We start from the raw sequence: 54,714 nt of genomic DNA on the forward strand, positions 1-54,714 counted from the left end.
CACCTGGGGGTGATTGGCCAGGCCCAGGTAGTCGTTGCTGCAGAAGGCCAGCAGGGACTCGCCATCCACCACCACCTCGGGGCCCTGGGGCGCTTCCAGCAGCGGGCGGCGCCGGTAGAGGTGCTCGGCGTGACGCTGGGCCAGGCGGGCGGCGAGGTCGAAGGCCATGGAGGTTCTCGATCAGGTTGCAAGGCCCCTCACCCCAGCCCTCTCCCAGGGGGAGAGGGGGTTGGTCTAGCGCGGAGGTTGGCGGCAGGGTTTTGCCTCATCCCGGCCTTCTCCCGGGAGGAGAGGGGGAAGAGCGGGGCGTGAGGGTCAGGCGGTGGCGGCGTCGTAGAAGAGTTCGCTGTTGCGCTGTTCCACCAGGGCCTGCTCGATGGCGGCCTGGTGCACCTCGTCGGCGTGCTCTTCGCGGGCTTCGGGCTGGATGCCAAGGCGCGCGAACAGCTGCATGTCCTTGTCGGCCTGGGGATTGCCGGTGGTCAGCAGCTTCTCGCCGTAGAAGATGGAGTTGGCACCGGCCAGGAAGGCCAGGGACTGCATCTGCTCGTTCATCTGCTCGCGACCGGCTGACAGGCGCACATGCGACTTGGGCATGAGGATGCGCGCCACCGCCAGGGTGCGGATGAAGTCGAAGGGATCGACGTCCTTTTCCTCGGCCAGCGGGGTGCCCTGCACCTTGACCAGCATGTTGATCGGCACCGACTCGGGGTGCTCGGGCAGGTTGGCCAGCTGGATCAAGAGGCCGGCACGGTCATCCACCGACTCGCCCATGCCGAGGATGCCGCCGGAGCAGATCTTCATCCCGGCTTCGCGGACGTAGGCCAGGGTCTGCAGGCGCTCGCCGTAGGTGCGGGTGGTGATGATGTTGCCGTAGAACTCCGGCGAGGTGTCGAGGTTGTGGTTGTAGTAGTCCAGGCCGGCGTCGGCCAGGGCGCGGGTCTGCTCCTGGTCCAGGCGGCCGAGGGTCATGCAGGTCTCCAGGCCCAGCGCCTTGACGCCCTGCACCATCTGCAGGACATAGGGCATGTCCTTGGCGGACGGGTGCTTCCAGGCGGCGCCCATGCAGAAGCGGGTGGAGCCGATGGCCTTGGCCTCGGCGGCCGCCTCCAGCACCTTCTGCACCTCCATCAGCTTTTCCTTTTCCAGGCCGGTGTTGTAGTGGCCGGACTGGGGGCAGTACTTGCAGTCTTCCGGGCAGGCGCCGGTCTTGATCGACAGCAGGGTGGAGACCTGCACGCGATTGGGATCGAAGTGCTGGCGATGCACGCCCTGGGCCTGGAACAGCAGGTCGTTGAAGGGCTGCTGGAACAGGGCGCGGACTTCGGCGAGAGTCCAGTCGTGACGCAGGGCGGTAGCGCTCATGGGAGATCCTCGATGCAGGAGACGGCCGGGTGCCGGAGCGGGGCCGATGAATGCGGTCGACCTTAGCCGAAGTCCTGGTTGACTACTGCTCATAAAATGAGCAATTACCGGATTTTTTGCAGGGAGATTGATAGGGTCGCAGGTTGGATTGAGCGCTAGCGAAGGTGAATGGGGCTGGCATGGCGCTGGTTGTTGGGCTTCGACGGTGGAGCCGTCTCAACCCAACCTACGGTGCGGAGGAAGTGCGTAGGTTGGGTTGAGCGCCAGCGAAGCCCAACAGGGGCGTCTCGCCGTGGGTTGTTGGGCTTCGACGGTGGAGCCGTCTCACCCCAACCTACGGTCGGAGGAAGGGCGCAGTTTGGGTTGAGCGCCAGCGAAGCCCAACGGTGCTGGCACGGCGCTGGTTGTTGGGCTTCGACGGTGGAGCTGTCTCACCCCAACCTACGGTCGGAGGAAATACGTAGGTTGGGTTGAGCGCCAGCGAAGCCCAACAGGGCTGGCACGGCGCTGGTTGTTGGGCTTCGACGATGGAACCGTCTCAACCCAACCTACGAGCTAACCCCCTCTCCCTCCGGGAGAGGACTGGGGTGAGGGCGAAGCTAGAGCATCCGCTCCAGCCCTACCGCCTTGACCACCCAGGCATTGAAGCGACGCCAGGCGCTGCCCGGTTCGTGGTGCAGCACCCGGGGCTGACCGTCGCGTTCACTGACCCACTCCAGCCGCACCCGCCCGCGGTCCTCGACGCGCCTGACCGCATAGGAGACGCTCGGGTCCATGCCCTGCAGCATCAGCTGGCGCAGGCGACCGGTGAGGACCCGGCTGTCCACCAGGACGCCGACCTCGGTGTTCCACAGCACCGAGCGCGGATCGAAGTTGAAGGAGCCGATAAAGGACCAGCGCCCGTCGATGGCCATGGCCTTGCTGTGCAGGCTGGATTCGGATTCGCCAAAGCTGTAGGGCAGCGCGGATCGCTTCTGGTCCGGGCGGGCGCGCAGCTCATAGAGTTTGACCCCCTGGGCCAGCAGCGCCGCGCGATAGGGCGCGTAGCCGGCGTGCACGGCGGGCACGTCGGTGGCTTCCAGGGCATTGGTCAGCACCCGCACATCGACGCCGCGGGCGGCCAGGCCACCCAGGTAGGCGACGCCCTGATTCATCGGCACGAAGTAGGAAGAGACCAACAGCAGTTCGTGCTGGGCGCCATCCAGGGTCGGTTGCAACTGATGGGTGAGCAGCAGCTGCCAGTCCGGTTCGTCCTCGGCCAGCACCTTGCGCGGTGCATCCCAGAACGCCTGGGCGTGGGCCCAGGTCAACTCCCGCAGCCAGCCTTCGAGCTGGGGCGCGGTGGCATAGCGACGCAGGCGGTTGTACAGCGCCAGGTCGCGGGTGCGTTCGCTGTCGAGGTAGTGATGCAGCCGTGCGCGCAGTCGCACCAGGGCAGTGGGCGACGGGGCGAACCAGCGCAGCCGCCGGGCCGGCTGGCTCAGGGGGCTGTTCCAGTACTGGTCGAAGCTGGTGCCCAGCTGGCGTGCCACCGGACCGGCGGCGAGCAGGTCGAGATCGGTGAAGTTCATCTCCGGGCGGGCATCGAAGTATTCGTCGCCCAGGTTGCGTCCGCCGACGATGGCCACGCTGTCGTCGGCCAGCCACAGCTTGTTGTGCATGCGGCGGTGCTGATGGTTGAGATCCACCAGTCGACCCAGGGCCCGGGTCGGACCGGTGCTGCGGCCCAGGTGCAGCGGATTGAAGACGCGGATCTGCACATTGGGATGGGCCGCCAGCACGGCGATCTGGTAGTCGTTGCCGTCGCTGCTGGTGTCGTCGATGAGGAAGCGGATGCGCACACCGCGATCCGCCGCCTTGAGCAATTCGTTGACCAGCAGCCGCGTGGTCAGGCCGTCGTGGACGATGTAGTACTGGATGTCCAGGCTGCGCTGGGCCTTACGGATCAGCTCGGCGCGGGCGGTGAAGGCGTCGGTGCTGGTTTCCAGCAGGCGCAGACCCGACAGGCCCGGGTGGGCGGCGCCAGCCGCGCGTACCTGGCTGTCCAGGGCGGTGCCGGCGACCGGCAGCACCTGGGAGGCGTGGCGCGGAATCGGCGTGGCGCAGCCGGCCAGCAGCGCCAGCAGCAGGGGTACGACCAGGCGGATCACAGGCTGTCCTTGAGGCGATACCAGAGCATGCCCAGGGCCAGCAGTGGCGACCTCAGGTGGCGACCGCCGGGAAAGCGCGCATGGGGCACCCGGGCGAAGAGGTCGAAACCGGCCGACTGGGCCAGGATGGCCTCGGCCAGCAGGTGACCGGCCAGGTGGGTGGCGTTGACCCCATGACCGGCATAGGCCTGGGCATGGAAGACGTTGGGGTGCTCGCGCAGCCGGCCGATTTGCGGCAGGCGATTGGCGCCGATGCCGATCATGCCGCCCCAGGCGTAGTCGATGCGGACCCCGGCCAGTTCGGGAAAGACCTCCAGCATCTTCGGCCTCATGTAGCCGGCGATGTCCCTGGGATCGCGCCCCGAGTAGTGGCAGGCGCCGCCGAACAGCAGGCGGCGGTCGGCGGAGAGGCGGAAGTAGTCCACCGCCACGTTCTGGTCGCAGACCGCGCGATTGCCCGGCAACAGCCGCGCGGCGCGCTCGGCGGACAGCGGCTCGGTGGCGATCACATAGCTGCCGGCCGGCAGGACCTGGGCGGCGAGGTCAGGTTGCAGGTCGTCGATATAGGCGTTGCAGCAGAGCACCAGGGTGTCGGCGCTCACCCGGCCGCGGGCGGTGTGGACGCGCACCCGGGGGCCGTATTCCAGGCGGGTGACCTGGCTGTCTTCGTGCAGTTGCACGCCCAGCGCCCGGGCCGCAGCGGCTTCGCCGAGGGCCAGGTTGAGCGGATGCAGGTGGCCGGAGCCCTCGTCGATCAGGGCACCCTGGTAGCGCTCGGAGCCCACCACCTCGGCCAGCCGGGCCTTGGGCACCAGTCGCAGCGGATGGGGGTAGCCCAGGGCCTGCAGTGCGGCGTGCTCTTCCTGCAGGTGCTGCCAGTGGCGCGGCTTGTTGGCCAGGTCGGCGAAGCCCCAGGTGAGAGCACAGTCGATGTCATGACGGGCGATACGCTGGCGTACCAGATCCACCGCCTCGAAGCCCAGGCGCTTGAGTTCGCGCACCCCTTCGGCGCCAACGACCGGTTCGAATTGCTCGACGTCATGGCCGACGCCGCGGATCAGCTGGCCGCCGTTGCGGCCGCTGGCGCCCCAGCCGATGCGGCGGGCTTCCAGCAGCACCACCCGGGCGCCACGCTCGGCCAGCTCCAGAGCGGTATTGAGCCCGGAAAAGCCACCGCCGACCACGCAGACATCCGCCTGGACCTCGCCCTCCAGGGGCGGAAAGGCCAGTTCCAGATTGGCAGTGGCGGCGTAGTAGGAAGGCGCGTGGGGCTGCATGGAAGACGGCGGTCTGCTGGGGACAAGGGCGCCATGCTAAGCCGTCGGGCGGTGGGCGACCAGGGTAAAGCTCATCGGCAACTGGGCGGTCTGGCCGATGTAGCGGTCATAGTCGGCCTCGCGATTGGAGTGCGGATGCTCTTCCAGTCGTTGCAACCTCAGGCCGGCGTCCAGGCAGGCGGTGACGATGGCGCCCAGGGTGTGGATGTGCCAGTAGCTCGGCGCGCCCTGGCCGTGATCCAGGCCGTCGTAGGTTATGAGGTCCGTGCTGACCAGCGGCTCGCGGCGGAAGTAGCTGTAGCGCGGCACCAGCGGCTGGTCCGCGTGGGGCTCGAAGACTTCCAGGAAGGGATGGGTCTCGTAGATCACCAGGCGTCCGCCCGGTGCCAGCAGGCCCTGCACCGCGGCGAAGAAGGCCGGCAGGTCCGGCATCCAGTTCAGCACGCCGATGGTGATCAGCACCAGGTCGTGCTGGCCGAGCCCGGCGGGCAGGGCATAGATGTCGGCCGCCACCAGCCGCGGCGCCAGGCCCGCCGCCGCGGCCTTCCTCGCCCTGGGCGAGGAAGGCCGCGACTGGTCGATGCCCAGGGCGGGGCGGGCGCCGAAGGACGCCAGGGAAAGCAGTTCGCGAGCGTTGTTGCAGCCGACCTGGGCGCAACTCAGGCCGCGGATATCCAGTTCGGTGAGGGTGGCGGTCAGGCAGGCATCGAGGACCGAAAAGCCGGCTGAGCGGCCTGTTCCAGCAGGCGCTGCCAGTCCTCGCCCTGGGCATGCAGCGGCGCCGACAGCTCCCAGGCCTGGCGATTGGCGGCGGTGATGAGCTGACGCTGGCGGGGATCCATGGGCGGCCTCCTTGGCTGTCGATGCAAAACCCGCAGCCTAGACCGTGATCCCCGGGGTCGTCAGCCGTTAGTCCGGCACCGGCAGGCTCAGGGTCTCCTTGATCTCTTCCATCACGATGTAGCTCTTCGATTCGCGCACATGAGGCAGCTTGAGCAGGATGTCGCCGAGCAGCTTGCGATAGGAGGCCATCTCCGAGATGCGCGCCTTGACCAGGTAGTCGAATTCGCCGGAGACCAGATGGCATTCCAGCACCTGGGGCAGCTTGAGCACGGCGCGGCGGAATTCCTCGAAGGTGTCGCCGGACTTGTAGTCCAGGCTCAGCTCGACGAACACCAGCAGCCCGGCCTTGAGGTGCTGCGGATTGAGGCGGGCGTTGTAGCCCTGGATGATGCCCTCGCGCTCCAGGCGGCGGACGCGCTCGGTGCAGGGCGTGGTGGACAGCCCCACCCGTTCGCCCAGCTCGGTGAAGGAGATGCGGCCATCGTCCTGGAGGATGCGCAGGATGTTGCGGTCGATCTTGTCCAGCTCGCGTCTGGCCTGGTGATGGGTACGCATCGCGGGGGTCTCTGCCAAAGGGGTCTTTACCGGAAAATTACTCCGAATATAGGCAATTCTTCAGTGATTAGCACTGCGAGCCGCTTTCTATACTTGCCGTATCTGCCTTCATTCCGACCAAAGCCGGCGAAATCCTCTCACCGGCCAGGAGCTAGCGATGCGTGTACTGGTTTTGGGGAGCGGCGTCATCGGCACGACCAGCGCCTACTATCTGGCCCGTCAGGGTTTCGAGGTGGTCGTGGTCGATCGCCAGGCCGGTCCCGCCCTGGAGACCAGTCATGCCAACGCCGGTCAGGTCTCGCCTGGCTATGCCTCGCCCTGGGCCGCGCCCGGCGTGCCGCTCAAGGCGCTGAAGTGGCTGTTCCAGAAGCATGCGCCCCTGGCCATCCGCCTGACCGGTGACAGCAGCCAGTACCTGTGGATGGCGCAGATGCTGCGCAACTGCACCGCGGCCCGCTATGCGGTCAACAAGGAGCGCATGGTGCGGCTGTCCGAATACAGCCGCGACTGCCTCGACGAGCTGCGCCAGGACACCGGCATCGCCTACGAAGGCCGCCAGCTGGGCACCACCCAGATCTTCCGCACCCAGCAGCAGGTCGAGGCCGCGGCCAAGGATATCGCCGTGCTGGAGCGTTCCGGCGTGCCCTTCGAGCTGCTCGACCGCGACGGCGTGGCCCGGGTCGAACCGGCGCTGGCGGCGGTCAAGCACAAGCTGGCCGGCGGTCTGCGCCTGCCCAACGACCAGACCGGCGACTGCTTCCTGTTCACCAATCGTCTGGCCGAGGAAGCCCGCCGTCTGGGCGTGGAATTCCGCTTCGGCGCCGAGATCCAGCAACTCAGCGCCAATGGCGATCACATCGATGGCGTCAGGGTCGATGGCGAACTGCTCACCGCCGATCACTACGTCCTGGCCCTGGGCAGCTATTCGCCGCAACTGCTGGCACCCCTGGGCATCCGCGCGCCGGTCTATCCTCTCAAGGGCTATTCGCTGACGGTGCCCATCGTTGATGCCGCCATGGCACCGACCTCGACCATCCTTGACGAGACCTACAAGGTCGCCATCACCCGCTTCGACGATCGCATCCGCGTCGGCGGCATGGCCGAGATCTGCGGCTTCGACCTGAACCTGGATCCGCGCCGCCGCGCGACCCTGGAAATGATCACCGGCGACCTCTATCCTCGCGGCGGTGACCTCGCCCGGGCCAGCTTCTGGACCGGTCTGCGACCCGCCACCCCGGATGGGACCCCCATCGTCGGTGCCACCCGCTATCGCAACCTGTTCCTCAACACCGGGCACGGGACGCTGGGCTGGACCATGGCCTGCGGCTCCGGTCGCCTGCTGGCCGATCTGATCGCCCGCAAGCAGCCGCAGATCAGCGCCGAGGGTCTCGACATCTCCCGTTATTCCGCTACCCAGGAGTCCCCGCGCAATGCCCGTACAGCGTCTGCACACTGATCGCCGCCTGAGCGAAATCAATATCCACAACGGCACCGTCTACCTGGCCGGCCAGCTGGCCGACGACTTTTCCGGCGACATCTATCAGCAGACCCGCGAGACCCTGGCCAACGTCGACAAATTTCTCGCCGAGGCCGGCAGCGACAAGCAGCACATCCTGGTGGTGACTATCTTCCTGCGCGACATCGCCCTGCACTTCGAGGGCATGAACCGCGCCTGGGACGAATGGGCCGCCCAGGGCGCCACTCCGGGTCGCACCACGGTCGAAGCCAAGCTGGCCAAGCCGGACATCTTGGTGGAGATGAACGTCATCGCCGCCGTCAAGGCGTAAGGCCGCTACTCCCCCCTCTCCCCTGGGAGAGGGCCGGGGTGAGGGCGCTGTCCAGCCCTCCTGTCCCTCACTCTTCCCTTGCCGAGACCTCCCATGCGTCCCGCCCGCGCCGTCATCGACCTCGCCGCCCTGCGCCAGAACTACCGCCTGGCCCGTGAACTCTCCGACGCCCGTGCCCTGGCGGTGATCAAGGCCGATGCCTATGGCCATGGCGCGGTAACCGTGGCCAGTGCCCTGGCCAAGGAGGCCGACGGCTTTGCCGTGGCCTGCATCGAGGAGGCCCTGGAGCTGCGCGCCGGCGGGATCCGTGCGCCCATCCTGCTACTGGAAGGCTTCTTCGGCATCGACGAATTGCCGCTGATCGCCGAGCACGACCTCTGGACGGTGATCCACGCCGACTGGCAGCTGGAGGCCCTGGAGCGGACTGCCCTGACGCGGCCGCTGCAGGTCTGGCTGAAGCTGGATTCGGGCATGCACCGGGTCGGCTTCTTTCCCCAGGACTATGCCGCCGCCTACCGGCGACTGCTGGCCAGCGGCAAGGTCAGCGGCATCGTCAAGCTGACCCACTTCGCCCGCGCCGACGAACCGGACAGCCCGGCCACTGCGGCGCAGATCGCCACCTTCCGCGCGGCCACCGAGGGCCTGCCCGGTCCCACCAGCCTGCGCAATTCGCCGGCGACCTTGGGCTGGCCCCAGGCGGCCGGCGACTGGGTGCGCCCCGGGCTGATGCTCTATGGCGTCTCGCCCTTCGCCACGCCCCAGGCCGCCGCCGAACGACTGCAACCGGTGATGACCCTGACCTCCCGGGTGATCGCCGTGCGCGAACTGCCGGCCGGCGAGCCGGTGGGCTATGGCGCCCACTTCGTCACCACCGGGCCGACCCGGGTCGGGGTGGTCGCCCTGGGCTATGCCGACGGTTATCCGCGCCATGCGCCCAACGGTACCCCGGTGGCCATCGAAGGCCGCCCCGGCCAGCTGATCGGCCGGGTATCCATGGACATGCTCACCGTCGACCTCACCGATCATCCCCAGGCCGGGGTGGGCAGCGAGGTGGAATTCTGGGGTCAGCAGGTGTCGGTGGCGGACCTGGCCGAGCGCTGCGACACCATCCCCTACCAGTTGCTGTGCAACCTCAAGCGGGTGGCGCGCAGCTATCGCGACTAGGCCCTGGGCAGGGCCTCCGGGCGCTGCCGCGGCCAGGCGAGCGCCACCCGGGGGCCGCACGTCCGCCGTGGTGTTGTAAATCTCGAACAGCGTTGCCATGATGCCGAACACCGTGCCGCGGCACGCCTTCAGCGCGTGGCCTGGCCACGTCTCACCCGCCTGCTCGAGGAGTCTTTCCCACCTTGGACGTCGGTGCCCGCCTGCAAACCATCCGTACCCTCAAGGGCCTCTCCCAGCGCGAACTCGCCAAGCGTGCCGGGGTGACCAACAGCACCATCTCGATGATCGAGAAGAACAGCGTCAGCCCCTCCATCAGCTCGCTGAAAAAGGTGCTGGCCGGCATTCCCATGTCCCTGGTGGAGTTCTTTTCCCTGGACCTGGAGCAGGACACGCCGACCCAGGTGGTCTATCGCGCCAATGAGCTCATCGACATCTCCAGCGGTGCCCAGACCGTGCGCATGCGCCTGGTCGGCCGGGCTCATCCCAGTCGCGCCCTGGCCTTTCTCGACGAGACCTATCCACCCGGCGCCGACACCGGCGAAGAGATGTATGCCCATGAAGGCGAGGAGGCCGGCCTGGTGGTGGAAGGTCGCCTGGAGCTGACCGTTGGCGGCGAGGTCCACATCCTCGAACCCGGCGACAGCTATTACTTCGAAAGCAGCCGTCCGCACCGCTTCCGCAACCCCTTCGAAGCCCCCGCCCGGCTGATCAGCGCAACCACGCCAGCGAATTTCTAAGCACTCGCAGCTCGGCGGTCGTAGGGTGGAAAACGGCGTAGCCTTTTCCGCTGGAGGGCGGTGTCTGGGGGCGGCCCTCACCCCAACACTGCCGCCACGCTAAGGGCTGTTGGGCTTCGCTGCGCTCAACCCAGCCTACGGGGCGATTCCCCACAACTCTCCTTCATCGATCCCCAAGGCCGCCAGCTCCGCCCGGCGTAGCGGTTCGTCCTGGGCGAGAAAGAATTCGTCCAGTTGCGGCGGCGCCACGCCGCTGGCCAGGAGCAGGGCGTGGGCCTGGCCGCGGTGGTGCAGCTGGTGCACGAAGAGATGCTGCAAGGTGCGCAGTCGACCTTCCCGTACTGGGCCGCTGGCGCGGGGCAGGGTGATGAGCTGGGTCAGTTGCGGCGGACCGAGGCTGCGGCACAGGGCGATGAGACGCTGGTCACTGGCGATCTGGGCCGCACTCAGCGTCGCTAGGTCGGGCCAGTCCGTATCATGGTAGGGGCGGGGCTGGTCATGCAGGGCATCGAGATAGAAGCGATCCACGTCGAGCAGATGGCCGAGCAGGGCCCAGAGCGAGCCGAAGAAGGCGGCGGGTTGGGGCGCCCGCAGGGCGGTGACCGGCAGTAGGGCGCAGGCTGCCAACAGGCGATGGTTCGACCAGCGATTGTTGCAGGCCTGGGCCAGCAGCAGGGGGGTGGTCATGGCAGGTCCTCGGCAAGGCGCGCGGACACCTACTGTAACCTGCGGCGATGTGGCGGAGGTCGCAGCCTGGACACCCTTGGCATTGAGCCGCTGCCGGCACTTTGCCATGCTCCGCCGCTCTGCTCTTTATCTGCAAGGATGCGCCCGATGCCTAGAATTTCGCCCTGGTTGGGCCTGGTCGCCGCCCTGTGCCTGGGTGCTCCGGTCCGGGCCGCGGAATCCGTCGCCCTGCCCGACCTGCCCTACATCCCCCTGGGCGTGGTCGGCCACGACAACAACGCCGCCTATCCCGATGCGCAGATGGAAAGGCGCCTGCAGCTGCTCGACCGCTACAACCTGCGCAGCTATCGCTCGGGTGAATTCCTGCTCCTGGATCTGCCACGCCTGGATCGCCTGGTGGCCCTGGCCCGCCAGTACCGCATCACCCTGCGACCGGTGATCACCCAGCAACTGACCCAGGCCCAGGCCTATGCCCTGGCCAAGCGCTACGCCAAGGACATCAAGGTCTGGGAGATCGGCAACGAGCAGGACTATTCGCGGGTCGGCGCCAGCATCCGCATCAGTCGCCTGGTGGACATCTATCGCGGTATCCGCCGCGCCTCCGACGAACTGAACGCCGGTCTCGAGACCACCATCAACGTGATGTCCTGCAATCCCGACGACCGGGGCGCCAAGGCCCGTTGCCCGGGCGATCGCCTGGGTTCCATGTGGTTTCTCGATCAGGCCCGGGCCGCCGGTTTCGCCTTCGACTACATCAGCTTCCACTACTACCCGCACTACCACGATCGCGGTCGCTGGATGGATCTCTACCTGGGGCAGATGCGCGCCATGGCGGAAAAATACCGGACGCGGATCTTCTTCAACGAGGTCAATTGCGGCGAGATCTACCAAGGCGCCACCGATGGCGGTCGGCCGGGCGATCGAGGCTGCCATGACAGCCTCGAAGCCATCCTGTCCGAACTCAATGGGCGCTATCGCGACATCGTCCGCGAGATCAACGTCTACGAATTGCTCGACGAGCCGACCCATCCGATTGCCCATGAGCGTCACTTCGGGCTGATGTACGACCTGGACCGCCCAAAACCGGTCATGGAACTGATCCGCCGCTATGCCGGCCAGCCCTGAGCCGCCAGAAAGCGGACAAACCTGACTTCACCGCCTGGATAGGTTCCTCGGGTGACCGAAGGGTCACCGACGAACGGTTGCCAAAGTGCCATCATCAGCACCGTACATCTGGCAAAACGCTGCGTTTACCCCTGCTTCGTGATGGCACGGGTTCTTATTGGTCTAGCGCTTGCACTAGGCTTTGCAGGTGCTAGGGAAACGATCTTCCCCGGCAGTTTTCCTGCTGTACCGAGGTGGGATGCACGGATCGAATCGCGCACCTCGGCCTATCTGGTTCCTTCTTGATGACAATCCTTAGCTCCATCTCCCGCCGCCTGCCGCGTCAGGCGCTGCTCTTGCCTGCCCTGTTCGCCACCGCTTCGCTTGCCACCTCCGCCCAGGCCGTTGACCTGGTCGGTCTCAACTTCTCCGGCGCCACCTTCGCCGCCCAGGTACTGCCCGGTGTCAACGACCGCAACTTCATCTTCCCGGCCGAGAGCCATTTCCAGCAGTGGAGCGCCAAGGGCGTGAAGCTGGTGCGCTTCCCCATTCTCTGGGAGCGCCTGCAATCGTCCATGGGAGCCAATCTCGATCCCACCTACGCCGGCCTGATCGATCGCACCCTGGGCTACGCCCAGAAGTACGGCGTCAAGGTCATCCTCGATCTGCACAATTACGCCCGCTACCAGGGCAAGGTCATCGGCGCGGGCGAAATCCCCTACGAGGCCTTCCAGAATCTCATGACCCGTGTCGCTCAGCGCTGGGGCACCCATGCGGCGCTCTATGGCTACGACATCATGAACGAGCCCCACGACGCCGTGAGCAACTGGCCGACCGCCGCCCAGTACGGCATCAATGGCGTGCGCGCGGTCGATTCGACCCACCCGATCTTCGTCGAAGGCAACGGCTGGGCCGACACCACCCGCTGGCCGCAGTGGAACGATACGCTGCTCAAGCTCAACGATCCGGCCAACAACCTGATCTTCATGGCCCAGGCCTTCTTCGACACCAGCCTGAGCGTGGCGACCCTCTCGCCCAGCTATGGCGTCGAGCGCCTCAAGCCCTTCGTCACCTGGCTCAAGGCCAACAACAAGCGCGGCTTCATCGGCGGCTTCGGCGTACCTGACACGGATGCGCGCTGGTTGCCCATTCTCGACGGCATGCTGGCCTATCTGAAGCAGAACTGTATTCCGGCCACCTACTGGGCCGCCGGCCCGGGCTGGGGCACCTACAACCAGGCGGTCGAGCCGATCAATGGCAAGGAGCGTCCGCAGTGGGCGGTGCTGGCCAAGTACCTGGACAAGGACAGCTGCGCCGGCATCGGCCCGCAGGTGACCCCGACTGCCGCCACGCCAGCCAAGACCGAGACCGCCACGGGCGGCACGACCGCGGGCACCACCGGCGGGACCGGGGCCACCGGCACGACCGGAGCCACTGCCGGCACCACCACCGGCGCCACGCCGGCGACGGGTACCAGCACCACGGGCACCACCGCAGGCAGCACGCCCATGGCTGGCGCCGTCACCGGCACCACCGCCAATGCCGCGACCTCGTCCAAGCTGACCACCGTCGAGCAGCTCTACCTGGCCTACTACGGCCGGGCCGCCGATGCCGGCGGCCTCAACTACTGGGCCTCGCGCCTGGCCAGCGACATGAGCGTCGAACAACTGGCGGCCAACTTCGCCGGCAACAGCGAATCGACCGCCCTCTATGGCTCGCTGAGCGGTCCGGCCCTGGTCAACCAGGTCTACCAGAACCTCTATGGCCGCAGCGCTGACAGCAGCGGCAGCGCCTACTGGACCAGTCGCCTGACCAACGGCGTCACCTCGCGCGCCAACCTGCCGCTGGAGGTCATGCGTGGTGCCGCGGGCGACGACAAGACCGCCTTCGACAAGAAGGTGAGCACCGCCCTGGCCCAGGGCACCACCACGACCACGCCGACCCCCGCGGCCAGCGTGCAACCGGTGCAGAACGTGGTTCAGCCCGTTGCCAGTGGCAACGTCTCCTCGGCGCCGTTGACCGGCTACAAGAACATCCCCCTGGGGGTGGTCGGGCACGACAACAGCGCCGCCTATCCGCCTGCCGAGATGGAGGCCCGTCTGCAGCTACTGGCGGCGCGCAATCTGCGCACCTATCGCTCCGGCGAGTACCTGGTGACCAACCTGCCCGAGCTGGATCGGCTGGTGTCCCTGGCCCGCAAGTACAACATCACCCTGCGGCCGGTGATCACCCACAAGCTGACCCAGGCGCAGGCCTATACCCTGGCCAAGCGCTACGCCAACGACATCAAGATCTGGGAGATCGGCAACGAGCAGGACTACGCCAAGGCCGGTGCGCAGGACCGCATCAACACCCTGGTCGGCATCTATCGCGGCATCAAGCAGGCCTCGGATGAACTGGGCGCCAACCTCAAGACCACCATCAACGTGATGGCGTGCAACTCGGATGATCGCACCACCACCTCACGTTGCCCGGGTGATCGCAATGGGGCCATGTGGTTCCTCGACCAGGCCAAGGCGTCGGGCTTCAACTTCGACTACATCAGCTTCCACTACTACCCCTATGTCGACGACAAGGGCTACTGGATGGACATGTACCTGGGCCAGATACGCGCCATGGCCACCAAGTACAAGACCAAGGTGTTTTTCAACGAGATGAACTGCGGCAACGTCTACCAGGGCAACACCGACGGCGGCCGTGACGGCGATCGGGCCTGCTACGACAGCGTCAAGCAGATGCTCACGGTGCTCAACACCAGCTACAGGGACGTGGTGGCCGAGATCAACGTCTACGAACTGCTCGACGAGCCGACCCTCTCGGTGGTCCACGAGCGCCATTTCGGGATGATGTACGACCTCAAGCGTCCCAAGCCGATCTTCGACATGGTGACCAGCTTCGCCAAGTAAGACCCCGGCGCGGCCTGACCACCGCCCCCGCTGCCTGACCGGTAGCGGGGGCGGTGTCGTTTTGGGGGTAGGAATAGGGGGGGAGGGTGTCGGTCCGGCGTGGGGCGGGCCCTCACCCTGACCCTCTCCCGGGGGGAGAGGGAACTGATCGGCCTGGGGCGAAGCCTGGGATGACTTCGGACGCCCCTTCTCCCTCCGGGAGAGGGCTGGGGTGAGGGTGTCAGTCCAGAGTGAAGTGGGCCCTCACTCTAACCCTCTCCCAGGGGGAGAGGGGACTGATCGGCGTGGGACGAAACCCGGGGTGACTTCGGGCGCCCCCTCTCCCTCTAGGAGAGGGCTGGGGTGAGGGAGGCCGCCACGGGAGACCTTCCCCCTCAACCCCGCTTGAGCATCGCCCGCATCGCCGCCAGGGCGTCGTTGCCGCGGGCGGCCTTCTGTTCCTGGGGCGCTTCTTCCAGGCCTTCCCACTGCAGGTCCTCGGGCGGCAGTTCGTCGAGGAAGCGACTGGGAGTGCAGTCGATCAGCTCGCCGTACTGCTTGCGCCGGGTAGCGTAGGTGAAGGCCAGGGTCTGGCGCGCGCGGGTGATGCCCACGTAGGCCAGGCGGCGCTCCTCCTCGATGGTATCGGCCTCGATGCTGGAACGATGCGGCAGGATCTCTTCCTCCATGCCCATGATGAACACATAGGGGAATTCCAGCCCCTTGGAGGCGTGCAGGGTCATCATCTGCACCCCGTCGGCGCCTTCCTCTTCCTCCTGCTGGCGTTCGAGCATGTCGCGCAGGACCAGCTTGGCGATGGCGTCCTCGATGGTCATCTGGCCGTCCTCGTCCTTTTCCAGGATGTTCTTCAAGGCATCCAGGAGGAACCAGACATTGCCCATGCGGAAGTCGGCGACCTTGTCGGAACTGGCGTTCTGGCGAATCCAGTTCTCGTAGTCGATGTCCATCACCATGCTGCGCAGGGCGCCGATCGGGTCCTCGCCCGCGCAATTCTTGCGTACCCCGTCCATCCAGCGCTTGAAGCGCCCCAGGCGCTCGGTGAAACGGGCGTCCAGGTGCTCGCCCAGGCCGATCTCGTCGGCGGCGGCGTACATCGAGCGATCCCGGCTGCCGGCATAGTTGCCGAGCTTTTCCAGGGTGGTGGAGCCGATCTCCCGGCGCGGCACATTGATGACCCGCAGGAAGGCGTTGTCGTCGTCCGGATTCACCAGCAGGCGCAGGTAGGACATCACGTCCTTGACCTCCTGGCGGGCGAAGAAACTGGTGCCGCCGGAGAGCCGGTAGGGAATCTGGTGATGCTGGAGCTTGAGCTCCATCAGCTTGGCCTGGTGGTTGCCGCGGTAGAGGATGGCGAAGTCCGCGTAGGGCCGCTGGGTCTTGAGGTGCAGGGTGAGGATCTCCAGGGCGATGCGCTCGGCCTCGCCGTCCTCGTTCTTGCAGCGCAGCACCCGGATCGGATCGCCGTGGCCCATCTCGCTCCACAGCTGCTTCTCGAACACATGGGGGTTGTTGGCGATGAGCACGTTGGCGCACTTGAGGATGCGACTGGTGGAGCGGTAGTTCTGCTCCAGCATCACCACCTTGAGCGAGGGGAAGTCGTCCTTGAGCTGCATCAGGTTTTCCGGTCGCGCGCCGCGCCAGGCGTAGATCGACTGGTCGTCGTCGCCCACCACGGTGAACTGGGCGCGCTCCTGCACCAGCATCTTCACCAGCAGGTACTGGCTGGTGTTGGTGTCCTGGTATTCGTCCACCAGCATGTAGCGGATGCGATTGCGCCAGCGCTCCAGCACCTCGGGGTGCTCCTGGAACAGCTTCACCGGCATCAGGATGAGGTCGTCGAAGTCGACCGCGTTGTAGGCCTTGAGGGTGCGCTGGTAGTGCAGGTAGACCACCGCGGCGGTCTGCTCCTTGGGCGTGCGCGCCTTTTCCAGGGCTTCTTCCGGCAGGATGAGGTCGTTCTTCCAGTTGCCGATGTAGTTCTTGATCTCGTCCAGGCCGTCGTCGCCCTGGTATTCCTTCTGCATGATGTCGGTGAGCAGCGCCTTGATGTCGCCCTCGTCGAAGATCGAGAAACCCGGCTTGTAGCCCAGGTGCACGTACTCGCGGCGGATGATGTTCAGTCCGAGGTTGTGGAAGGTCGAGACGGTCAGGCCGCGGCCTTCGCCGGCTTTCAGCAGGCTGGCCACCCGCGCCTTCATCTCGCGCGCCGCCTTGTTGGTAAAGGTCACGGCGCAGATGTACTGGGCGCGGACGCCGCACTGCTGCACCAGGTAGGCGATCTTGCGGGTGATGACGCTGGTCTTGCCGGAGCCGGCACCGGCCAGCACCAGCAGGGGACCGCTGATGTAGGCCACGGCTTCGGCCTGGCGGGGATTGAGCTTGGACATGGCGGACCGGGGTGACGACGCTGGGCGGGGGATTTTACCAGCGCCGGTCCCTGCGGTCTCAGGGCTTGGGCGGTGGCGCGACGAAGGTCAGCTGGCGCGGATAGCCGTACTTCTCGCCGGGCAGTATCGGGCTGTCGAGGAACACGCCCATGCTGCGGCCGAATTCGCTGACTTGGGTGACGGCATAGTCCTGGCCGTCGGCCAGACGGACGATGGCGCCTGGCTTGAATTCCTCGCGATTGCGCTCGGTGACCGGGATGGAAATGCCGGCGGCCTTGCGGTAGATGCCCTTGAGCCAGTCCTGGTTGGTGAAGTCGTTGATCGGGGTGTTGAAGCGCCCCGGCAGGCGCTGCAGATGGCGCCCGGTACCGGGGGCGTCGTCCACCGCCAGGCGTCTGGGATAACCCACGGCCTCGGCATCCAGCGGCTTGCCCTCGACGAACACCGCCAGGTTGTCGCCGACCCGCTGGACCTCGGTGATGGCACGCCACTCGCCGTCGCCCAGCTGGACCTGCCGCCCGCTGATGAAGCCCTCGACGTTGGCCGGGGTCGCCGGGATGGTCACGCCGGCCACCCGGCGCAGGACGCCACGATCCCAGTCCTCGTTGCTGAAGTCGTTGATGGAACTGGATAGCAGCGGCTGGGCGAGGGGCGCGCTGTGCGGCGGTTTGGCGCTCTGGGCATGGGCCAGCGGCAGCCCCAGGCAGCAGGCGCAGAGCAGCAGGAGGGAGCGGGCCAGGCAGGTGGGCATAGCGGTCATCCTTAACGCAGGTTTCTTGTTGGTCCCGGCTCGGGAGTGGGCGATAGACCCCTGATCGCTCCCGACGTTTGGCGAACGTGTCGCGAAGCGGCAATTTTTTACCCGCGCGGCGCCGAACGGCAAGGGCTGCGTTAACCTGGGGCTTTTCCTGCTGGAGTCCGTCCATGAATTCGACCCTTGCCGCCGTGCCCCTGACCAAGGCCTATCGCCTGCTCAACCACGGTCCCACGGTGCTGGTCAGCGCCGCCCACGCCGGTCGGCGCAACGTCATGGCCGCGGCCTGGGCCATGGCGGTGGATTTCGAGCCGGGCAAGGTGGCGGTGGTGCTCGACAAGCAGACCTGGACCCGCGACCTGCTGGAAGCCGAAGGCAGCTTCGTGCTCAGCGTGCCCTGCGCCGCCCAGGTGGATCTGGTGCAGACGGTGGGCAACACCAGCGGCCGCGAGCTGGACAAGTTCGCTGCCTACGGCATCGAGACGCTGGCGGGCGAACAGGTCAGCGCGCCGCTGATCGCCGGCTGCGTGGCCTGGCTGGAGTGCCGCTTGCTGCCCGAGGGGCACAACCAGCAAGGCTACGACCTGTTCCTCGGTGAGGTGGTTGCCGCCCGGGCCGATACCCGGGTGTTTCGCGAGGGACACTGGGATTTTCGCGGCCAGGACGGCCTGCGCACCCTGCACCACGTCGCCGGCGGTCACTTCCTGGTGATCGGCGACGGCATCCAGGGGCAGCTGCTGAAGCCCAAGGCCTGAGGCCGACGACGCCAGTGCCTGGCGTCGTCGCGACCGGGGTCAGACGCGGAAGCGCGCGACCATCTGCTGCAGGTCGCCGCCCAGCCGGGCCAGTTCGTTGACCGACGCCGCGGCATGGGCGTTGGCAGTGGCCGATTCCTCGGCCAGCCCGCTGACCTTGACCACGTTGCCGTTGATCTCCTCGGCGACCAGGCTCTGCTCTTCCACCGCCGTGGCGATCTGCTGATTGAGACTCTGGATCTCCCCGACCGCCTGGTAGATGACCTCCAGGGCGCGCTCGGCGTCCTGGGCCAGGGTCACGGTGCCCAGGGTACGGTCGCGACTGGCCTGCATCCGCGCGCTGGCTTCGGTGGTGCCCTGCTGCAGGGTGGCGATGAGTTCGCCGATTTCCTGGGTGGATTCCTGGGTCCGCTGGGCCAGGGAGCGGACCTCGTCGGCCACCACGGCGAAGCCGCGGCCCTGTTCACCGGCACGGGCGGCTTCGATGGCGGCGTTGAGCGCCAGCAGGTTGGTCTGCTCGGCGATCGCCTTGATCACGTCGATGACGCTGCCGATGCGCCCGCTGGCGGCGTCCAGGCGCTCCATGGCACCGCCCAGACCCTGCACCTCTTCGGCGGCCAGGGTGATCTCCTGGGCCGCGCGCTTGACCGTGCGACTGCCTTCGCGGGCCATGCTGTCGGCGTTCTGCGCGGCGCTGGAGGCGTTGGCGGTGTTTTGCGCCACGTTGTGCACCGTGGCCGCCATCTCGTTCATGGCGGTGGCCACCTGATGCATCTCGTCGCGCTGCTGGGTGACGCCACGGCTGGTCTGGACGCCAAAGGCCGAGAGTTCGTCGGCGGCGCTGCTGAGCTGCCCCACGCCGCTGGCGATGCCACCGACCAGCTGGCGCAGGTCATCGGCCATGGCCTGGGTGGTGCGCTGCAGTTCGCCCAGCTCGTCGCGCCGATTGATCTCGCTGCGCAGGGTGAGATCGCCGGCGGCGACGCGCTTGAGCATGGCCATGGCGGTTGCCAGCGGCTGGGTGATCTGGCGGGTGATCAGCCAGGCGGCGGCGATGCCGATCAGCAGGGCGATCAGACTGCTCAGTACCAGCTTGAACAGGGCGGCCTGGCGTTCGGCCGCGGCGGACCTGAGCTGACCTTCACCCAGCTGATCCAGCAACCGCACCAGCTTGTTGCCCTGCTCCTGCAGGCTGGCGACCGCGGCCTGGGCCTGGCGATTCTGGGCGACGATGGATTCGAAGAAGGCGCGATAGCGGGTCACGTCCTGGGTGGTGCTGTAGAGGCGCGCGGCGGTGTCGCCGTCGATCTGCTTCTGGGCGCTGGCCAGGGTCTTGAGCAATCCGTCGATGACCTTGAGGGTCGCCTGGGACTTGCTGTCGTCGGGGGTGCCGAGGAAGCGGCGGATGGCCAGGCGCACGCCGACCATCTGCGCCTTCATCTCGGCCACGGCCTTGAGGTCGGCGGTGCTGTAGCTGCCGCCCGGGGCGAAGACCAGTTCGAACAGCTGGTCGAAGGTCTCGGTGACGGTGTCGGAGACCCGGGTCAGCTCCTTTTGCGCCTCGGCGCTGGTCTGGTTGGCCTGCTGCAGGGCGGCGAAGCGCTCCTGGTACGTTTTCATCTCCCGCTGGATATCCTGCAGGATGGCGACGTTGACCGGGTTGGTCAGCAGGCTCAGGCCCTTGGCGACTTCTTCCGCCACCACGGCCAGGTCGGCCTGCTGCTGGGCGATGCTGGCAGGGCTGGGATCGACCAGGTAGTTCTTCTCGTCGATCCTGACCGTGAGGATATGGGCCTTGAGGTCGCCGCTGTAGCGCGTCTTGGTGATGCGGTCGAGCAGGGTGTTGGCGGTGAAATAGCCGAACAGCGCCACCACCGTCACCATGACCAGCAGGGCACCGAAGCCCAGGGCCAGCTTCTTGGAAATGCCGAGATTGCTCAGCCAGGAGGCTTTGGATACAGACATGGGAATTCCGGAAGAGAGTACGAAGACCCCCTTCATCGGCCGTCCCGATCGATACTTGAAAGCCGCACGTCAGGGCCGCCCGGATCGCGGCCCCGCCGCCGACGGCTGGTTCCGTCGGCGGTGGGGCCGGCCGGCTTCAGGCGGTTTCGCGGTTGTGCACGGGAACGGGCAACTCCAGCTCCAGCACCGAGATCAGCGCATTCTGCTGACGCTCGTTGAGCTGGCGAAAGCGCTGCAGCAGCAGTTGCTCGCTGGCATTGAGCAACTCGTCGTCCGCGTCGACCTGCTGCTGCTCCAGCACCCCGTCCTGTACCAGGCTGCGTTCCAGCCAGGCGACGATTTCGGTGTTCATGCTGTGGCGATGGGAGCGAGCCACGGCGGCGATGCGTTCACGCATCCCGTCGGGCAGGCGGACGACGAACTTTTCCGTGGGAATACCAGCGGGAGCGCGGTGGACGTAGGGCATGGAGGACCTCCAATACGAATGGACTGACGTCAAAGCGCCGACAACAGCAGTCGACCGGCGAAGAAAACCAGCACCAGGCCCATGGTTCTCTCGAACCAGTGGCCCAGGCGCAGGAAGGTCTGGCGAACGCGCGGACTGGAAAACAGCAGGCTGACTAGGGCGAACCAGCCGGCGTTGACCGCGCACATCCACAGGCCATAGAGGCCCTGCACGGTCAGCGGCGTACTGCCGCTGACCACGGTGGTAAAGATGGCCAGGAAGAACAGGGTGGCCTTGGGATTGGTGGCATTGGTCAGGAAGCCGGTGAGGAAGGCCTTGCCGGGCGACTGCCGCTGCAGGTCGGTCTGCTGCCACTGGCTGTCGTCCAGCGGCGCGGCGGTGGGCTTGCTGCGGATCAGGTTGAAGCCCAGCCAGAGGATGTAGGCGCCGCCGACCACCTTGGCGACCCCCAGCAGCCAGGGCGTAGCGTGCATCAGGGCGCCGATGCCGAGCAGGGTGTAGAGCACGTGCACCGAGATGCCGGCGCCGATGCCCAGGGCGGTGCAGAGGCCGATCAGGCGTCCGTATCTCACGCTCTGCCGCACGGTCACGGCGAAATCCGGGCCGGGCGCCAGCACGGCGAGGAAGTGGATGGTCGCCAGGGCGAGGAATTCGCTCAGGTAGGGGGACATGTCAGCTCCAGTACGTGAGGGGTTCGGCCGCCCCGCGATAGCCCACGAAGCACGACAGCGACAGCCGTGGCTGGTCGTTGCCGGGCGTCACGGCGTGCATGCGGCGGGAATTGAAGAGAATCAGGTCGCCCGGTTCGGGGCGGATGGTCAGGCAGGGCGGACCGAGGCGGTCGGGCTCGATGCCGTAGCTGTCGCCGCGCAGGGCGTCGAAGGCCTCCGGCGACAGCTCGCGTGACCAGAGCTGCAGTTCGCCGCCCAGGCTGGGCATGGTCAGGTAGACGTTGCAGGCCAGCTGGGTGACCAGGCTTTCGGCTTCCTCGCTGCCCGGCGCGTCCTTGGCGAAGATGTCGTGGTGGGCGAGAAAGCGCACCCCGGGCTTCACCACCCGCGACAGACCGACGTACATCTTGCGACCCCAGAGGGTCTGCAGGCGGGCCCCGGCGGGCCAGACCTCGTCGAGGGTGCAGCGCACCAGGTCGATGGGATTGAGGTAGGGGCGGCAGCGCCGGCGCAATTCTTCCAGGTTGCTGGCGACGCTGGCGAAATAGTCGTCCATCTGCGCGCGCTGGTGTTCCGCCTCGTAGAAGGCCATGCCGATGCGGCCGATGCTGGGGGCATTGGTATAGGTGGCGAAGCCATTGCCGAGGATCTGCTGGCCGAGGTCGTCGGCCAGCGGGCGCGGCACGAAGCGGCGCACTCGTACCGCCAGCAGGCGTTCTTCGGTGAGACGGAGCAGACTCTCGGTGTCGAGAGCGTCGAGTTCGAGCAGCATGGCGCTTCCTTTCTGCGGGTGAGGTGAGCGGTTGATCAGGCGCCAGCCATGTCGTAGCTCACCAGCAGGCGTCCCTTCTTTTCCTTGACGCCCAGGGCGCTCAGGGCGCCGACCGCGTGCAGGGAGCGCACGTGGGTCCCGCCGCAGGCATAGCGCGCCACGTCCTCGCCAAAGCGCACCTGGCGCTGGCCATCGGCCTGCACCTCGACGTGCAGCGGCAGGTCTTCTTCCACCAGGGCGTCGAAGTGCGCCTGCAGGGCTTCGCTGTCCAGTGGCTGCGACGCCTCGCCCGGAATGAATTCGATGCGGCCTTCACCCGGCCAGTGATGGGCCTTGACCGGCTTCCAGCCATGGGTCTCGCCGATGTGGCCGAGCAGATGCCCGGCCGAATGCAGTCGCGAATGCAGCTGGCGCCGGCCTTCGTCGACCCGGGCCAGCACGCGGCCGGGCGACAGGGGGCGGGTGGTGTGGTGCAGGATGCGTTCGCCGTCCTGGACCACCCGGGTCACCTCGGCGGTGCCGATCCAGCCGGTATCGCTGGGCTGCCCACCGCCTTGGGGATGGAAGGGCGTGGCCAGCAATTCGACGACATAACCGTCCTCGGCGGCGCTACAGGCGTGGACCTCGACCTCGGCGATCAGGTTGTCGCTCAGGAAATACAGGCGCTCGGTCATACGTCTACTACCTAGAAAACGAGAAACATCCTCATTCTAAAGAGCGCACGCAAGGGTGATAATCCACCCTCTCTCCAAAGGAATTTTGCGCTGTGAGCATAAATCTTCCCCTGCCGCTGCTCAGCGAGATGGCTATTTTCGTCCGCGTGGTGGAGAGCGGCAGCTTCTCTGCGGCGGCCCGTCAGCTGGGTCTGACCCCGTCTTCCACCAGTCGCAGCGTGGCACGCCTGGAGAAGGCCCTGGGCACGCGATTGCTCAATCGCAGTACGCGCAAGCTGCGGCTGTCGGAGGCGGGAGAGGAGGTTTTTCGGCGCTGCAGCGACATGGTCGGCGCCGCGCGGGCGGTGCTGGAGGTCAGTGGCCAGTTCAACCAGGCACCGGCCGGCATCGTCCGGCTGTCGGTGCCCAAGGCGGTGGGCAGCACGGTGATCCATCCGCACATGGCCGACTTCCTGCGGCGCTATCCGGCGGTGGACGTGCAGTTGCTGCTGGAGGACCGCTATGTCGATCTGATCGACGAGAACGTCGACCTGGCCATCCGCATCACCGACCGGCCACCGCCCGGACTGGTGGGCCGCCAGTTGCTGACCATCGAGCACCTGCTCTGCGCCACGCCGCAGTACCTGGCCGAGCACGGTCAGCCCGCCCATCCCCGCGATCTGGCCGGGCACAGCTGCATCTACCTGGCGGAAGAGCCGGCCGATTCGCGCTGGAAATTCCGCCAGGGCGCCAAGGTGGTCCACGTCAATGTGCGCGGGCGCTACGCCGCCAACCACACCGGGGTGCGCCTGGACGCGGTGCTCAACCACATCGGCATCGGCAGCCTGCCGCTGTTCACCGCCCAGGCGGCCCTGGCCCGCGGCGAGATCGTCCAGGTGCTGCCGGAGTGGTCCTTTCTGCCGCACTACCACGGCGGCGCCTGGCTGCTCTATCCGGCGACGCGCCACCTGCCGCCCAAGCTCAAGGTGTTCATCGACTTCCTGGTCGAGCGCCTGGGCGATCAGGCGCTGCGCTCGGGCCAGGGGGCCGCCGCGCTGCCCGAGCAGCGCTTCCAGGAATTGACCATCGGCAGCTAGGCCACTGCCGATCCGTCTTTCGTGATGCTTTTCACAAGTCCTGTTACAACTGGCAGCATTAGGTGAAACGATTCACCTAACGTTTCTCTGCCTGCCGCATCGCGCTTTTCTCTGGGCCATGCTCCCCACGGCCCGCCTGCGCGGGTGGATCGGGTTGCCACCACGATCCTTGCCCTGGCAAAACAAGAAAGGATTTCCCCCATGCTCGCTTCTTCACCCTCGCTCGCCGCACCCGTGGCGGCCACCCCGCGCAAGGGGCTGGTCGTGCTCATCGCCGTGATCGCCGCCCTGGGCGGCCTGCTGTTCGGCTACGACACCGGCATCATCGGCGTCGCCCTGCTCGGCCTCGGCCGCGAATTCGCCATGGACGACACCGTCAAGCAGCTGGTGACCGGCGCCATCATCTTTGGCGCCCTGTTCGGCTGCCTGGGTACCGGCCCGATCTCCGACCGCCTCGGTCGCCGCAAGACCATCATCGGCGTGGCCCTGGTGTTCGCCCTGGGCTCGGTGCTCTCGGCGCTGTCGCCCAACGTCACCCTGCTGATCCTGTCGCGCTTCCTGCTCGGCCTGTCGGCCGGCAGTTCCACCCAGATCATTCCGGTGTACATCGCCGAGGTGGCGCCGCCGGAGCACCGCGGCAAGCTGGTGGTGCTGTTCCAGTTCATGGTGGTGTTCGGCATCACCGTGGCCTATTTCACCGGCTTCGCGCTGGACGAGCACTGGCGCTGGATGTTCGGCCTCGGCCTGGTGCCGGCGCTGATCCTGCTGGCGGGCATGACGGTGCTGCCGGAAAGTCCGCGCTGGCTGCTGGTCAAGGGCCGCGAGGCCGATGCCCTGGCGGTGCTGGAGCGGGTCCGCGGTGGCAAGGCCGCGGCCCAGGCCGAACTGGCCGAGATCAAGACCGTGAGCAACGCGCCGGAGGGTAACTGGAGCGACCTCTTCTCGCCCTGGGTGCGTCCGGCCCTGCTGGTGGGCGCCGGCATCGCCATGTTCTCGCAGATCACCGGCAACAATGCCCTGATCTACTATGCACCGACCATCCTCACCCAGGCCGGCTTCTCCGACCAGACCGCGGTGCTGGCCACTGGCTGCAGCACCATCCTGGTGGTGATCATGACCGTGGTCGGCAGCTTCCTGGTGGATCGCATCGGTCGTCGTCGCTACCTGCTGACGCTGATTCCCGGCTCCATCGTCGCCCTGGCGATCATGGGCTACCTGTTCCAGGGCGCCGGCCCCCAGACCGACGTGGAGCGCTGGACGGTGGTGGCCTGCCTGGCCGCCTACCTGATGCTCAACTGCGGCGGCTTCGGCGTCTGCATCTGGCTGATCAACGCCGAGGTCTATCCGCTGTTCGTGCGCGGCAAGGGCGCCAGCGTCGGTGCCTTCAGCCACTGGGGCTTCGACCTGCTGGTGACCCTCACCACCCTGAGCCTGGTGACCAAGCTGGGCGCCGCCCATACCTTCTGGCTCTACGCCGGCATTTCCCTGGTGGCGCTGCTGTTCATCTGGCGCCTGGTGCCAGAGACCAAGGGCAAGAGCCTGGAGCAGATCGAGCACGACCTGCGTGAGCGGCGCTTCTTCCCCTATCAGCGGAAAGGCTGAACGCAGCTTCCGGTGCCAGGTCGCAACAGGAGCGGAGACAGATCTCCGCTCCTGTTCGCCTGTGCCGGAGTCCTGCCATGCGCCCCCTCACTCTCGACCTCGATCTGCTGGCTGCCGCCCTCGACAGCCGGGAGCGAGGCACCCACTTCCTCGACCTTGCAAGCGGCGCCCTGCGTCTGCTCGATCCGGACGATCTCAGTCTGGAAGAACGCGAGGAACTGGAAGATCCCGAACGCTACCTGCCGCTGCCGCGCCTGACCCAGGACGATCGCCTGGAACTGCGCGAAGCCTTTCTGCACCAGTTGCGCCATCCCCACGCCCAACCCTTGCTGCGCGCGGCCCTGGAGAGCCGGCGGCCGATCCGTACCTTCGACTATGAGCTGGAGCTCTTCCCCTCGGTACGCGAGGCCTGGCAGGCCTTCGCCCTGAGTCGCCTCAAGGAGGAAATGCTGGTGCTGCTGGGCGAAGCCGGCCTGGAAGCCCTGCCGGCGGACGGGCGGATGCCGTTGCCGGACGATGTCCCCGAGGGCATCCGGCGACGGCTGGAGAAGGGGCGGAGCTAGGGCCTAGTCATGCCCGTGGCGATAGAGCTTGAGCTCCACCATCAGGTCGTCGGTGAGGGTTTCCAGGTGGGCCTGCAGCGCCTCGAGTTCGAGGTCCGCCGGGAGCGCCAGCAGGGCGGTGGCGTGGAACAGCACCTCGCTGCTCATGGGTGCCGGGCGGGTCTCAGTGGACAGGCGTTCGACGTTGACGCCCACCTGATGCAGCGCCCGGGTGATGTCGCGGACGATGCCGACGCGGTCGTTGCCCAGGAGGTCGAGCTGCACCAGCGGCGCCCCCACCGGCGCCGGCTGGCCGGGTTCGCCGACCAGGATGCGCAGGCCGGGAATGGCCAGCTGCTGCAGCGTCTCCACCAGGCCATTGCGCAATTCCGGTTCCACTTCCACCGAGAGGATGCCGGCGAACTGGCCGGCCAGGTGGGCCATGCGGCTTTCCAGCCAGTTGCCGCCCTGGGCGGCCACGCAGTCGGCCAGGGCTTCCACCAGACCGGGGCGATCGGGGGCGATGACGGTCAGGACCAGGTGTTCCATGGCGGGCTCCAGGGCGGGCAGAAAGAGTTTCCAGTCTAGCCCGCCCGGTCGCCAGCGGCCTACTGGATGTCTTCGGGTTTGACGATCACCCAGTGCTTGTCCGCATTCACCGCCACACCGGCCTTGGCCTGGCCCTCGGCGTTGCTTTTCATCATCGCCTCGATCTGGGTGCGGTACTTGGACTTGCGGTCGATCCACAGGTGGATGCCGTTCTTGGCGGCGTCCACGCCCTGGAACAGCATGGGGCCGTCGCTGACCGGGGTGTCGCCGCCGACCAGGATGGGTTTCTTCCAGGGATCGATGTAGGTGAGGATGGCCGCGTACTTGCCGGCGAACCAGGTGGCCGGGGTCCAGAGGTAGGGCGTGACCTGCAGCTTGAGGTTGGCCTGGGGATCGTACTTGCCTTCAGCGATCTGCTTGCGGGCGGTGGTCAGGGCGCCGGTGGCCGGGTCCTTGAGCAGGGTGGTGACGCCGATGACGTTTTCAGGCTTCACGCCATAGCCGTAGCGCGGATCGGCGGCCACCATGCGCACCAGCTCCTCATGGGCGGCGCTGATCACATAGACCTCGATGCCGTTCTCCATCAGCTTGTGATAAAGCTCCTGCTGGCCGGTGAAGGGCTTGGGCGGGTTGATCTCCACCGTCTCGACCTTATCGTCCTTGCCGTAGTAGGTGGCGGGGATCGGCTTGCCGTAGGCCATCAGCTCGTCGACGTAGCCCTTGAGCTGCTGCAGGGTGAAGCCGGAAAACACCTGGGCGACCCAGGGGTAGCAGACCAGGTCGTCGACCTCGCACAGCCGGTAGTAGTAGCTGTTGAGGCTTTCCTTGTGGCCACCGACGTCCTTGAAGGGAATCAGCTTGAGCGAGGGGTCGAGGGTATCGCGGGTCAGCACGCCCTTCATCTCCAGGAAGGGCAGTAGGGCCTCTTCTAGGTCGTAGCGATAGCTGGTGTTGTCCATGTCGAACACCGCGTAGTTGCCCTGGTTGGCATTGGCGGTGATCAGGGCGTCGAGCTGCCGGGCGGCATCGGACGGCCAGTGGGTCAGCTCGGTGGCGGCAGCGGTGAAGCTGAGCAGACCGCCGGCCAGGCCGGCGAGAAGGCGGGGGAGGGGGGACATCGGCGGACTCCGGCACGGCGACCGCGGGTTGCGGTCATCTGGTCTAGACCATAGCAAAAGGTCATGACAGTTCGATGCGCGGAGCGACCTGGGCAGGCGCGAGAGCGGCAGGGCCTGCCGCTCTACGACAGGCCTGTCAGGCGGTGACGGTCTTGAAGCGCGGCTGGGCGTTGCCCTTGAACAGGGTCAGGGTCGCGACCAGGCCGAGCACGGCGGCCAGCGTCAGCCACATGCCGGGGGCGGCCTTGTTGCCGGTCTCTTGGATCAGCCAGGTGCAGACCATCGGGGTGAAACCGCCGAAGGTCGCGGTGGCCAGGCTGTAGGCCAGGGAGAAGCCGGTGGTGCGCACATGGGCCGGCATCACCTCGGTCAGGGCCACCACCATGCCACCGTTGTAGGTGCCATAGAGGAAGGACAGCCACAGCTCGACCATCAGCAGGCGCGAGAAGCCCGGGGCGTGGGTCAGCCAGATCATCGCCGGGTAGGCGGTAAGGATGGCCAGCACGGTGGCGAAGATCAGCAGCGGACGACGGCCGACACGGTCGCTCAGCGCGCCCATCACCGGCAGCCAGATGAAGTTGGAGATGCCCACGCAGGCGGTGACGATCAGGCTGTCCAGGTCGGTCAGGTGCAGCTCGTGCTTGCCGAAGGTCGGGGTGTAGGCGGTGATCAGGTAGAAGGAAGCGGTGGTCATGGAGACCATGGCCACGCCCGCCAGCACCACGCCGAAGTTCTGGCCGATGGACGTCATGGTCTCGCCGAAGGTCGGACGATGCTTGCGCGCCTCGAACTCGGGGCTCTCTTCCAGGGAACGACGGATGATGAACAGGAAGGGCACGATCAGGCAGCCGATCAGGAAGGGAATGCGCCAGCCCCACTCACCCATCTCGGCGGGCGACAGCCAGTGGTTCAGCAGGGCGCCCAGCACGCCGGCGAAGACCACCGCGACCTGCTGGCTGGCGGACTGCCAGGAGACGAAGAAGCCCTTGCGGCCGGGGGTGGCGATTTCCGACAGGTAGACGGACACGCCGCCCAGCTCGACGCCGGCGGAAAAGCCCTGCAGCAGGCGGCCGAGCAACACCAGCAGCGGTGCGGCGACACCTAGGGTTGCATAGCCTGGCACCACGGCGATCAGCAGGGTGCCCAGGGCCATCAGCGCCAGGGTGACGATCAGGCCGTGACGACGACCGTGGCGGTCGATGTAGGCGCCGAGGAAGATGGCCCCCAGGGGGCGCATCAGGAAGCCGGCACCGAAGGTGGCCAGCGACAGCATCAGGGAGGCGAGTTCGTTATCGCCGGGAAAGAACGTCTTGGCGATGGCCGTGGCATAGAAGCCATAGACCATGAAGTCGTACATTTCGAGGAAGTTTCCGCTGACGACGCGGAAGACGGATTTGGCTTTCGAGGTGGTGGCCATGACTGCTAGCTCGGATTGGGTTTGTTATGGAGACAGCTCGCGCAGGGCGCCCAGACCTCTCGCGGGTGGGTCGCGCTATTTGTAACCTTATGTGTTGCAAAAGCGCGCTGGCAAGCTGAATCGGACCGGAACCCCCGAATTTCATGGGTTTGAAAGGTTATTGAAAGGTTCGCGACATTACGTCTGGAAATTATTGTCCAGTTGACAAGATGTCGCAGCTCACGTCGAGAGCATTTGCCAGAAAGCCGCCCCGACGCCGGCCAGACTTTCCCCGGCGATGAGGCCGGCCGCGGCGGCCAGGGCGAAACGCTCGGCCAGGCCCGGTGCCCGCCAGCGCACCAGGGCGGTGAGCAGCGCGCCTAGGGTCATCATTAGCGACACCGAGGCCGGCAGGATAAAGGCCAGCCCCAGGGCCGCCGAGCTGGGCAGCCAGTGCGCGCGGCGGGTCGGCAGCAAGGCTTCGGCCAGGCCCAGCAGCAAGCCGGCCAGGGCGCCCAGGACGATGCCCAGGCGCATGGCCCCGTCGAGGGCACCCAGGCCCTGGGTCAGGGTTTCCGCCACCGCCTTCCACTGGGCCACCGCCGGTGCCGGCCAGGCTGCGCTGAGCAGCAGCGCCTGGGGATCGGGAATCAGCAGGCGATAGGTGAGCACCCCGGTTACCGCGCCCAGGGCGATGCCCAGGCACTGGGCGACCACTTGCTTGGCCGGGGTGGCACCGATGGCCTGGCCGACCTTGAAGTCGTTCATCAGGTCGGTGCTCTGGCCCGCCGCGCCGCCGGCGGTGTTGGCGCCCATGAGGTTGATGTTGACCTGCCCGGGGGCGGCCAGGCCAAAGGTTAGCTGCGACAGCTGGCCGATGGCGCCGATGGGCGGGATGCCGGTAGCGCCGACCACCCGCGCGGCCATGGCGGCGAGAAACAGCGCCAGCGGCAGGGCCAGCAGGGCCAGCCAGGGGTCGATGCCGAACAGCCACACCTGCAGCACCACCACCAGCAGAGCCGCCACCAGCAGCAGCGCCAGCGGCCAGGCGCGGGGCCGCTGCCAGCCCTGGCGACGGCGTTCGGCGCGGGGCAGGGTGAGCAGGCGCACGGCCAGTGCAGCCAGGGTGGCGCTGACCATCAGGCTCACCCCTGGCCAGAGCAGCCATTGCACCAGGAAGGCGTATTGCGGACCGCTGGCCTCCGCTGGCAGCGTGGCGACACCGCTGCCCAGCAGCCAGGGCGCAACACCGCCCCAGGCCAGCAGGGTGCCGAGCAGCAGCGACAACCCGACCCTCAGGCCGATGATGCCACCGAAGCCGAGCAGCAGCAGCGAGGGATCGAAGCTGAAGGTCAGGCGTTCCAGGGCGGGCGAGGGCGCGACTCGCGGCAGCGTCCAGGCGAAGCTGTCCACCAGCTTGACCGCCGCCGACAGCGCCAGGGCGCCCAGCAGCACCCGCAGCCGGGCCAGGGCTTCGGCGCCACTGGCATAGACCTGGCGCAGGGCTTCCAGGGTGGCCAGGCCCTCGGGGAATTTTAGGCTGGCATCGGCCAGCAGCAGGGGCCGCAGGTACCAGGCCACCCAGATGCCGAGAAAGCTCACCGCGAACACCCAGCCCATCAGCGGCAGGGTCGGCAATTCCTGGCCGGTCAGCAGGGTGTAGGCCGGAATGGGCGCGACCAGGCCACCGGAAACGATGCTGGCCGCCGCCGAAGCCACTGTCTGGTTGATGTTGCTTTCGTGCAGCGTCCAGCCCGGTTGCTGCAGGCGGCGCCCCAGGCGGTGCCAGAGGCCGTAGCTCACCAGCAGGGCGATGATCGACATGTTGAACGACCAGCCGATTTTGAGTCCGGCATAGACATTGGCCGGGGTCAGCAGGATGCCCAGCAGCGCCCCGGTGAGCAGCGCCCGGGGGCTGAGTTCGCGCTCTACGGGCAGCGGCAGGTCGGCGGCGTTGGCAGTGGGCAAGCGGGCCTCCTCGGTCAGGCGATCATGGCGTGGTCAGGGGACCCCCGGGCGCGGCGGTTGGTTCGCGCCCTCAGGGGTGGCGCCCGGTCCAGGTCTGGCGTAGGGCCTCGATCAGCTGGCGCAAGCCGGGCGGCGGCTGGCGCCGACTCGGGTAGTAGATGCACAGCGGCGCGCCGGGCGAGGCCCAGTCGGGCAGCACCTGCTCCAGGCGACCGTCGCGCAATTCGTCGGCCACCCGCCATTCCAGGCAATAGGCCAGGGCCAGGCCGTCGAGGGCGACCTGGATCGAGGTCTCGGTCTCGTTGACCGTGAGCGGGCCGGGTACGTCGATCGTCCGGGTGGTGGCGCCGCTGCCCAGCTCCCAGCGATAGAGGGCGCCGTTGCCCAGGCGCAGGCGTACGCAGCGATGCTCGGCAAGCGCTTCCGGCTGCTGCGGTCGGCCGTGACGGTCGAGATAGGCGGGGGCGCCCACCACGATCCAGCGCAACTCGTCGGTGAGCGGCAGGGCGACCATATCCTGAGGCACGGTGTCGCCATAGCGGATGCCGGCGTCGAGGCCGTCGGCGACGATGTCCACCGGTCGGTCCTCGACGCTGATGTCCAGCTGCAACTGCGGATAGGCGGCCAGCAGCCGGGGCAGCGTCGGGGTCACCAGCAGCCGCGCCGCATCGCGCGGCACGCTCAGGCGCAGGCGCCCGACCGGGGCGTCGCGGTGATGGTCCAGCTCGCCCAGGGCCTCGCCAATCAAGGCGAAGCCCAATTCGAGCTTTTCCGCCAGCGCCGCGCCGGCCAGCGTCGGTACCACCGAGCGGCTGGTGCGATTGAGCAGCTTGACCCCCAGCCGGGTCTCCAGCTGGCGCAGGGCGTGGCTCAGCGCCGAGGTGGTGACGCCCAGCTCGATGGCGGCCTGGCGAAAGCTGCGCCGCCGGACCAGGGCGACGAAGACATTGAGATCGGCCAGTTCGCCGCGATTCAGGGTGGGCATGCACAATCCTCGCGCGATAAGGGTCAAGCGTTCGTTGAGCCCTATTCAACGCCTTTTGAATTAGCCTCACAAGGTTGATCCTTTCGACTGGCGTTCCCGCCTGGAGCTTTCCATGACTGAAACCCTACGTATCCCGGGTATCGATACCCCTGTTTCCCGCATCGCCCTCGGCACCTGGGCCATCGGTGGCTGGATGTGGGGCGGTACCGACGAGGCCCGCTCCATCGAGACCATCCGCGGTGCCGTGCAGGGCGGCATCAACCTGATCGACACCGCGCCGGTGTATGGCTTCGGTCGTTCCGAGGAAATCGTCGGCAAGGCCCTGGAAGGCATCCGCGACCAGGCGGTGATCGCCACCAAGGTGGCCCTGGAGTGGCCTAACGAAGAGGTGCGCCGCAATGCCAGCGCGGCTCGCATTCGCCAGGAGGTGGAAGATTCCCTGCGACGCCTGCGCACCGATCGCCTCGATCTCTATCAGGTGCATTGGCCCGATCCCCAGGTGCCCCACGAGGAGACTGCGCGCGAACTGGAGCGCCTGCGGCAGGAGGGCAAGATCCTCGCCATCGGCGTGAGCAATTATTCGCCCGAGCAACTGGAGGCCTTCCGCCAGTTCGCCAACCCCTCCACGGTGCAGCCGCCCTACAACCTCTTCGAACGCGCCATCGAAGCCGACGTGCTGCCCTATGCCCAGCGCCATGGTCTGGTGGTGCTGGCCTATGGCGCGCTGTGCCGCGGCCTGCTGTCCGGGCGCATGCATGCGCAGACGCAATTCGACGGCGATGACCTGCGCCAGGGCGATCCCAAGTTCCAGGCGCCGCGCTTCGCCCAGTATCTGGCCGCGGTGGAGGCTCTAACCGCCTTTGCCCGCGAGCGCCATGGCAAGTCGATGCTGGCCCTGGCGGTGCGCTGGATCCTCGATCAGGGGCCGACCATCGCCCTCTGGGGCGCACGCAAGCCCGAGCAGCTGCAAGGGCTGGACGAGGCGTTCGGCTGGCAGCTGTCCGCCGAGGACCTGGCGGCCATCGATACCATCCTCGCCGAACACGTCAAGGATCCGGTGGGGCCGGAATTCATGGCGCCGCCCCTGCGTTGATCGGTGCACGCGGGGCACCCTGGCCCCGCCGTGTTGCCTAACGTACTCAGCCACAAGAGGTAAGGATCATGGCCAAGCGCGACGATCTCGACCACAAGCCGGAAAACGCCGGCAAGGTCGGCGAGACCCACAAGGAACTCAATCAGGGCGGTGAAGAACAGCGCCCGCAAGACAGCAAGCGACCCGAGCAGCCCAAGGAGAACCCGGATCCGGGTTATTGATCGGGGTATGAACGACAAAGGCGCCCGGGTGCAGACCCGGGCGCCTTTATTTTCTATGGCTGGATTGTCTATTGGCGGGGTCAGCGGCTGACCCCGGCCATCCTGCCGGTCAGAAGCTGCGTGGCGGGGTGGCCATGCCGCTTTCGTCGCCCACCGCTCCCGGGGTATTGCCGTTGGCCGCGGTACGGCCGACATTCATGCCCGCGGTCGCCTGGGTGGCCCCGAGGGTGCTGCCGGTGCCCGCTCTCGGCGAGCCCGCCATGGACTCGACCCCGGCGTCGGGATCGTTACCCAGGTTTTTCGGCGCAGAAGTGCCCGCATCCGCCTGCTGACTGCGGGTGTCAGAGCCGGCCTGGCGCGCTTCTTTCGCCACGTCCTGTCCAGCCGCCTTGACCTGCTCGTAGCCACTGCTGGCCGCCTGCTTGGCCTTGGCGGTGAGCTTGTCGCTGTGCTTGCCGAGGGCGCGATCCTCGGTTTCGGTACGTGGCAGAGAGGCCCCCAGCAGGGCGCCAAGGGCGATGCCCAGCGCACCGACCACCAGTGGCTGTTCACGCAAGAGGGTCTCGAAGGTGCCCTTGAGCTGTTGCGCCTGGTCAGCCAGGGTGTCCTTGGCTTGCGCAGCGGTATCGCTCAGCCGCTCCCCGGTCTCGGAGGCCTTGGCCGATACGCTCTCGCCCAGGCCGGTCACCTTGTCGCGCACGTCGTGACTGCCACGATTCAGGGAATCACGGGTATGGCCCGCGCTGTTAGCGACCGAGTCCAGCGCACCGGACAGCTTGTCCTTGAGCGGGGTGCCCGTGGTAGCCGGAGCCGGCGTGCGATTCTGCCCCAGCGCCAGCCACAGCAGACCCACCGAGGTCAGCACCGCCGGTACCGGATTGGCCTTGAGGGTGTTGCCCAGGTTGTGGGCGAATTCGCCGCTGTGCCCCTTGGTGTAGGACAACGCCTGGTCGAACAGCTGACCGGGCGACAGGCGGCTTTCCAGGGCCCCTACCAGATCTTCGATGCGCTCGCGCTTCTGGTCGATCTCGCGTTCGAGCTCATCGGGATTCTTGCGGGATTCCTGATCGATTTGATCGGTGATGCTCATTGTGCGGCCCTCCGTACGGCGTCCTTGTCCTTCTGCAGGCTGTTGACGGTGCGATCAGGGGTGAAGTGGGACGGCTCGAACTGCTTCTTGCCCGACTGCAGCATGATGAAGCCAATCACCATGACCACGGCGCCCACCAGCAGGGCGGCGGCCCAGGGCGTGAGGTACTGGGAGAGGAAATAGACGATGCCCATGAGCAGCACGATGAAGCCGGCCAGCAGCACTATGGCGCCCGCGGCGACCCCGGCCACACCGGCCTTGGTGGTGCGCAGCGACTCGCCCAGTTCGGCCTTGGCCAGCGCCAGTTCCTTGGTGAAGAGCGCCGGGACCTCGTGAACCAGCTGCTTGACCAGGCCGACGACCGAGGTATCGCCCTCGGTGGAACGCGGAGTGGGATTCTCGTTGATCATGGCTGCTTGTCTCCGCTCAGAGTGGGACGATCTAGGTGGCTGGACGAGGTTCCGGTGTTCAGGTTGCTGCCGGTACGCGCCGGATTGATCGCCGCACCACCGATTGGGTCGCCGCTGCCGGTGGTGGTCGGCGTGTGGCGGTCGGGACCCTTGGGGATGTTGTTGGTGTGGATGACGTCGGCACCCGCCGCCGGCTCCACCAATTCGTTTTCCGCCGCGACCGAGGGGGTAGTCAGCGAGGGCACCGTGTCCGGGCCGTTGACGCGCGAACTGCTGCCGGTGTCCGGCTGGCTGGAGGCCTTGAGGAAGCGCGACAGCCCAAAGCCGATGGCGATACTGCCGGTGAGGAACAGCGCCGGGTTGTCGCGGGCCAGGGTGCCGGCCTGGTGCAGCAGCTGCTCGGCGCTCTTGCCGCGCAGATCCTCGGCCAGACCGGTCAGGCTCTGCGCCATGTCGCTGACATAGTGCGCCAGGCCCAGGGTGTCCTTGTCTTCCAGTTCGTCAGCGGCCGCCTGGGCGCTCTGGGCAATGGCACCGAGCTGGTCAGCCGCGGTGTCCCGATAGTGTTCGAAGTGGGCAGCACCTTCTTGCTTGGCGTCTTGCACCGTGTCTCGGGCGACCTCTTTCAGGTCATGCAGATGGGCCTCTGCCGTAGAACCGTCCTTGGTCTGCGAGGGTTGTCCCTGGGCGGGATTAAGGGGCGTCGTCATACGCTGTTACCTGTGTGCAGAACCTTGTCGTGGCCGGCAGAGAGCTCTCGGCGACCGTTCGTGTGCCTTGCCTTTTAGGTGACCGGGCGGAACGAGCAGCGGTTCTCACGCAACGCCGGTTTGGCGCCCAAGCTGACAAACGGTTTTACCTACACATCTAGCTACAAGCGCAGCGGCCAGGGGACGGGACAGGCTCTGGAGCGGGCAATGAAACGCAGTCGCACTGCCGGTAACCATTCGTCATGCCCATGGTGGCAATATGCAAATTCGATGAACGATTTTTCGTCCGGTGCGGTCGATTTCTGCAGACGTTGCTGTTCGCGCCAATCCGGGCGAACCTTTTTTTCTCTCTACGTCCTGACAGGAGATCTCTCATGGCCGTTGCCAATGCCAAGCAAGAACTCAAGACCGTTTCCAGCGTCAAGCAGAAGGCCCATCAGGGCGAAGACGCCACCCTGCAGAACCAGCAGGCCGTAGGCGAAGCCTTGGCCGTGCTGCTGTCCGATGTCTTCGCGTTGTACATCAAGACCAAGAACTACCACTGGCACATGAAGGGCTCGCACTTCCGCGACTACCACCTGCTGCTGGAAGAGCAAGCTACCCAGTTGTACGGCATCACCGATCTGATCGCCGAGCGCGCCCGCAAGATCGGCCAGCCCACCGTGCGCTCCCTGGAGCAGATGGTGCAACTCAAGCGCCTGGCCAGCAGCGATGCCACCGACCTGTCGGCTGACCAGATGCTGACCGAGCTGCACGACGACAACCAGTCGCTGGCGGCCTACATGCGCACCACCCACACCCTGACCGACGACGCCAACGACGTCTCCACCACCAGCCTGCTGGAAGAGTGGATCGACCAGGCCGAAGAGCGCGCCTGGTTCCTGGGTCAGACCGTCGGCAAATAAGCCGCGGTAGCGACCTGAAAGCCCGTCTCCGGACGGGCTTTTTCATGGGCGCTCGCCAGGGGTCTGGGATTCGACTGGTACTGCCGCGGCGTGCAGCCGAACTCCCGTCGAAACACCGCGTGCAGATACTGCGCCGAGGTGAAGCCGCAGCGCCGGGCGACTTCCGCCAGGCTCGGGGCCTCTTCCTGCAGGGCGACGGCCGCGGCGGCCAGCTTGAAGCCGAGAATCTCGTCGTGGACGCTGCGCCCCAGTTCGCGGCGAAAGGACGACTCCAGCGCCGAGCGGGAGATGCCGACATAGCTGGCCACCTGCTCGGTCTTGATGCCCTGGCAGGCGTACTGGCGGATGAAGTGCAGGGCGCGCATCACCTGGGGATGGCGCACCGGCTGGTGGCGACTGGAGGCCTGGACGTTGATGCCCTCCGGCGGGATCAGTACCCGCGGCGCCCCCAGTTCGACGCCGTGCAGCCGCTGGTGCAATAGCCGCGCCGCCTCCCGACCGATGGCCTCGGTGCCCTGGATCACCGAGGTCAGGGGCACGCGGGTCAGGGTGCGCGCCAGCGGATCGTTGTCGATGCCCACCAGCGCCACCTGTTCCGGCACCGGGATGCCGGCCGTGAAGCAGGCCTGCAGGAGTTGCCGCGCCCGGGCGTCGGTGACGGCGAGGATGCCCACCGGCTTAGGCAGGGCTTCCAGCCAGGCGATCATCTGTTCCACCGCCGTGTCCCACAGCGGTGCGCTGGTCTCCAGGCCGCGATAGATCTCCACCGGCAGGCCGTCGCGGCGGAGCAGGGCGGCAAAGGCCGCCTCGCGCTCGCCGGCCCAGCGATTGGTGTCGGCGGCGGGCAGGCTGAAGCAGGCGAAGCGGGTCAGCCCGGATTCGATCAGGTGGTCATAGGCCAGGCGCACCAGGGCGGCGTTGTCGGTGGCCACGTAGGGGATGCCGGGTGGGTAGTCGCCAGGGGCTGCGTAGGAACCGCCGACGGCCACCACCGGCAGCGCACTGTGGGCCAGGGCGGCGCTCACCGCCGGGTCGTCGAAGTCGGCGATGATGCCATCGCCCTGCCAGCGCTCGATGCCCTTGAGTCGACAGAGGAAGTCTTCCTCAAGGAACAGATCCCAGCGCGCCCGGGTGCCGCTCAGGTAGTTGCCGATGCCGGCGAGGATGCCTCTGTCGTAGATCTTGCTGCCGTTGAACAGCAGGGCGACGCGGTGGACGGGCGGCTGGCTGGGCATGGCGAGGTTCCGGCAAGAGGCGCGGGCGGGGCTCCAGACTACGACCGGCGCCTGCGCGCCTCAAGCGGCAAAATCGCACCTGGCTCTGGTGATTTTCACAATAGGCAGCCCGGGTGGCGGCGCTACCATCGACGCAAACCGGTACGCCGTATCGGGTGCGACAGATAAGAACAAGGACAACGCCATGGCTTATTTCCCCAATGTCGAAAAGGTCCGCTACGCCGGCCCCGACAGCGATTCCCCGCTTGCCTTCCGCCACTACGAAGCCGACCGCCTGGTCATGGGCAAGCCCATGCGCGAGCACCTGCGTATGGCGGTCTGCTACTGGCACACCTTCGTCTGGCCGGGTAGCGATGTCTTTGGTCAGGGCACCTTTCAGCGGCCCTGGCAGGCGGCGGGTTCGCCCCTGGAGCAGGCTCGCGCCAAGGCCGCCGCGGCCTTCGAATTCTTCAGCAAGCTGGGCGTGGACTACTACTGCTTCCATGACACCGACGTCGCCCCCGAAGGCGCCAATTTCACCGAGTACCGCGAGAACTTCGCCCGCCTGGTGGACGATCTGGAGCGCCACCAGAGCGAGTCCGGCCTCAAGCTCCTGTGGGGCACCGCCAACTGCTTCAGCCACCCGCGCTATGCCGCCGGTGCCGCCAGCAATCCCGATCCGGAAGTCTTCGCCTGCGCCGCCACCCAGGTCTGCACGGCGATGAACGCCACCCACCGCCTGGACGGCGAGAACTACGTGCTGTGGGGCGGCCGCGAAGGCTACGAGACTCTGCTCAACACCGACCTCAAGCGCGAGCGCGAGCAACTCGGCCGCTTCATGCGGATGGTGGTGGAGCACAAGCACCGCATCGGCTTCCAGGGCGACCTGCTGATCGAGCCCAAGCCCCAGGAGCCGACCAAGCACCAGTACGACTATGACGTGGCCACCGTCTTCGGCTTCCTGCAGCAATTCGGGCTGGAGAAGGAGATCAAGGTCAACATCGAGGCCAACCATGCGACCCTCGCCGGGCACAGCTTCCAGCACGAGATCGCCAGTGCCGTGGCGCTCGGCGTGTTCGGCAGCATCGACGCCAACCGCGGCGATCCGCAGAACGGCTGGGACACCGACCAGTTCCCCAACAGCGTCGAGGAAATGACCCTGGCGATCTACGAGATCCTCAAGGGCGGCGGCTTCACCCGCGGTGGCTTCAACTTCGACGCCAAGGTCCGGCGCCAGAGCCTGGACGACGTCGACCTGTTCCACGGCCACGTGGCAGCCATGGACACCCTGGCGCTGTCGCTGGAGCGCGCCGCGGCGCTGTTGCAGGACGACCCCCTGGGCAAGTTCAAGACCGAGCGCTATGCCGGCTGGGACCAGTCCCTTGGTCAGCGCATCCTCGGTGGCCAGCTGAGTCTGGAACAACTGGCCGAGCACACCTTCAGCCAGGGCCTGGCGCCCCAGCCGGTGAGCGGTCGCCAGGAGTTGCTCGAAGGCGTGGTCAACCGCTACCTGTATCGCTAGCGACCGCGAGCGGGTCGGCAGAAAAGCCTGCCTGACCCGCTTGTGCAAGCCCGCTGAATCGTTACACTCAAATCCGTTCTCTCGCTCCACAACAACAATAACCAAGGACGCCACCATGACTTTCAAGACGACCCTGCTCGCCGGTCTGCTCGCCCTGTGCACCACCGGTTTCGCCCAGGCCGACGCCCAGCATCCCAAGATCGGTTTCTCCATCGACGACCTGCGCCTGGAGCGCTGGGCCCGTGACCGCGACTACTTCGTCGCCGCCGCCGAGCAGCTCGGCGCCAAGGTCTATGTGCAATCCGCCGACGCCAACGAGCAGCGCCAGCTGTCGCAGATCGAGAACCTGATCTCCCGCGGCGTGGACGCCATCGTCATCGTGCCCTTCAACGCCACGGTGCTGAACAACGTGGTGGCCGAGGCCAAGAAGGCCGGGGTCAAGGTGATCTCCTATGACCGCCTGATCCTCAACGCCGACATCGATGCCTACATCTCCTTCGATAACGAGAAGGTCGGCGAGATGCAGGCCGGTGGCGTGCTCAAGGCGCAGCCCAAGGGCAACTTCTTCCTGCTCGGCGGCGCGCCCACCGATAACAACGCCAAGATCCTCCGCCAGGGCCAGATGAAGGTCCTGCAGCCGGCCATCGACAAGGGCGACGTCAAGATCGTCGGCCAACAGTGGGTGAAGGAGTGGAACCCGACCGAGGCCCTGGCCATCGTCGAGAACGCCCTGACCGCCAACGACAACAAGATCGACGGCATCGTCGCCTCCAACGACGCCACCGCCGGCGGCGCCATCCAGGCCCTGGCCGCGCAGAAGCTGGCCGGCAAGGTCGCCGTGTCCGGTCAGGACGCCGACCTCGCCGCCATCAAGCGGGTGATCGCCGGGACCCAGACCATGACCGTCTACAAGCCGCTCAAGCTGATCGCCTCCGAAGCGGCCAAGCTGTCGGTGCAACTGGTGCGCAACGAGAAGCCGGGCTTCAACTCCAGCTACGACAACGGCACCAAGAAGGTCGACACCCTGCTGCTCACCCCCACCGAGCTGACCAAGGCCAACGTCGACCTGCTGGTCAAGGACGGCTTCTACACCCAGGCCCAGATCGACGGCAAATAACCACTGGCCACCGGCTGGCCGTCTGACGCCTGGCGTCGGGCGGCCCCTGGGCAAGGAGCGGCCATGGCCGACTATCTGCTGGAAATGCACGGCATCGCCAAGAGCTTTGGCGGGGTGCGGGCGCTGGATGGCATCGATCTCAAGGTGCGTCCGGGCGAATGCGTAGGGCTGTGCGGCGAGAACGGCGCCGGCAAGTCCACCCTGATGAAGGTCCTCTCGGCGGTCTATCCCCACGGCACCTGGGAAGGCGAGATCCGCTGGGACGGGCGGCCCCTGGAAGCCCAGTCCATCGCCGAATCCGAGGCGGCCGGCATCGTCATCATCCACCAGGAACTGACCCTGGTGCCCGATCTGTCCGTGGCCGAGAACATCTTCATGGGCCACGAACCACGCCGCTTCGGCGGGCGGCTGGACTATCCGACCATGCTGCAGCGTTCGGCCGAGCTGATGCGCCGGCTCAAGGTGCCGGACATGAACGTGGCCCTGCCGGTGTCCCAGTACGGCGGCGGCCTGCAGCAACTGGTGGAAATCGCCAAGGCGCTGAACAAGAACGCCCGACTCTTGATCCTCGACGAACCGACCTCAGCGCTCACCACCTCCGAGATCGCCGTGCTGCTGGACATCATCCGCGACCTCAAGGCGCAAGGCGTGGCCTGCGTCTACATCTCGCACAAGCTCGACGAGGTGGCGGCCATCTGCGACACCATCACGGTGATCCGCGACGGCAAGCACATCGCCACCACGCCGATGGCCGAGATGGACATCGACCGCATCATCACCCAGATGGTCGGTCGCGCCATGACCAACCTCTATCCGCAGATCCCCCACCAGATCGGCGAGGTGATCTTCGAGGCGCGCCACTTCACCTGCCTGGACGTCGACAATCCCCAGCGCAAGCGCGTCGACGACGTCTCCTTCGCCGTGCGCGCCGGCGAGATCCTCGGCATCGCCGGACTGGTGGGCGCCGGGCGCACTGAACTGGTCTCGGCCATCTTCGGCGCCTACGACGGCCGCTACGAAGGCGAGGTCTGGCTCAATGGCCAGCGCATCGACACCCGCTCCCCGCTGAAATCCATTCGCGCCGGTCTCTGCCTGGTGCCGGAGGATCGCAAGCGCCAGGGCATCATTCCCGACCTGGGCGTGGGCTCGAACATCACCCTCACGGTGCTGGACCGATTCGCCCACCTGAGTCGCATCGACAGCGAGGCGGAACTGTCCTGCATCGACACCGAGATCGCCCGGCTGCAACTCAAGACCAGCAGCCCCTTCCTGCCCATCACCGGCCTCTCCGGCGGCAACCAGCAGAAGGCGGTGCTCTCCAAGATGCTGCTGGCGCGGCCCCAGGTGCTGATCCTCGACGAGCCCACCCGCGGCGTCGACGTCGGTGCCAAGTTCGAGATCTACCGGCTGATCGGCCTGCTCGCGGCGGAGGGCGTGGCCATCGTCATGGTCTCCTCGGAGCTGGCCGAGGTGCTCGGCGTCTCCGACCGGGTGCTGGTGCTCGGCGAAGGCCGGCTGCGCGGCGATTTCCCCAATGAGAATCTGACCCAGGAGCGGGTACTGGCCGCGGCCCTGGGCACCACCGAACGGGCGGTCGCCCATGCCCGGGAGCACTTCTGATGCACGCCGTGAAACAGCTGTTCACCCGTTACAAGATGCTCGCCCTGCTGATCGCCGTGGCCCTGATCTGGCTGTTCTTCAGCTGGCAGACCGAAGGCGGCTTCGTCACCCCGCGCAACCTCTCCAACCTGCTGCGGCAGATGTCCATCACCGGCATCCTCGCCTGCGGCATGGTGCTGGTGATCATCGCCGGCGAGATCGACCTCTCTGTGGGCTCGCAACTCGGCCTGCTCGGCGGGGTGGCGGCGATACTCGACGTCACCTACCACGTGCCCCTGCCGATCACCCTGCTGGCGGTGGCCGCCGGTGGCTTGCTGATCGGCCTGATCAACGGCTACCTCAGTGCCTATCGCGGGATACCGTCCTTTATTGTCGGCCTCGGCGGCATGCTGGCCTTTCGCGGCGTGCTGCTCGGGCTCACCGGCGGCGTCACCGTCGCCCCGGTGTCGCCGGAACTGGTCTACCTCGGCCAGGGCTACCTGCCGCCGGCCGTGGGCAGCGCCCTGGGCGTGCTGCTGTTCGCCGTGGCCGTGGTACTCACCTGGCGCCAGCGCAGCAAGCGCAAGACCCTCGGCCTGACCCTCGCGCCGCTGTGGCGTGACGTGCTGCGGGTGGTGGTGATCGGCGTGGTGCTGGCGGCCTTCATCCAGACCCTCAACCGCTATGACGGCATCCCGGTGCCGGTGCTGATCCTGCTGGTGCTGCTCGGGGTGTTCAGCTACATCACCAGCCAGACGGTATTCGGCCGGCGCATCTATGCGGTGGGCAGCAACCTGGAAGCCACGCGGCTGTCGGGCATCAACGTCCAGGCGATCAAGCTCGGCATCTTCGGCCTGATGGGCGTGATGTGCGCCCTGGCCGGTCTGGTCAACACTGCCCGCCTGGCCGCCGGTTCGCCGTCGGCCGGTACCATGGGCGAGCTGGATGCCATCGCCGCCTGCTTCATCGGCGGCACCTCCATGCGCGGCGGCTCGGGCACCGTCTACGGCGCCCTGCTCGGCGCCCTGGTGATCGCCAGCCTGGACAACGGCATGTCCATGCTCGACGTGGACAGCTACTGGCAGATGATCGTCAAGGGCGGCATCCTGGTCCTGGCCGTCTGGGTCGACGTCAGCACCCGCACCAGCCGGCGCTGAGCGGCATGGCCAGGGGTGGATGAGGCTGCGCCGTCAGCCACCCTGCGGCAGAGTCCCCACCTCACTCCGAACGACCCCCTCTCCCTCAGGGAGAGGGCTGGGGTGAGAGCGCGCAGCCAACGCCCACGCTCTCCGGCAAACTCCGTATGTAGTGTGGAAAACCGCAAAGCGTTTTCCACTGGCTGGCGCGGGATCTGCGGTGGATGAGGCTGCGCCGTCAGCCACCCTGCGGCAGAGTCCCCACCTTACTCCGAATGACCCCCTCTCCCTCAGGGAGAGGGCTGGGGTGAGAGCGCGCAGCCAACGCCCACGCTTTCCGGCAAACTCCGTAGGTAGCGTGGAAAACCGCAAAGCGTTTTCCACTGGCTGACTCGGGATCTGCGGTGGATGAGGCTGCGCCGTCATCCACCCTACGGCAAAGCCCCTACCTCACTCCGCTCAGCTCTCGAACCGCTGCACCCGCGGGCCGCGCTGGCGCAGATCGGCGAGGCTTGCCGGGCTCAGGGTGCCGATGGCCCGGTCGAGATCGCGCTGCAGGTCCTTGATCACGGTGGCCAGGGTGGCCGTGCATTCCAGGTTGCACAGGGGAATGGCCTTGGTGACCGTGACCGCGCGGGCGGTGTCGGTGACGGTGAACAGCAGGGTGCGATCGGCGCGACGGGGAACGGCCAGGCAGGAGTGCGGACTGAAGGCGGTAATCAGCATGTCGATGGCGTCTTGCATGGGCAGTTCGTCCTTGGCGTGACCTTGAAAGCGTCCGCGTCAGACGCCTGCAGGCCGTGAAAGGTTCATTCCAGAGCGCTGGCGTAAGTAGCGTTGATCCTGCCCAGGGCGCCTGTCCGGAATGCCGGGATGTCAGGAGCCGCGCAGGGCTGTCCCCGAGCCCGCACCGGTAGCTGTCTCCCGGACCTGTCCAGGCGCCCCCGGGACCGGCCACTGTGGATAAGCTACACGCCCCACCATCCATCCCCGGCCTTTGACGCCTGCGCCGGGCTGCGGCAGAGTGCGCGCCCTTTCGTGGTGCGGAGTCGGCGATGAATGCGGTGGTGGTAGCAGTAGGGCTCATGCTGGTCTTGAGCCTGGCCCGGGTGCATGTGGTGGTGGCGATGATCGCTGGCGCGGTGGCCGGTGGTCTGGTCGGCGGCCTGGGCCTGGAAGGCACCCTGCTGGCCTTCAACGCCGGCCTGGGCAATGGCGCCAAGGTGGCGCTCTCCTATGCGCTGCTGGGCGCCTTCGCCGTGGCCATCAGCCAGTCGGGTCTGGCGCACATGCTGGCCGATCGCGCCCTGGCGCTGATGGAGCGGCAGGCCAGCCAGGGCGGACGCTCGCTGCGCTGGGCGCTGCTCGGTCTGCTGCTGGCGGTGTCCATCGCCTCGCAGAACATCCTGCCCATCCACATCGCCTTCATCCCGCTGCTGGTGCCGCCGCTGCTCTATGTGCTGACGCGCCTGGAGCTGGACCGCCGGCGGCTGTCCTGCGTCATGACCTTCGGCCTGATCGCTCCCTACATGTTCCTGCCGGTGGGCTTCGGCAGTCTCTATCTGCACGACATCCTCCTGGCCAGCGTGGCCCGCGCTGGCGTCGACGTCAGCGGCGTGGACCCCAGTCGCGCCATGCTGCTGCCGGCCCTAGGCATGGTGGTCGGCCTGCTGCTGGCGGTCTTCGTCAGCTATCGCCGGCCGCGGCGGTACGATCTCAGTCTGGTGGCGCGCACCGAGCGGGCCGACCGTCCCTACAACGGCCGCACCCTGCTGGTGGCGCTGGTCGCCGTGATCGCCGCCTTTGGCGTGCAGCTCTGGCTGGACTCCATGATCCTCGGTGCCCTGGTCGGTTTCGTGGTCTTTACCGCTACCGGCGTGGTGCGCTGGCGCGAGGCGGACGACCTGTTTAGCGAGGGCGCGAAGATGATGGCGGTGATCGGCTTCATCATGCTCACCGCCGGCGGCTTCGCCGAGGTGCTGACCGCCACTGGCCAGATCAAGGACCTGGCCGCCACCGCCGCCGGCCTGATCGGTGACAACCGCGCCCTGGGCGCGCTGCTGCTGCTGTTGCTGGGCATGCTGGTGACCCTGGGCATCGGCTCGTCCTTTTCCAGCGTGCCTATCCTCGCCGCCATCCTCGGTCCGCTATGCCTGCACCTGGGCTTTTCGCCGCTGGCCATCGTCTGCCTGATCGGCACCGCCGGCGCCCTCGGCGACTCGGGTTCGCCGGCTTCGGATTCCACCTTGGGTCCTACCTCGGGCCTCAACGTGGACGGTCAGCACAGCCATATCTGGGACACCGTGGTGCCGTCCTTCCTGCATTTCAGCCTGCCGATGCTGCTGTTCGGCTGGGCCGCGGTGCTGCTGCTGTAACCGGCGATTGCCGCCCGGGCGCAAAGCCCCGGCCGGACGGGTCCAAGGCCTACAGCCAAGGAGCCGCCCCATGTCCAGCCCCGCCTTCAGTGTCGAACCCCTGACCGCCGCCGACCTGCCGGCCACCACCGAAGTGGTGCGCCTGGCCTTCGCCACCTGGATGGGCGCCGCCGAGCCGGGCGAATTCTGGAATGACCGCGACTATGTGCGCAGTCGCTTCGCCGCGCCCCACACCGCCTGGTTCAAGGCTCTCGACGGCGCGCGGCTGGTCGGCGCCATCTGCGTCACCCGCTGGGGACGCCACGGCATCCTTGGCCCGCTGGCGGTGCATCCGGACTACTGGGACGCCAAGGTGGCCAAGGCGCTGATGGGCACCGCGGTCGAGCAGCTCGATGCCTGGCAGCTGGTGCATGCCGGACTCTTCACCTTTCCCGACAGTCCGCGCCACCTGGGGCTCTACCAGGGCTTCGGCTTCTGGCCGCAGACCCTGACCGCGGTGATGGCGCGACCGCTGCAGGCGCAGGCGGCGCCGCCGGCGTTGCGCTTTTCCCTGGCGGCCGAACCCGACCGGCTGCTGGCGGCCTGCGCCGAGGTGGGCCGGGCCAATGCGCCGGGGCTGGATGTCTCCGCCGAGATGGGCGCGGTACGCGAGCAGAAGCTCGGCGAGAGTCTGCTGCTGCAGGACGCGCAGGGGCGAGCGGAGGGTTTCGCCATCTGCCATTTCGGGCCCCACAGCGAGGCGGGCACCGGGGTCTGCTATGTGAAATGCGCGGCGGTCCTGCCCGGCACGGGGGCGGAGGCACGTTTCGCCCGACTGATCGCTGCTTGCGACGGCCTGGCCCGGGACCACGGCCAGCAGCGACTGCTGGCCGGCGTCAACACCGCCCGCCTTGGGGCTTATCGCTGGCTGCTGGCGGCAGGTTTCCGCAGCGAGATCCTAGGCATCACCCTGCACCGGGGCGACGCCCATTACGATCACCCCGAGGTCTGGCTGCTGGACGACTGGCGCTGATCGGGCAAAGGCGCTAAAGCATGAAAAAAGGCTCTAGAACGGGCTAAAGAGCGAAGCGGCAAGGCCGATACAGAGGTCTGGATCGCGTGCAGCCCCTGCCGCGGCTGCTCCCCCTTGAGGACTCGATCATGGCCTTGCTCAAGCACTATTCGATCATGCGCGCACTGGATGTTCTGGCCACGGCGACCGAGACCGGCACACCCCTAAGCGAGATCGGCAGCGTCCAGGGTGAGCCCACCCTGGCACGCCTGGACAAGGGGCTGCAGGCGCTGTTGCTACAGCAGCATGAGCTGCAGCAGCAGGTCCAGAGCCTGAGTCAGGACAATGCCGCGCTGACCGCCCGGGTAGCCGAGAGCGAGGCGCTGGCCAAGCGCCTGGGAACCCGCTTCGAGATGGTCAGTCAGGGCTCCAGCGAAGGTCTCTGGGACATGGAAGTGGTGGCCGGCGATCCGGTCAATCCGCGCAACGCCTTCTGGTGGTCGGATCAATTCCGCGCCATGCTCGGCTTCCGCGACGAAAACGATTTTCCCAGCCAGCTGGGCAGCTGGGCCAAGCGCCTGCATCCCGAGGACAGCGCCTGGGTGCTGGACGCCTTTGCCGCCCACATGAAGGATCGCACCGGCCAGACCCCCTTCGACGTCCAGTACCGCATCGCCCTGAAATCCGGCGAATACCGTTGGATGCGCGCCACCGGCGCGACCCAGCGCGACGAGCGCGGTGTCCCGCTGCGGGTCGCCGGCTCGCTGCGGGACATCCACGAACAGCGCCTACGCGACCAGGAACTGGACGTTACCCTGACCCGTTTCGAACTGGCGCGGGAGATGCTCAACGATGGCCTTTGGGATATGGAAGTGATTGCCGGCGATCCGCTCAATCCCAAGAATCCCTTCTGGTGGTCGCCGCAATTCCGTCGCCTGCTTGGCTACGAGACCCTCCAGGAATTCCCCGATGTGCTGGACAGCTGGGCCTCGCGCCTCTACCCGGAAGATCGCGACCGGGTACTGGAAGCCTTCGGTTCACACATCAACGACCGCAGCGGCCGCACTGGCTTCGACATCACCTATCGCCTGGTACTGAAGAACAACGAGGTGCGCTGGTTCCGCGCCCGCGGCCAGACCAGGCGCACCGCCGACGGCACGCCGCTGCGGGTGGTGGGCGCGCTGGCCGACGTCCATGCCCTGCACGAGCAAGAATCCCTGCGCGGCAGCCAGGAAGACCAGCACCGCACCATGGAAGAGAACCTGCAGAAGGTGACCGAGATCGTCGGCTCCATCCAGGGCATCGCCGCCCAGACCAACCTACTGGCGCTCAACGCGGCCATCGAGGCGGCTCGCGCCGGTGAAGCGGGGCGTGGCTTCGCTGTGGTGGCGGACGAGGTGCGCAAGCTGGCCACCCGCACCTCGGAGGCCACCCAGCGGGCGGCCGACATGATCCGCAAATAAGCGGGCCTGGCCTCAGGCGTCGCCAGCGGTTGCCTTCTTGCGCGAGCGGCTGCGCGGCTTGGGTGCCGGCGGCGCGACGCTGCTCTGGATGCCGCCGACCTGGGTTAGGTTGTCGTCGGGCTGGTCTTCCAGTTCGCGATTGGCCTGGAACCAATGCTCGAAATCCTGGCCATGGGGACGACCTTCGCGTTCCCAGATTTCATAGGCGCGCTGGCGGATGCGTTCTTCGAGTGTCATACCGGTAACTCCAAAGGGGCAGGGGAGAGCGGCCGGCAGCGCCGGCGTTCTTCCTGACTAGGCCCGGGGTGACCGGGAAAAGTTTCTCCGGGCTCCCGGTGAGCCAGGCGCCATTGCCGCTTGCCGGGCTCTGGCACGCCGCTTCCGCCGCCAGGACCGTTCGTCGGTGTCCGGCTAGCCGTGCCAGGCGCGGCGATAGGCACCTGGTGCCACTCCATAGGCCTGCTTGAACTGGCGAGTGAGGTGGCTCTGGTCGGCAAAGCCAAGTTGCAGGGCCACTTCCAGAGGCGCCCAGCCGGCGCGCAGCAGGCCCTGGGCACGGGTCAGGCGCTGCTGCTTGAGCCAGGCGTGGGGCGGCAGGCCCGTCGCCCGGCGGAACACCCGCAGGAAATGAAAGGGCGACAGCCCCACCGCCCGGGCCAGTTCTTCGAGACTGGGCGGTTGCTGCAACCGCTGGCCGAGCAATTCGCGGGCGCGCCGCACTGCCAGGGGTTCGCGACCCGGTTCTGCCGGGCTGCCCAGGCGGGCATGGCGCCCGAACAGCAGGAGCAGCGCCTCGCGCCAGGCGGCCTGCTGCTCCAGCGCCTCGGCGCCGCCATCGGCCAGCCGGTGCAGCTGGCTGAAGACCATGCTCACCTGAGGGTCGTGCAGCACGCTGGTGGCGAAGGCCGGGGTGGCATCCAGCGGGCGTCCCAGCTCGGCGAACACGGGGCCCAGCTGCGCCAGCATCGGGTAGAAGCCGCGGTACTGCCAGCCTTCCTCGACCGCCGTGGCGCCGGTGTGCAACTCGTCCGGATTGATCAGCACCATGCTGCCGGCCGCGGCCAGGTGCTCGGCGCCGCGGTGACGAAAGCGCTGGGCACCGCGCTCGATCACGGTGAACACATAGCCTTCGTGCACATGGGGCGCGAAGCGCTGGCGACGATAGCGGGCGTGCAGCAACTCGACGCCGCCAAGCCCGCGGGCTGACCAGAGGCGGGCATTTTCCTGTTGTCCGTTCATGGCTCTCTCGTGGCACCGATCGGTTCCGCCCCGGCGCTAGAGGAGCCAGCGTAGCAGGTAGAACACGCCCATGCTGAGGATCACCGTGGTCAGCACCCGCCGCGTCCAGAGCATCAGTCCCACCGCGGTCAGGGCCGCCAGCAGGTAGGGATCGACCAGGGTCGCGGCCAGCGTCTTTTCGCCGGAGAACAGGATGGGGCCGCAGATGGCGGTGAGCATCCCGGGCACGGCGAATTCCAGGAAGGTGCGCAGGTTGCGGCCCAGGCGCAGCGGCAGGCGCGGTTCGAGAAAGAGATAGCGATTGCAGAAGACCAGGGCGGCCATGCCGAGCACGGTGGCGAGGATCATTGCAGGCGACCCCGCAGGCGGCAGACCAGAAAGCCCACGCTCATCCCCGCCAGGCCGCCCAGCACCAGGGCGCCCTGCCATTGCAGGTGATGCAGCCAGACCGACACCAGCAGCGCGGTGAGCACGCAGGCCAGGGTGGCCAGGTCGCGCACCAGGGGCACTACCAGGGCGATGAAGGTGGCGGCGATGGAGAAGTCCAGGCCCAGGGCGCCTAGGTTGGGCAGCACCCGCCCCAGCAGCAGCCCCGCCAGGGTGAAGAGATTCCACAGCAGATAGAAGCTCAGGCCCATGCCCAGGGCGCGCCAGCGGTCGAAGCCGGCCGGTTGCTCGGCATGGTTCAGGGCGAAGAATTCGTCGGTGAGCAGGAAGCCGAAGCCCAGCCGCCAGGGCAGCGGCTGGGGCGCCAGGACGCGTCTCAGGTGCAGGCCATAGAGCAGGTGCTGGGAGGTCAGCAGCAGGGTGGTCAGCAGGATGGCGGCGAGGCCCGCGCCGGCCTTGAGCATGCCCAGGGCCACCAGTTGCGCCGCCCCGGCGAACACCAGTAGCGAAAAGGCCTGGCCTTCCAGCACGCTGAGTCCGGTCTCGATGGCCAGGGCACCGACCAGGATGCCCCAGGGCGCGCAGGCCAGTGACAGCGGCATGATCTGCCAGGCGCCCTGCAGGAAGGCGCGGCGGCGGGAAGCGGTCATCGGCAGGGCTCCGGAAGGCAGGGATACCCAGGGTGCCGCACCGCGTCGCCGCCGTCTTGAACGTTCTTGCGCTGTGGCGCCCTCAGCCTTCCAGCAGGGCGAACAGCTCCAGGTACTGCCGGGTCAGCTTGTGGCCCGGGTCCAGGTGGATCAGCGGGCGATGCTGCTGGTGGGACTCGCGCATCTTCACCGAAGACATCAGCGGCGCCGCCAGCACCGGCAGGTCACGCGCCTGGAGTTCCTCGATCAGCTGCCGCGGGGTGCTGGCCTGGGCGTGGTACTGGTTGATGACGATGCCCTCGACCGTGAGCTTCTCGTTGTAGTCCTCGCGGATCTCCTCCAGCTCTTCGATCAGGTCGTACAGCGCCTGCTGGGCGAAGACATCGCAGTCGAAGGGGATCAGGCAGCGGTCGGCGGCGATCAGCGCCGAGATGCTGTAGAAATTCAGCGCCGGCGGGGTGTCCAGGTAGATGCGGTCATAGTCTTCGCCGAGCTTGTCGAGGTACTTGGCGAGCTTCTGGATCTTGTACTTGGCTTCGAGCTTGAACTGCAGCTCGCTCAGTTCGCCCGAGGCGGCGATCAGGTCCAGATTCGGCCAGGCGGTGGCGTGGATGTTGGCCTGGGCCTTCTTGCCGCCACTCAGGGTCTGCTTGAAGAAGTCGGCGATGCCATGGGGCAGGTCGTCGCCTACCTCGCCGGTGAGGTACTGACTGGAGTTGGCCTGGGGATCGAGGTCCACCAGCAGGGTGCGATAGCCCTCGTGGGCGCTGATGGCCGCCAGGTTGCAGGCGATGCTGGACTTGCCGACACCGCCCTTCTTGTTGAAGACCACGCGGCGCAGGGCATGACCAGAGGGAGAGCTGTGTGCGTTCATTGAGTCGTCCCGACAGTGAGAGGAGCCTGGGGTGCAAAGGTGTGGCTGTGGCGTTTCGCTTATACCGAAAGGCCAGGCGCGGACGATGACGAATTTATGGCCGTTGCATGACATTCATATGACGAGCCTAGCGCAGCGGTGGAACCTTGGCGTCCGCCCGGCCTTCGAACTCGGCAAGCTCCCGTCGAGAATCCGCCATGAATGCCCGCCGACTCCCTGCCTTGCTGCTGCTCGCCTGCGCCCCTCTGACCCAGGCCGCCAACGACACCCAGTCGCCGGTACCGGTGCCGGGCGCCCCCGCCCAGACCGACACCCGAGTGCTCGAAGCCGGTGCCGACGTCTTGCAGCGCAAGCCACCCATCGCCGCCCTCAACACCTACCTGGACGGCTTCCACTTCTACAACGGCCACCCCGGTAGCCAGATGGAGGCGCATCACTATTGCAGCGTCCTGGGCGAAGAGATGTTCCAGTGCGTGATCTACGACGGCAACGTCGCCGATGCCAAGCTGATGGGCGTCGAGTACATCATCAGCGAACGGCTGTTCAAGACCCTGCCTGAGGCCGAGAAGGCGCTCTGGCACAGCCATGTGCACGAGGTGAAGTCGGGTCAACTGGTCGCGCCCGGCGTGCCCCAGGTGGCCGAGCACCGGCTGATGGACAAGCTGGTGCATACCTACGGCAAGACCTGGCACACCTGGCATACCGATCAGGACCTGCAGCTACCGCTGGGCGTGCCCCAGCTGATGATGGGCTTCACCGCCGACGGCCAGCTCGATCCCAAGCTGCTCGCCGAGCGTGACCGCCGCCTGGGCGTCTCGTCCACCGAGACCAGGGCCGCCCGCGCCGATCTGCCGACCCCCGCGGTCGCCCCCGGCGCCGACGCCTGGCAACAGGGCAAGGTCGTCCAGCTGCAGGACCCCACCGGCCAGCTGCACAAGCACGAGCGCGAGCACACCGAAAAGGGCGTCAATACCAGTTCGAACAAGCCCTGAGGGTTGGGTTAGGCTCCGGTCAGGTAGCCATCCAGAGTTCGCCCATGTCCTTGCCCACGCTACATACGCCTCGGCTGTTGCTTCGGCCTCTTCAACTGGAGGATGCCAAGGCGATCCAGCGAATCTTTCCGCAGTGGGAGATCGTGCGCTACCTCTCGTCCAGGGTGCCCTGGCCCTATCCTGCGGACGGTGCCCTGAGTTTCGTTCGTGATCTGGTTCTGCCCGGGATGGCTGCCGGTACCCATTGGTGTTGGACGCTGCGGCTTCAGGCACAACCTGACGAGTTGATCGGCCTGGCCAGTCTGCAGGAGGAGCCAGATAACCAGCGAGGCTTCTGGCTCGATCCCGGGTACTGGCGCCAGGGCCTCATGAGCGAAGCCTGCGTCGAACTCAATCGCTACTGGTTCCAGGCACTTGGACGGCTGAATTTGAGGGTGACCAAGGTGATTGCCAATGAAAGCTCCCGCCGGCTGTCGCAGCGAGAGGGCATGCAGCGTGTCGCCTGCCTGGAGATGGACAGCGTGAGCGGACGGCTACCGGCGGAGTGCTGGGCGCTCACCCGGGCGCAGTGGTTGGCGCATCAGAGATAGTCCCAGACCCACGCGCCGCCGTTCCACAGGCGTGGCAGAAGTGCGCGAAGGCGCTCTTGCGTGTCTGGCAGGCGCCGCAGTGGTCGTGTAGGCCGATGCCGCAATGGGGGCAGAAATCGATCTCCGGGTCCTTGAGGTCGACCGGCCGTTCGCAGCCGGGGCAGACGCCCTTGGCCAGCCGCGCCAGGGCGGTGTCGTAGTGCAGTTCTTCGCGTCTGACGGTGTCCGGCTGGGCTTCCTTGAGCGCCAGGCGCGCACGGTACTCCTGCAGCGCGCGGATGGCGTAGCGCCCGCCCAGAACCGTCAGCAGGATGCCCACCAGATAGCGCACATAGCCGCCATAGCTGGGCAGATAGGGCACCAGCTCGACGAAGAAGGCGAACAGCGCGAAGAAGATGAAGCCCCAGACGAAGGGCCACCAGGTGCCCTTGCGCTGGCGGACGAACAACCAGGCCGCGACGGCCAGCAGGGGGAGCGTTAGCGCCAGACGATAGAGAAAGACCCGCAGTTCGGCCTGCTGGCGGGCGTCTAGCCAGGCCGACTGCGCCGCTTCGCGCAGGCTGGCCAGGCTGCGTTCCGCGTTGTCGGCGCGCTGCTCGGCATCCAGCAGCGCCTGCTGCTGGCGTTCGACCTCCTGCTCGGCCACCCGCTCGCCGGCCTTGAGTTCGTCCAGGGCGCGGCTGCGGGCGATCAATTCGGCATCCTGCTCGGGACGCTGGGTGGTCTGGCGGGTCGCCAGCCAGTTGTCGAAGGTCTCGCGGTTGGCCTGGTAGCTGCTCGCGGCCGCGGTCTGCCGCAGTTGCGCCTGTTCGAGGGCGTCGCTGGCCTGACGACTGGCCAGGAGGGCCTGGCGCTGGTCTTCCCGCGCTGCAGCGGTGGCAGCCGGGTCCATGAAGTCTTCTAGACTCTGCTGCTGCTCCACCTGGGGCAGATCGCCGACCAGGGTGCCGCCCAGGCCGATGAGAAAGCCGGCGAACACCAGCGCCAGCAGCCAGAGGCCGCGGTTGAACCATTTTTCCGAGAGTCGCAGCGATTTGCCCATGGGTCCGTCCTGGTCGAAAGAAGGCTCAGCTTAGCTGCTCCTCCGGCGCTCCGCTCAGGCCAGCTTGATCGCCACCACCCCGGCGACGATGGCCAGGCCGGCGCAGATGCGGCCCAGCGGCAGGCTTTCGTGCAGCCAGAAGACTCCGATCAGCAGGGCGAACAGCACGCTGGTCTCGCGCAGCGCCGAGACCAGGCCGATGGGCGCCTGGGTGGTGGCGACGATCACCAGGCTGTAGGCCAGCATCGACATGACGCCGCCCACCAGCCCGGCACGCCAGTGCGGACCGAGCCCGGCGAAGGCCGAGGCGCCGCGACTCAGCCGCAGGACCAGCGCCGCCACCCCGCCGTTCACCGCGAACAGCCAAAGGGCATAGGCCACGGCATTTCCGCTGGCGCGGGCGCCGAGGGCATCGGCCAGGGTATAGGCGGCGATGAAGCTGCCGGTGGTGAAGGCGCAGACCAGCAGCGCGAGGCTAGGCGGCGTGTCGCGCCGGGCTCCGAGCAGCGCCATCAGCGCGAGACCGGTCACCAGCAGGCCGAGGCCGATCAGGGCGGGTGGCGAGAGCCTTTCGCCCAGGGCGAGAAAGGCCACCAGACTGACCAGCAGGGGCGCGCTGCCGCGGGAGAGAGGATAGACCTGGCCGAGATCGCCATAGCGATAGGCGCGGGCGAGAAAGGCGTTGTAGCCGATGTGCAGCAGGGCGGAGAGGGCGATCCAGGGCCAGGCCGCGGCTGGCGGCAGGGCGACGAAGGGCAGCGCCAGCAGGGCGGCGAGGCCGGCGCCGATCTGGATCAGGCTGGCGGTGAGAAAGCGATCGAGGCCGATCTTGAGCAGGG

Annotated in this window: 54 protein-coding genes and 1 pseudogene (2 of these 55 running past the window's edge); 22 read left to right on the forward strand and 33 right to left on the reverse strand. The window is 67.0% G+C overall.

Annotated features, from left to right (window positions below; genetic code table 11):
- From bioF to FHR73_RS15820, 7 genes are all read right to left on the reverse strand, one after another.
- On the reverse strand, positions 1-168 hold the beginning of the coding sequence (bioF, locus tag FHR73_RS15795; protein ID WP_183632507.1) for an 8-amino-7-oxononanoate synthase. It extends 1,008 nt beyond the left edge of the window; 168 of the gene's 1,176 nt are visible here — the first part of the coding sequence; the start codon lies at positions 166-168; the stop codon falls past the left edge of the window.
- 147 nt (positions 169-315) lie between these two features.
- On the reverse strand, positions 316-1,365 hold the full coding sequence (gene bioB, locus FHR73_RS15800; RefSeq protein WP_007159868.1) for a biotin synthase BioB: 1,050 nt from the start codon (positions 1,363-1,365) through the stop codon (positions 316-318).
- A 599-nt stretch (positions 1,366-1,964) separates the two neighbouring features.
- Positions 1,965-3,515 (reverse strand): phospholipase D family protein, encoded by a 1,551-nt coding sequence (locus FHR73_RS15805; protein ID WP_183632508.1) that lies wholly within the window; start codon positions 3,513-3,515, stop codon positions 1,965-1,967.
- Complete coding sequence (locus FHR73_RS15810) at positions 3,512-4,792, reverse strand: FAD-binding oxidoreductase (RefSeq protein WP_183632509.1); 1,281 nt, start codon at positions 4,790-4,792, stop codon at positions 3,512-3,514. The genes FHR73_RS15805 and FHR73_RS15810 overlap by 4 nt, the downstream gene beginning before the upstream one ends.
- A gap of 36 nt (positions 4,793-4,828) precedes the next feature.
- Positions 4,829-5,548, reverse strand: a complete 720-nt coding sequence (locus FHR73_RS15815; protein ID WP_409258690.1) for a class I SAM-dependent methyltransferase — start codon at positions 5,546-5,548, stop codon at positions 4,829-4,831.
- On the reverse strand, positions 5,488-5,634 hold the full coding sequence (locus tag FHR73_RS22850; RefSeq protein WP_409258684.1) for a hypothetical protein: 147 nt from the start codon (positions 5,632-5,634) through the stop codon (positions 5,488-5,490). The genes FHR73_RS15815 and FHR73_RS22850 overlap by 61 nt, the downstream gene beginning before the upstream one ends.
- 67 nt (positions 5,635-5,701) lie before the next feature.
- Positions 5,702-6,190, reverse strand: coding sequence for an Lrp/AsnC ligand binding domain-containing protein (locus FHR73_RS15820; protein ID WP_007159864.1), 489 nt, complete (start codon positions 6,188-6,190; stop codon positions 5,702-5,704).
- A gap of 157 nt (positions 6,191-6,347) precedes the next feature.
- Between FHR73_RS15820 and dadA the strand changes: the two genes are divergently transcribed.
- The 4 genes from dadA to FHR73_RS15840 all read left to right on the forward strand — a co-directional run bounded on the left by dadA (position 6,348) and on the right by FHR73_RS15840 (position 9,878).
- The gene (gene dadA, locus FHR73_RS15825) at positions 6,348-7,646 is read left to right on the forward strand and encodes a D-amino acid dehydrogenase (protein ID WP_183632510.1); all 1,299 of its coding nucleotides are present in this window, start codon (positions 6,348-6,350) and stop codon (positions 7,644-7,646) included.
- Positions 7,621-7,977, forward strand: a complete 357-nt coding sequence (locus tag FHR73_RS15830; RefSeq protein WP_027597427.1) for a RidA family protein — start codon at positions 7,621-7,623, stop codon at positions 7,975-7,977. The genes dadA and FHR73_RS15830 overlap by 26 nt, the downstream gene beginning before the upstream one ends.
- A 93-nt stretch (positions 7,978-8,070) precedes the next feature.
- A complete protein-coding gene (gene alr / locus FHR73_RS15835; RefSeq protein WP_183632511.1) occupies positions 8,071-9,141 on the forward strand; it encodes an alanine racemase in 1,071 nt (356 codons plus the stop codon).
- A gap of 182 nt (positions 9,142-9,323) precedes the next feature.
- Positions 9,324-9,878 (forward strand): cupin domain-containing protein, encoded by a 555-nt coding sequence (locus FHR73_RS15840; RefSeq protein ID WP_183632512.1) that lies wholly within the window; start codon positions 9,324-9,326, stop codon positions 9,876-9,878.
- 135 nt (positions 9,879-10,013) lie between these two features.
- Here FHR73_RS15840 and FHR73_RS15845 read toward each other — a convergent pair whose 3' ends face one another.
- Positions 10,014-10,565 (reverse strand): DinB family protein, encoded by a 552-nt coding sequence (locus FHR73_RS15845; RefSeq protein WP_183632513.1) that lies wholly within the window; start codon positions 10,563-10,565, stop codon positions 10,014-10,016.
- 147 nt (positions 10,566-10,712) lie between these two features.
- Here FHR73_RS15845 and FHR73_RS15850 point away from each other — a divergent pair, with 147 nt between their 5' ends.
- Both FHR73_RS15850 and FHR73_RS15855 read left to right on the forward strand, forming a co-directional pair.
- A complete protein-coding gene (locus FHR73_RS15850; RefSeq protein WP_221191556.1) occupies positions 10,713-11,690 on the forward strand; it encodes a hypothetical protein in 978 nt (325 codons plus the stop codon).
- A 284-nt stretch (positions 11,691-11,974) separates the two neighbouring features.
- Positions 11,975-14,575 (forward strand): cellulase family glycosylhydrolase, encoded by a 2,601-nt coding sequence (locus tag FHR73_RS15855; protein ID WP_183632515.1) that lies wholly within the window; start codon positions 11,975-11,977, stop codon positions 14,573-14,575.
- Positions 14,576-14,949: 374 nt separating this feature from the next.
- Here FHR73_RS15855 and rep read toward each other — a convergent pair whose 3' ends face one another.
- Together rep and FHR73_RS15865 are read right to left on the reverse strand one after the other, a co-directional pair.
- The gene (rep, locus tag FHR73_RS15860) at positions 14,950-16,962 is read right to left on the reverse strand and encodes a DNA helicase Rep (RefSeq protein ID WP_183632517.1); all 2,013 of its coding nucleotides are present in this window, start codon (positions 16,960-16,962) and stop codon (positions 14,950-14,952) included.
- Between the two features lie 58 nt (positions 16,963-17,020).
- Complete coding sequence (locus FHR73_RS15865; protein ID WP_183632519.1) at positions 17,021-17,713, reverse strand: hypothetical protein; 693 nt, start codon at positions 17,711-17,713, stop codon at positions 17,021-17,023.
- Positions 17,714-17,886: 173 nt separating this feature from the next.
- Between FHR73_RS15865 and FHR73_RS15870 the strand changes: the two genes are divergently transcribed.
- Positions 17,887-18,471 carry a flavin reductase family protein gene (locus FHR73_RS15870; RefSeq protein WP_183632521.1) on the forward strand — a complete coding sequence of 195 codons (585 nt, stop codon included), beginning with the start codon at positions 17,887-17,889 and terminating at the stop codon, positions 18,469-18,471.
- 39 nt (positions 18,472-18,510) lie between these two features.
- Here the strand turns inward: FHR73_RS15870 and FHR73_RS22855 are convergent, their stop codons facing one another.
- From FHR73_RS22855 to FHR73_RS15895, 6 genes and pseudogenes are all read right to left on the reverse strand, one after another.
- The gene (locus tag FHR73_RS22855) at positions 18,511-19,224 is read right to left on the reverse strand and encodes a methyl-accepting chemotaxis protein (protein ID WP_409258691.1); all 714 of its coding nucleotides are present in this window, start codon (positions 19,222-19,224) and stop codon (positions 18,511-18,513) included.
- Positions 19,210-20,472, reverse strand: a pseudogene (locus FHR73_RS22860) (methyl-accepting chemotaxis protein); the annotation flags it as partial. The pseudogene FHR73_RS22860 and the gene FHR73_RS22855, both read right to left, overlap by 15 nt.
- A gap of 100 nt (positions 20,473-20,572) precedes the next feature.
- Positions 20,573-20,902, reverse strand: coding sequence for an Arc family DNA-binding protein (locus FHR73_RS15880; protein ID WP_183632525.1), 330 nt, complete (start codon positions 20,900-20,902; stop codon positions 20,573-20,575).
- A 29-nt stretch (positions 20,903-20,931) separates the two neighbouring features.
- Positions 20,932-21,573 (reverse strand): LysE family translocator, encoded by a 642-nt coding sequence (locus FHR73_RS15885; protein WP_183632527.1) that lies wholly within the window; start codon positions 21,571-21,573, stop codon positions 20,932-20,934.
- Between the two features lies 1 nt (position 21,574).
- A complete protein-coding gene (locus FHR73_RS15890; protein ID WP_183632529.1) occupies positions 21,575-22,345 on the reverse strand; it encodes a 2OG-Fe(II) oxygenase in 771 nt (256 codons plus the stop codon).
- A 35-nt stretch (positions 22,346-22,380) separates the two neighbouring features.
- Complete coding sequence (locus FHR73_RS15895; protein ID WP_183632530.1) at positions 22,381-23,019, reverse strand: alanyl-tRNA editing protein; 639 nt, start codon at positions 23,017-23,019, stop codon at positions 22,381-22,383.
- Positions 23,020-23,111: 92 nt separating this feature from the next.
- Between FHR73_RS15895 and FHR73_RS15900 the strand changes: the two genes are divergently transcribed.
- The 3 genes from FHR73_RS15900 (at position 23,112) to FHR73_RS15910 (ending at position 26,260) form a co-directional block, all read left to right on the forward strand.
- A complete protein-coding gene (locus FHR73_RS15900) occupies positions 23,112-24,095 on the forward strand; it encodes a LysR family transcriptional regulator (protein WP_183632531.1) in 984 nt (327 codons plus the stop codon).
- 201 nt (positions 24,096-24,296) lie between these two features.
- Positions 24,297-25,697, forward strand: coding sequence for a sugar porter family MFS transporter (locus FHR73_RS15905; protein WP_183632532.1), 1,401 nt, complete (start codon positions 24,297-24,299; stop codon positions 25,695-25,697).
- A gap of 77 nt (positions 25,698-25,774) precedes the next feature.
- Complete coding sequence (locus tag FHR73_RS15910; protein WP_183632533.1) at positions 25,775-26,260, forward strand: UPF0158 family protein; 486 nt, start codon at positions 25,775-25,777, stop codon at positions 26,258-26,260.
- A gap of 3 nt (positions 26,261-26,263) precedes the next feature.
- On the opposite strand, the gene FHR73_RS15915 is transcribed toward FHR73_RS15910, so the two are convergent.
- From FHR73_RS15915 to FHR73_RS15935, 5 genes are all read right to left on the reverse strand, one after another.
- Complete coding sequence (locus FHR73_RS15915) at positions 26,264-26,788, reverse strand: glycine cleavage system protein R (RefSeq protein WP_027597442.1); 525 nt, start codon at positions 26,786-26,788, stop codon at positions 26,264-26,266.
- Positions 26,789-26,847: 59 nt separating this feature from the next.
- Positions 26,848-27,906, reverse strand: coding sequence for a haloacid dehalogenase-like hydrolase (locus FHR73_RS15920; protein WP_183632534.1), 1,059 nt, complete (start codon positions 27,904-27,906; stop codon positions 26,848-26,850).
- A 136-nt stretch (positions 27,907-28,042) separates the two neighbouring features.
- Complete coding sequence (locus FHR73_RS15925) at positions 28,043-29,323, reverse strand: MFS transporter (protein ID WP_183632535.1); 1,281 nt, start codon at positions 29,321-29,323, stop codon at positions 28,043-28,045.
- Positions 29,324-29,542: 219 nt separating this feature from the next.
- Entirely contained in the window at positions 29,543-31,270 is a 1,728-nt protein-coding gene (locus tag FHR73_RS15930; RefSeq protein ID WP_183632537.1) for an OPT family oligopeptide transporter, read from the reverse strand.
- Positions 31,271-31,340: 70 nt separating this feature from the next.
- A complete protein-coding gene (locus FHR73_RS15935) occupies positions 31,341-32,255 on the reverse strand; it encodes a LysR family transcriptional regulator (protein WP_183632539.1) in 915 nt (304 codons plus the stop codon).
- A 112-nt stretch (positions 32,256-32,367) separates the two neighbouring features.
- On the opposite strand from FHR73_RS15935, the gene FHR73_RS15940 reads away from it, so the two are divergent.
- Positions 32,368-33,348 carry an aldo/keto reductase gene (locus tag FHR73_RS15940; RefSeq protein ID WP_183632541.1) on the forward strand — a complete coding sequence of 327 codons (981 nt, stop codon included), beginning with the start codon at positions 32,368-32,370 and terminating at the stop codon, positions 33,346-33,348.
- A gap of 68 nt (positions 33,349-33,416) precedes the next feature.
- Positions 33,417-33,569, forward strand: a complete 153-nt coding sequence (locus FHR73_RS15945; RefSeq protein WP_169742412.1) for a hypothetical protein — start codon at positions 33,417-33,419, stop codon at positions 33,567-33,569.
- A gap of 109 nt (positions 33,570-33,678) precedes the next feature.
- Here the strand turns inward: FHR73_RS15945 and FHR73_RS15950 are convergent, their stop codons facing one another.
- From FHR73_RS15950 to FHR73_RS15960, 3 genes are read right to left on the reverse strand one after another with little or no spacing between them, the layout of a single operon-like run.
- Entirely contained in the window at positions 33,679-34,659 is a 981-nt protein-coding gene (locus FHR73_RS15950; protein ID WP_221191557.1) for a DUF3618 domain-containing protein, read from the reverse strand.
- Positions 34,656-35,069: a phage holin family protein gene (locus tag FHR73_RS15955; protein WP_133862017.1), complete on the reverse strand. Its 414-nt coding sequence runs from the start codon at positions 35,067-35,069 to the stop codon at positions 34,656-34,658. The genes FHR73_RS15950 and FHR73_RS15955 overlap by 4 nt, the downstream gene beginning before the upstream one ends.
- Positions 35,066-35,779, reverse strand: a complete 714-nt coding sequence (locus FHR73_RS15960) for a hypothetical protein (RefSeq protein ID WP_221191558.1) — start codon at positions 35,777-35,779, stop codon at positions 35,066-35,068. Before FHR73_RS15960 ends, FHR73_RS15955 begins: the two co-directional genes overlap by 4 nt.
- A gap of 374 nt (positions 35,780-36,153) precedes the next feature.
- Here FHR73_RS15960 and FHR73_RS15965 point away from each other — a divergent pair, with 374 nt between their 5' ends.
- Positions 36,154-36,684 (forward strand): Dps family protein, encoded by a 531-nt coding sequence (locus FHR73_RS15965; protein ID WP_017639603.1) that lies wholly within the window; start codon positions 36,154-36,156, stop codon positions 36,682-36,684.
- Here FHR73_RS15965 and FHR73_RS15970 read toward each other — a convergent pair.
- Positions 36,666-37,919 (reverse strand): DNA-binding transcriptional regulator, encoded by a 1,254-nt coding sequence (locus tag FHR73_RS15970; protein WP_183632543.1) that lies wholly within the window; start codon positions 37,917-37,919, stop codon positions 36,666-36,668. The two genes, FHR73_RS15965 and FHR73_RS15970, sit on opposite strands and share 19 nt — an antisense overlap.
- Before the next feature lie 184 nt (positions 37,920-38,103).
- Here FHR73_RS15970 and xylA point away from each other — a divergent pair, with 184 nt between their 5' ends.
- The 4 genes from xylA to FHR73_RS15990 all read left to right on the forward strand — a co-directional run bounded on the left by xylA (position 38,104) and on the right by FHR73_RS15990 (position 43,293).
- Positions 38,104-39,420, forward strand: a complete 1,317-nt coding sequence (gene xylA / locus FHR73_RS15975) for a xylose isomerase (protein ID WP_183632544.1) — start codon at positions 38,104-38,106, stop codon at positions 39,418-39,420.
- A gap of 115 nt (positions 39,421-39,535) precedes the next feature.
- Complete coding sequence (gene xylF, locus FHR73_RS15980; RefSeq protein WP_007159832.1) at positions 39,536-40,537, forward strand: D-xylose ABC transporter substrate-binding protein; 1,002 nt, start codon at positions 39,536-39,538, stop codon at positions 40,535-40,537.
- A gap of 63 nt (positions 40,538-40,600) precedes the next feature.
- The gene (xylG, locus tag FHR73_RS15985) at positions 40,601-42,157 is read left to right on the forward strand and encodes a D-xylose ABC transporter ATP-binding protein (protein WP_183632546.1); all 1,557 of its coding nucleotides are present in this window, start codon (positions 40,601-40,603) and stop codon (positions 42,155-42,157) included.
- Positions 42,157-43,293: a sugar ABC transporter permease gene (locus FHR73_RS15990; protein ID WP_007159830.1), complete on the forward strand. Its 1,137-nt coding sequence runs from the start codon at positions 42,157-42,159 to the stop codon at positions 43,291-43,293. The genes xylG and FHR73_RS15990 overlap by 1 nt, the downstream gene beginning before the upstream one ends.
- 438 nt (positions 43,294-43,731) lie before the next feature.
- Here the strand turns inward: FHR73_RS15990 and FHR73_RS15995 are convergent, their stop codons facing one another.
- Entirely contained in the window at positions 43,732-44,016 is a 285-nt protein-coding gene (locus FHR73_RS15995; RefSeq protein WP_183632548.1) for a hypothetical protein, read from the reverse strand.
- A 311-nt stretch (positions 44,017-44,327) separates the two neighbouring features.
- On the opposite strand from FHR73_RS15995, the gene FHR73_RS16000 reads away from it, so the two are divergent.
- The 3 genes from FHR73_RS16000 (at position 44,328) to FHR73_RS22640 (ending at position 48,101) form a co-directional block, all read left to right on the forward strand.
- A complete protein-coding gene (locus FHR73_RS16000) occupies positions 44,328-45,647 on the forward strand; it encodes a Na+/H+ antiporter family protein (RefSeq protein ID WP_183632550.1) in 1,320 nt (439 codons plus the stop codon).
- Positions 45,648-45,717: 70 nt separating this feature from the next.
- Entirely contained in the window at positions 45,718-46,659 is a 942-nt protein-coding gene (locus tag FHR73_RS16005; RefSeq protein WP_183632552.1) for a GNAT family N-acetyltransferase, read from the forward strand.
- A gap of 128 nt (positions 46,660-46,787) precedes the next feature.
- Entirely contained in the window at positions 46,788-48,101 is a 1,314-nt protein-coding gene (locus FHR73_RS22640; RefSeq protein WP_183632554.1) for a PAS domain-containing methyl-accepting chemotaxis protein, read from the forward strand.
- Positions 48,102-48,113: 12 nt separating this feature from the next.
- On the opposite strand, the gene FHR73_RS16015 is transcribed toward FHR73_RS22640, so the two are convergent.
- From FHR73_RS16015 to FHR73_RS16035, 5 genes are all read right to left on the reverse strand, one after another.
- A complete protein-coding gene (locus FHR73_RS16015) occupies positions 48,114-48,338 on the reverse strand; it encodes a DUF2934 domain-containing protein (RefSeq protein WP_007159825.1) in 225 nt (74 codons plus the stop codon).
- A gap of 174 nt (positions 48,339-48,512) precedes the next feature.
- A complete protein-coding gene (locus FHR73_RS16020; protein ID WP_183632556.1) occupies positions 48,513-49,340 on the reverse strand; it encodes an AraC family transcriptional regulator in 828 nt (275 codons plus the stop codon).
- A gap of 36 nt (positions 49,341-49,376) precedes the next feature.
- On the reverse strand, positions 49,377-49,688 hold the full coding sequence (locus FHR73_RS16025) for an AzlD domain-containing protein (protein WP_183632558.1): 312 nt from the start codon (positions 49,686-49,688) through the stop codon (positions 49,377-49,379).
- Entirely contained in the window at positions 49,685-50,377 is a 693-nt protein-coding gene (locus FHR73_RS16030) for an AzlC family ABC transporter permease (RefSeq protein WP_183632560.1), read from the reverse strand. Before FHR73_RS16030 ends, FHR73_RS16025 begins: the two co-directional genes overlap by 4 nt.
- Positions 50,378-50,459: 82 nt before the next feature.
- A complete protein-coding gene (locus FHR73_RS16035) occupies positions 50,460-51,218 on the reverse strand; it encodes a ParA family protein (RefSeq protein ID WP_183632778.1) in 759 nt (252 codons plus the stop codon).
- A gap of 230 nt (positions 51,219-51,448) precedes the next feature.
- On the opposite strand from FHR73_RS16035, the gene FHR73_RS16040 reads away from it, so the two are divergent.
- Together FHR73_RS16040 and FHR73_RS16045 are read left to right on the forward strand one after the other, a co-directional pair.
- Complete coding sequence (locus tag FHR73_RS16040; RefSeq protein WP_183632562.1) at positions 51,449-52,243, forward strand: OBAP family protein; 795 nt, start codon at positions 51,449-51,451, stop codon at positions 52,241-52,243.
- 44 nt (positions 52,244-52,287) lie between these two features.
- Positions 52,288-52,833: a GNAT family N-acetyltransferase gene (locus FHR73_RS16045; protein ID WP_183632563.1), complete on the forward strand. Its 546-nt coding sequence runs from the start codon at positions 52,288-52,290 to the stop codon at positions 52,831-52,833.
- Here FHR73_RS16045 and FHR73_RS16050 read toward each other — a convergent pair.
- Positions 52,799-53,875: a zinc ribbon domain-containing protein gene (locus FHR73_RS16050; RefSeq protein ID WP_183632565.1), complete on the reverse strand. Its 1,077-nt coding sequence runs from the start codon at positions 53,873-53,875 to the stop codon at positions 52,799-52,801. The two genes, FHR73_RS16045 and FHR73_RS16050, sit on opposite strands and share 35 nt — an antisense overlap.
- Before the next feature lie 54 nt (positions 53,876-53,929).
- Positions 53,930-54,714: the 3' portion of an EamA family transporter gene (locus FHR73_RS16055; protein ID WP_183632567.1), read on the reverse strand. The gene runs 61 nt beyond the window's last position; only the last 785 of its 846 coding nucleotides appear in the window; its start codon lies beyond the right edge, outside the window; it ends in the stop codon at positions 53,930-53,932.

Origin of the sequence: Pseudomonas sp. AS2.8 (assembly GCF_014190935.1) — a bacterium.
In the GTDB taxonomy this organism is placed as follows: Bacteria; Pseudomonadota; Gammaproteobacteria; order Pseudomonadales; family Pseudomonadaceae; genus Chryseomonas.

Coding starts and splice junctions, on each gene's coding strand:
- bioB (WP_007159868.1), bottom strand. CDS start 1,365: ATGAGCGCTACCGCCCTGCGTCACGACTGGACTCTCGCCGAAGTCCGC.
- FHR73_RS15810 (WP_183632509.1), bottom strand. CDS start 4,792: ATGCAGCCCCACGCGCCTTCCTACTACGCCGCCACTGCCAATCTGGAA.
- FHR73_RS22850 (WP_409258684.1), bottom strand. CDS start 5,634: ATGGATCCCCGCCAGCGTCAGCTCATCACCGCCGCCAATCGCCAGGCC.
- FHR73_RS15820 (WP_007159864.1), bottom strand. CDS start 6,190: ATGCGTACCCATCACCAGGCCAGACGCGAGCTGGACAAGATCGACCGC.
- dadA (WP_183632510.1), top strand. CDS start 6,348: ATGCGTGTACTGGTTTTGGGGAGCGGCGTCATCGGCACGACCAGCGCC.
- FHR73_RS15830 (WP_027597427.1), top strand. CDS start 7,621: ATGCCCGTACAGCGTCTGCACACTGATCGCCGCCTGAGCGAAATCAAT.
- alr (WP_183632511.1), top strand. CDS start 8,071: ATGCGTCCCGCCCGCGCCGTCATCGACCTCGCCGCCCTGCGCCAGAAC.
- FHR73_RS15845 (WP_183632513.1), bottom strand. CDS start 10,565: ATGACCACCCCCCTGCTGCTGGCCCAGGCCTGCAACAATCGCTGGTCG.
- FHR73_RS15850 (WP_221191556.1), top strand. CDS start 10,713: ATGCCTAGAATTTCGCCCTGGTTGGGCCTGGTCGCCGCCCTGTGCCTG.
- FHR73_RS15855 (WP_183632515.1), top strand. CDS start 11,975: ATGACAATCCTTAGCTCCATCTCCCGCCGCCTGCCGCGTCAGGCGCTG.
- rep (WP_183632517.1), bottom strand. CDS start 16,962: ATGTCCAAGCTCAATCCCCGCCAGGCCGAAGCCGTGGCCTACATCAGC.
- FHR73_RS15865 (WP_183632519.1), bottom strand. CDS start 17,713: ATGCCCACCTGCCTGGCCCGCTCCCTCCTGCTGCTCTGCGCCTGCTGC.
- FHR73_RS15870 (WP_183632521.1), top strand. CDS start 17,887: ATGAATTCGACCCTTGCCGCCGTGCCCCTGACCAAGGCCTATCGCCTG.
- FHR73_RS22855 (WP_409258691.1), bottom strand. CDS start 19,224: ATGAACGAGATGGCGGCCACGGTGCACAACGTGGCGCAAAACACCGCC.
- FHR73_RS15880 (WP_183632525.1), bottom strand. CDS start 20,902: ATGCCCTACGTCCACCGCGCTCCCGCTGGTATTCCCACGGAAAAGTTC.
- FHR73_RS15885 (WP_183632527.1), bottom strand. CDS start 21,573: ATGTCCCCCTACCTGAGCGAATTCCTCGCCCTGGCGACCATCCACTTC.
- FHR73_RS15890 (WP_183632529.1), bottom strand. CDS start 22,345: ATGCTGCTCGAACTCGACGCTCTCGACACCGAGAGTCTGCTCCGTCTC.
- FHR73_RS15895 (WP_183632530.1), bottom strand. CDS start 23,019: ATGACCGAGCGCCTGTATTTCCTGAGCGACAACCTGATCGCCGAGGTC.
- FHR73_RS15905 (WP_183632532.1), top strand. CDS start 24,297: ATGCTCGCTTCTTCACCCTCGCTCGCCGCACCCGTGGCGGCCACCCCG.
- FHR73_RS15910 (WP_183632533.1), top strand. CDS start 25,775: ATGCGCCCCCTCACTCTCGACCTCGATCTGCTGGCTGCCGCCCTCGAC.
- FHR73_RS15915 (WP_027597442.1), bottom strand. CDS start 26,788: ATGGAACACCTGGTCCTGACCGTCATCGCCCCCGATCGCCCCGGTCTG.
- FHR73_RS15920 (WP_183632534.1), bottom strand. CDS start 27,906: ATGTCCCCCCTCCCCCGCCTTCTCGCCGGCCTGGCCGGCGGTCTGCTC.
- FHR73_RS15925 (WP_183632535.1), bottom strand. CDS start 29,323: ATGGCCACCACCTCGAAAGCCAAATCCGTCTTCCGCGTCGTCAGCGGA.
- FHR73_RS15935 (WP_183632539.1), bottom strand. CDS start 32,255: ATGCCCACCCTGAATCGCGGCGAACTGGCCGATCTCAATGTCTTCGTC.
- FHR73_RS15940 (WP_183632541.1), top strand. CDS start 32,368: ATGACTGAAACCCTACGTATCCCGGGTATCGATACCCCTGTTTCCCGC.
- FHR73_RS15945 (WP_169742412.1), top strand. CDS start 33,417: ATGGCCAAGCGCGACGATCTCGACCACAAGCCGGAAAACGCCGGCAAG.
- FHR73_RS15950 (WP_221191557.1), bottom strand. CDS start 34,659: ATGAGCATCACCGATCAAATCGATCAGGAATCCCGCAAGAATCCCGAT.
- FHR73_RS15955 (WP_133862017.1), bottom strand. CDS start 35,069: ATGATCAACGAGAATCCCACTCCGCGTTCCACCGAGGGCGATACCTCG.
- FHR73_RS15960 (WP_221191558.1), bottom strand. CDS start 35,779: ATGACGACGCCCCTTAATCCCGCCCAGGGACAACCCTCGCAGACCAAG.
- FHR73_RS15965 (WP_017639603.1), top strand. CDS start 36,154: ATGGCCGTTGCCAATGCCAAGCAAGAACTCAAGACCGTTTCCAGCGTC.
- FHR73_RS15970 (WP_183632543.1), bottom strand. CDS start 37,919: ATGCCCAGCCAGCCGCCCGTCCACCGCGTCGCCCTGCTGTTCAACGGC.
- xylA (WP_183632544.1), top strand. CDS start 38,104: ATGGCTTATTTCCCCAATGTCGAAAAGGTCCGCTACGCCGGCCCCGAC.
- xylF (WP_007159832.1), top strand. CDS start 39,536: ATGACTTTCAAGACGACCCTGCTCGCCGGTCTGCTCGCCCTGTGCACC.
- xylG (WP_183632546.1), top strand. CDS start 40,601: ATGGCCGACTATCTGCTGGAAATGCACGGCATCGCCAAGAGCTTTGGC.
- FHR73_RS15990 (WP_007159830.1), top strand. CDS start 42,157: ATGCACGCCGTGAAACAGCTGTTCACCCGTTACAAGATGCTCGCCCTG.
- FHR73_RS15995 (WP_183632548.1), bottom strand. CDS start 44,016: ATGCAAGACGCCATCGACATGCTGATTACCGCCTTCAGTCCGCACTCC.
- FHR73_RS16000 (WP_183632550.1), top strand. CDS start 44,328: ATGAATGCGGTGGTGGTAGCAGTAGGGCTCATGCTGGTCTTGAGCCTG.
- FHR73_RS16005 (WP_183632552.1), top strand. CDS start 45,718: ATGTCCAGCCCCGCCTTCAGTGTCGAACCCCTGACCGCCGCCGACCTG.
- FHR73_RS22640 (WP_183632554.1), top strand. CDS start 46,788: ATGGCCTTGCTCAAGCACTATTCGATCATGCGCGCACTGGATGTTCTG.
- FHR73_RS16015 (WP_007159825.1), bottom strand. CDS start 48,338: ATGACACTCGAAGAACGCATCCGCCAGCGCGCCTATGAAATCTGGGAA.
- FHR73_RS16020 (WP_183632556.1), bottom strand. CDS start 49,340: ATGAACGGACAACAGGAAAATGCCCGCCTCTGGTCAGCCCGCGGGCTT.
- FHR73_RS16025 (WP_183632558.1), bottom strand. CDS start 49,688: ATGATCCTCGCCACCGTGCTCGGCATGGCCGCCCTGGTCTTCTGCAAT.
- FHR73_RS16030 (WP_183632560.1), bottom strand. CDS start 50,377: ATGACCGCTTCCCGCCGCCGCGCCTTCCTGCAGGGCGCCTGGCAGATC.
- FHR73_RS16040 (WP_183632562.1), top strand. CDS start 51,449: ATGAATGCCCGCCGACTCCCTGCCTTGCTGCTGCTCGCCTGCGCCCCT.
- FHR73_RS16045 (WP_183632563.1), top strand. CDS start 52,288: ATGTCCTTGCCCACGCTACATACGCCTCGGCTGTTGCTTCGGCCTCTT.
- FHR73_RS16050 (WP_183632565.1), bottom strand. CDS start 53,875: ATGGGCAAATCGCTGCGACTCTCGGAAAAATGGTTCAACCGCGGCCTC.